The organism is Nonomuraea sp. NPDC049378 (genome assembly GCF_055586745.1).
Window position 1 is genome coordinate 1 of the sequence record NZ_JBVJHP010000019.1, and the last position, 56772, is coordinate 56772.

Consider the following 56772-nt stretch of genomic DNA (forward strand, 5'->3'; position numbering starts at 1 on the left):
CCCCCCCCCCCCCCCCCCCCCCCCCCCCCCCCCCCCCCCCCCCCCCCCCCCCCCCCCCCCCCCCCCCCCCCCCCCCCCCCCCCCCCCCCCCCCCAACCCCCCCCCCCCCCCCCCCCCCCCGGCCCGTCTTGCGATCCCGCCGTGTGAGGGCCGCCGCTATTTCGCGCGGCCGGCCATCCGCGTCGAGCCGAGGCTCGCGGCCACGATGCAGATGATCGCCGCCCACTGCTGCACGTGCAGGAACTCGCTCAGCAGCAGCACCCCGATCAGCGCCGCCGCGGCCGGCTCCATGCTCATCAGGATGCCGAACACCTGCTTGGGCATGCGCCGCAGCGCCCGCAGCTCCAGCGAGTAGGGGATCACCGACGACAGCAGCCCCACGCCGAGCCCGATCAGCAGCAGCTCGGGCTGGAGCAGGTCCGCCCCGCCGGTCGTGATCCCGACGGGCGCGATCACCACGGCCGACACGATCATCGCGAACGACAGCCCGCTCGTGCCGGGAAAACGTTGCCCGGCCGCCGCCGACAGCAGGATGTACCCGGCCCAGCAGGTCCCCGCCAGCATCGCGAAGGCGATCCCCGCCCAGCTCGCCGAGGCCGACTCTCCCCACGGCGCGAGCAGCACCACGCCCGCGCCGGCCAGGCCCACCCACAGCAGGTCGATCCTGCGCCGGGAGGCCGCCACCGCCACGCCCAGCGGCCCGAGGAACTCGATGGCCACGGCGATCCCCATCGGCAGCCGCGACAGGGCCTCGTAGAAGGTCAGGTTCATCACCGCGAGCGTCACGCCGAAGCCGATGCCCAGCGCCCAGTCACGTCCGGCCAGCCCTTTGAGCCGCGGCCTGACGAACGCGCCCAGGATGAGCGCCCCCGCCGCGATGCGCAGGAACACCACCGCGCTCGGCGGCAGCGCCGCGAACAGCTCCTTGGCGAATCCGGCGCCGAGCTGCACGCTGAAGATCCCCAGCAGGACGAGGCTGGAGGGCGGTATCGAGTCGGCGGCGGCGCGCAGCACGCTGCCCGCCCGCGACAGGCCGGGGCGGCGATCGAACGGTTCGTCGAGGGCGAAGGCGGACACGGGATTCCTCACCTGTGAAAAGGGCAACCCCAAGAGCCTACTGACGCCCTTCGACATTTGCCCACTTAGAGTGGTACTCGATCATTTAGTTAGACAAACGAACTATGGACGTATGAGACCCCCAGACCTCCCCGTGAGCATCGAGCGGCCGCCGGCGGCCCTGTCCGTGTCGTCGTTCGTCAGCAGCTTCGACCGCTTCGCCGTCACCCCCATGCTCGTGCTGATCGCCAAGGACCTGGACGTGTCCCTGTCGGCGTCCGTCACCGCCGCCAGCGGCTACTACCTGGCCTACGGGTTGTCCCAGCCGCTGTGGGGGCTGCTGTCCGACCGGTTCGGCAGGGTGCGGGTGATGCGCGGAGCGCTGCTCGGCGCGGCGCTGGCAGGGCTGGTCTCCGCGCTCATGCCCGTGCTGGGGGCGCTGGTCGCGGCCAGGATCGTCGCAGGGGCCTGCTTCGGCGCGGTGATCCCCACCAGCCTGACGTACGTGGGCGACACGGTCCGGGCGCCGGTCCGGCAGCGCGCGCTCACGGACCTGATGGCCGCCGCCTCCCTCGGCACCGCCCTGGCCACCGGCCTCGGCGGAGTGCTCGCCGGCCTGCTGAACTGGCGGGTGGCCTTCGTGGTGCCCGCCGCCTGCGCGCTGGCCTGCGCGTACGCGCTCCGCTCGCTGCCCGAGCCGCCCCGAGCCGGGCCCGCGGGCGCCGCGCGGGGCGTGGGCCGCTACCTGGGCGCGGTGCTCGGGCACGGATGGGCGCTGCTGGTGTTCGGGCTGGCGTTCGTCGAAGGGGCGATCCTGCTCGGCGTCATGCCCTTCCTGGCCACCGCGCTGGAGCACGCCGGGTTCGCCGCCGCCGTGGCCGGGCTCGCCATCACCGCGTACGGGCTGGGTCTGTGGGCGTTGTCCAAGCTCGTCAAGCGGCTGGTGGGACGCTGGCCCGCGCCGGTGCTCATGACGGTGGGCGGCGCGCAGCTGTGCGCCGGCTTCGCGATCGTGACCGTGCACGTGAGCCTGCCGACCGTGACCGTGACGGCGCTGCTGCTGGGCGGCGGCTGGTCGTTCCTGCACTCGTCGCTGCAGACGTGGGCCACCTCGGTGGTGCCGGAGGCCAGGGGGACGACGATCGCGTTCTTCGCCTCGGCGCTGTTCGTGGGCAGCGCCGCCGCCTCCTGGGCGGCCGGGCCGCTGGCCGACCAGGGGAGGTACGCGCTGCTGTTCGGCCTTGCGGCGGTCGCGGCGGTCCCGCTGACCGTGGTGGCCGCGCTGGCCAGGCGCCGCTACGGAGCCCTCGGCGCCGAAGCGCCCCGGCCGCAACCCGGATGAGGCCCGGGTGGGTGCCTCGCGGTCACCGCCGCCCGGGGCTCCCCTTCACTCCCAGCGGAAGGTGCGCGAGACCAGCCCCAGCGACAGCACCGCCCACGCCGCCAGCACGGCCAGCGGGACGATCGGCAGCGCCACGCCCTGCGCGAGCACCGAGCGCAGCCCGCCGGTCAGCGCAGAGATCGGCAGGATCTCCAGCACCGGCCTCATCCCCTCGGGGAACTTCGACAGCGGGAAGACCACCCCGCCGGCGCCCAGCAGCACCAGGTAGACGAGGTTGGCGGCGGCCAGCGTCGCCTCGGCGCGCAGCGTGCCCGCCATGAGCAGCCCCAGGCCGCTGAACGCCGCCGTGCCGACGACGATGAGCAGCGCGGCGCTCAGGAACGACCCGTGCGGCCGCCACCCCAGCGCCAGCCCCACGGCCACGATCACGACGGCCTGGATGACCTCCACGGCCACGACGGCGGCCGTCTTGGCGAGCATGAGACCGGCTCGGGACAGCGGGGTCGCGCCCAGCCGCTTCAGCACGCCGTAGCGGCGCTCGAACCCGGTCGCGATGGCCTGGCCGGTGAACGCCGTGGACATGACGGCCAGGGCCAGCACGCCGGGCGTCAGGAAGTCGACCCGGCTGCCGCCGACGTCGATCAGCGGCATCATCGAGAACCCCGCCAGCAGCAACACCGGGAGGACCAGGGTGAGCGCCAGCTGCTCGCCGTTGCGGAGGGTCGCGCGAACCTCGGCGCGCGCCTGCGCGAACACCATGCGCGGGAACGGCGCCGCGCCGGGCGCGGGGGTGAAGTCCAGCGTGGTCATCGCGCCTCCATCGGGTGCGGGCCGAGCGGTCATCGCAGTTCCCTGCCGGTGAGCTCCAGGAACACGTCTTCGAGGGTGCGGCGCTCGATGCGCAGGTCGTCGGCCGTGACGCCCTCGGAGGCGCACCAGGCCGTCACCGTGCCCAGCAGCTCGGGCCCGACCAGGCCTTCGATGATGTAGTGCCCGGCGGGCGACTCCTTGGCCGCGCTGCCCGTGGGCAGCGCGTTGAGCAGCTCTTCCAGCGCCAGCCCCGGCCGCGCCCTGAACCGCAGCTGGCGCTCGGCGCCCGTGAGCGAGGCGGGGCTGCCCTCGGCCACGACCCGCCCCCTGTCGATGATCGCCACGTGGTCGGCCAGCCGCTCGGCCTCGTCCATGTGGTGGGTGGTCAGCACCACGGACACGCCCGCGCCGCGCAGCTCGCCCACCAGATCCCAGCAGGCGTGCCTGGCCTGCGGGTCGAGCCCGGCCGTCGGCTCGTCGAGGAAGACCAGCTCCGGCCGCCCGACGACGGCCGCGGCCAGCGACAGGCGCTGCTGTTGCCCGCCCGACAGCCGCCGGTAGGGGGTGCGTACGTGCTCCGTCAGCCCCAGCCGGGCGAGCAGCGCGCCGGTGTCGAGGGGACGGGCGTAGAAGCGGGAGACCAGGCGCAGCCACTCGGCGCAGCGCATCGCCGGCGGCACGCCGCCCGCCTGCAGCATGACTCCCACGCGCGGCCGCAGCTCGGGCAGCGCGGGCGCCAGGCCGAGCACTCTGACGGTGCCCGCGTCGGCCTCGCGGAAGCCCTCGCAGATCTCCACCGTGGACGTCTTGCCCGCACCGTTGGGGCCGAGGACCGCGGTGACCGCCCCGCGTTCGGCGCGGAGCGTGAGGCCGTCGACGGCGGTGGTGCCGCCGTAACGCTTGACCAGGTCGATGATCTCGACGGCTGGGGAGTCCATGCCACGAGTTTAGGGACTGCGGCGGGCGGTCCCGGCCGCAGGTGAGCCCGGCCGGATCGCGTGTTCCTCGTCCGGGTCATGGAATCACCAAGAAATATCTGATGACCGGGAATTAGGAGAAGCCGGCACTGGTTTGATCCTTCGGCCCTCGTGGGCCACCGGTCCGCGAGGGAGAGGGGCATCCATGTCCGTGGCAGAGGCCACGTCCGCCGCCGTCGTTCATGAGCGAAGGGGCCGCCGCGGGCTGCTGCTGCTGATTCTCGGGGCGCTGTCGGCGATCGGGCCGCTCTCCATCGACATGTACCTCCCCGCGCTGCCCGCCATCACCTCCGAGATGCTCAGCGCCCCCGCGCAGGTGCAGCTCACCCTCACCGCCTGCCTCATCGGCGTCTCCGTCGGCCAGGTGATCGCCGGGCCGGTCAGCGACGTGCGCGGCAGGAGGGTGCCGCTGATGGTGGGCGTGGCCGGATTCATGGCGGCCTCGCTGTTGTGCGCGTTCGCGCCGTCGGTGCCCATGCTCATCGCGTTCCGGCTGCTGCAGGGCATGCTGGGCGGCGCGGCGCTGGTCATCGTGCGGGCTGTCGTGCGCGACCTGTACGACGGCGCCGCCATCGCCCGCATCTTCGCCACGCTCATGCTGGTGAGCGGTCTGGCTCCCATCCTGGCGCCGATCGCGGGCGCCCAGTTGCTGGCGTTCACGTCGTGGCGGGGCGTGTTCGTGGTGCTCAGCCTCATCGGCCTGGTGCTGCTGCTGGCCATGCTGGCGGGCGTGCGCGAGACGCTGCCCGCGGCCGAGCGCGAGGGCGGCGGCCTCAAGCACACCGTGCGCACGTTCTGGCGGCTGCTGCGTGACCGCCCGTTCATGGGCTCCGCCCTGACGGCCGGGCTCGCGTTCGGAGCGATGTTCAGCTACATCTCCGGCTCGCCGTTCGTCCTCCAGGAGGTGTACGGCGCCACGCCCCAGCAGTACTCCCTCATCTTCGGGCTCAACGCGCTGGCCCTCACCCTCACGGCCCAGCTGGGCGGCCGGCTGTCGGGGCGGGTGCCGCCGGCCCGGCTGGTGCTCATCGGGCTGGCCACCGGCCTGACCGGAGCCGCGCTGCTGCTGTCGGCCGCGCTGGCCGGGCTCGGCCTGTGGTACATCGTCGGCGGGTTGTTCGTCATCATGCTCGGCCAGGGCCTGGTGCTGCCGGGCACCGGCGCGCTCGCGCTGGCCTCGCAGCCCGCCCAGGTGGCGGGCAGCGCCTCCGCGCTGCTCGGCGTGCTGCAGTTCGCGCTCGGCGCGGTCGCGGCGCCGCTGGTCGGGCTGGTCGGATCCGCCAGTGCCGTGCCCATGGCCTGTGTCATGCTGGCGCTCATCCTCGGCTCCGCCCTGACCTTCGCCGTCCTGGGCCGCCCGCAAGTTAGGTAAGCCTACCCTGCGTGAGAAATTGCATTCGCCCCGTTTCCGGATCCGTTTGTGAAGCGGGAAGGAATTACGGCACACTGATGTTGTGAAAAACATGCACCTGAGCGAGCCCGGTAACGAGCGCGGCACCGGCGCCCGTGTCGCCAGGCTGATTCTGGAGCATGGTCCCGTCACGGCCGGAGCGCTCGGCGAGCGGCTCGGGCTCACGCCCGCCGCCGTCCGCAGGCACCTGGACGCGCTGCTGGCCGACGGGATGATCGAGCCTCGCATGGCGCGCCCGCGCGGCCAGCGCGGTCGCGGGCGGCCGGCCAAGCTGTTCGCCATCACCGACGCGGGGCGCAGTGCTTTCGAGCACGCCTATGACGACCTGGCCGGGAGCGCGCTGCGCTTCCTGGCCGAGCGCATGGGAGAGGAAGCGGTGGCCGACTTCGCCCGCTCGCAGGTCTCGAGCCTGCTGAGGCGGCTGGAGCCGGCCATGCGGACGGTGCCGGCGGACCAGCGCGTGCAGGTGCTGGCGCAGGCGCTGTCGGCGGAGGGGTACGCCGCCTCGGCCAGCAAGGCCAAGTCGGGGGGTGACCAGCTCTGCCAGCATCACTGCCCGGTGGCACACGCGGCGGCGGAGTTCCCGCAGCTGTGTGAGGCCGAGACGGAGGCGTTCGCGCAGCTGCTCGGCGTCCCGGTGCAGCGCCTGGCCACGATCGCTCACGGCGACGGGGTATGCACGACACACGTGAGCCCGCAGACGCTGGGCGAATCCGCACATAGAGACAAGAGCAAGGAGACCGGAAGGTGACTGTCACCGACCGCCCGGAGCTGGAAGGCCTCGGGAATTACAAGTTCGGCTGGGCCGACCCGGATGCCGCGGGCGCGGCGGCCAAGCGCGGCCTGTCCGAGGAGGTCGTCCGCAACATCTCCGCGCTCAAGAACGAGCCGGAGTGGATGCTCGACCTTCGCCTGAAGGGCCTCCGCCTGTTCGACAAGAAGCCGCTGCCGACCTGGGGCTCCGACCTCACGGACATCGACTTCGACAACATCAAATACTTCGTACGCTCGACCGAGAAGCAGGCCACGTCCTGGGACGAGCTGCCCGCCGACATCAAGAACACCTACGACAAGCTCGGCATCCCCGAGGCGGAGAAGCAGCGCCTCATCGCCGGCGTCGCCGCCCAGTACGAGTCCGAGGTCGTCTACCACAAGATCCGTGAGGACCTCGAGGAGAAGGGCGTCGTCTTCGTCGACACCGACACGGGCCTGAAGGAGCACGAAGAGCTCTTCAAGGAATACTTCGGCTCGGTCATCCCGGTGGGCGACAACAAGTTCGCCGCGCTCAACACCGCCGTGTGGTCGGGTGGCTCGTTCATCTACGTGCCGCCGAACGTCGAGGTCGAGATTCCGCTGCAGGCCTATTTCCGGATCAACACCGAGAACATGGGCCAGTTCGAGCGGACCCTGATCATCGTCGACGAGAACAGCTACGTCCACTACGTGGAGGGCTGCACCGCGCCGATCTACTCCTCCGACTCGCTGCACAGCGCGGTCGTCGAGATCATCGTGAAGAAGAACGCCCGCTGCCGTTACACGACCATCCAGAACTGGTCCAACAACGTCTACAACCTGGTCACCAAGCGCGCCGTGGCGTACGAGGGCGCGACCATGGAGTGGATCGACGGCAACATCGGCTCCAAGGTCACGATGAAATACCCGGCCGTCTACCTCATGGGCGAGCACGCCAAGGGCGAGACGCTGAGCGTCGCGTTCGCCGGCGAGGGCCAGCACCAGGACGCCGGCTCCAAGATGGTGCACCTGGCGCCGCACACGAGCTCCAGCGTCATCTCCAAGTCGGTGGCGCGCGGCGGCGGCCGCACCTCCTACCGCGGTCTCGTGCAGATCGAGGAGGGCGCCCACGGCAGCGCCAGCACCGTCAAGTGCGACGCGCTGCTCGTCGACCAGATCAGCCGCTCCGACACCTACCCCTACGTCGACGTCCGCGAGGACGACGTGTCGATGGGGCACGAGGCCACGGTCTCCAAGGTCAGCGAGGACCAGCTCTTCTACCTCATGAGCCGCGGGCTCGACGAGGACGAGGCGATGGCCATGATCGTGCGCGGCTTCGTGGAGCCGATCGCGCGCGAGCTGCCCATGGAATACGCCCTCGAGCTCAACCGGCTGATCGAGCTGCAGATGGAAGGAGCCGTCGGCTGATGGGCCTGAACGAGAAGCCCCTGTCGACCCTGCACGAGAAGGCGTCCTACGACCTGGCCGACTTCGCCGTCCCGACCGGGCGCGAGGAGGCGTGGCGGTTCACGCCGCTCTCGCGCCTGAAGGGGCTGCACAACGGCAAGGCAGAGATCACGGGTCAGGCGCTCACCCAGGTCTCCACCCCGGCCGGCGTCACCGCCGAGTGGGTGGGACGCGGCGACCCCCGCATCGGCCAGGCCTACGTGCCGGCCGACCGGGTCAGCGCGCAGGCCTACTCCGCCTTCGAGAAGGCGCTGGTCGTGACCGTGCCCAAGGAGGCCACGCCGGACGAGCCGATCCGCGTCGAGGTGCGCGGCGGCGGCCTCGACGGCGCCACGTTCGGCCACATCGTGGTCAAGGTCGAGCCGCTCGCCGAGGCCGTGGTGGTCATCGAGCACCTGGGGCACGCGATCTACGCCGACAACGTCGAGTTCGTCGTCGGCGACGGCGCCACGCTCAAGGTCGTCAGCCTGCAGGACTGGGAGGACGACGCGGTCCACGTCTCCCACCACCACGCCCAGCTCGCCAAGGACGCGACCTTCCGCAGCTTCGTGGCGACGCTCGGCGGCGACCTCGTACGCCTGTCGCCCAGCGTGTCCTACACCGCTCCCGGCGGCGACGCCGACCTGTCGGGCGTCTACTTCGTCGACGCCGGCCAGCACCTGGAGCACCGCCTGCTCGTCGACCACTCGCAGCCCAACTGCAAGAGCAACGTCGACTACCGCGGCGCCCTGCAGGGCGAGGAGGCGCACGCCGTCTGGATCGGCGACGTGATCATCAGGGTGGAGGCCGAGGGCACCGACACCTACGAGCTCAACCGCAACCTCATCCTCACCGACGGCGCCCGCGCCGACTCGGTGCCCAACCTGGAGATCCTCACCGGCGAGGTCGCGGGTGCGGGGCACGCCTCCGCGTCCGGCCGCCTCGACGACGAGCACATCTTCTACCTCCAGGCCCGCGGCATCCCCTACGACGAGGCCCGCCGCCTGGTCATCAGGGGGTTCCTCGGCCAGCTCATCGAGAAGATCCAGGTCGAGGAGATCCGCGAGCGCGTGCTCGGCGCGGTGGAGGCGGAGCTGGCCCGATGACCGCATTCGAGAAGGTGTGCGCGCTCGACGACATCCCCGACGGCGGGGTGCTCGGCGTCGAGGTGGGGGAGACCGCCGTCGCGCTCGTGCGCAGGGGCGGCGAGGTCTTCGCCCTGCACGACGTCTGCTCCCACGCCGAGGTGAAGCTCAGCGAGGGCGAGGTCTATGACGGCACGCTGGAGTGCTGGCTGCACGGCTCGTGCTTCGACGTCCGTACGGGCAAGCCCACGGGCCCGCCCGCGACCCGGCCGGTGAACGTATACACAGTCAAGATCGACGGCGATGACGTCCTCGTCTCGCTCTCGAAGGAGTCATAGAAGACATGTCCACCCTAGAGATCCGTGACCTGAAGGTCGCCGTCGAGGACAAGGAAATCCTGCGCGGCGTCAACCTGACCGTGAAGTCCGGCGAGACCCACGCCATCATGGGCCCCAACGGCTCGGGCAAGTCGACGCTCGCCTACGCGATCGCCGGTCACCCGAAATACACCATCACCGGCGGCGAGGTGCTGCTCGACGGCGTCGACCTGCTGGAGCTGTCGGTCGACGAGCGGGCCCGCGCCGGCCTGTTCCTGGCCATGCAGTACCCCGTCGAGGTCCCCGGCGTGTCGGTCTCCAACTTCCTGCGCTCGGCGGTCACCGCCGTCCAGGGCGAGGCCCCCAAGCTGCGCCAGTTCGCCAAGGACCTGAAGAACGGCATGGACGCGCTGGCCATCGACGCCGCCTTCGCCCAGCGCAACCTCAACGAGGGCTTCTCCGGCGGCGAGAAGAAGCGCCACGAGATCCTCCAGCTCGAGCTGCTCAAGCCGAAGATCGCGGTGCTCGACGAGACCGACTCCGGTCTCGACGTCGACGCGCTGCGCGTGGTGTCGGAGGGCATCAACCGCTTCCGCGCCACCGGCGAGACCGGCGTGCTGCTGATCACCCACTACACGCGCATCCTGCGGTACGTGAAGCCCGACTTCGTGCACGTCTTCGCGGGCGGCAGGATCGTCGAGGAGGGTGGCCCCGAGCTGGCCGACAAGCTCGAGTCGGAGGGCTACGAGCAGTACACGAAGGCGTCTGCATGACATACGACGGCTTGGACGTGGAGAAGATCAGGAAGGACTTCCCGGTCTTCTCCCGCGAGCTGCCCGACGGGCGACCGCTCGTCTACCTCGACTCGGGCAACTCCTCGCAGAAGCCCAACCAGGTCATCGAGACCATGCGCGACCATCTTGCGCTCCACTACAGCAACGTCGGCCGGGCGATGCACGTGCTGGGCGCGGAGTCGACCGACGCCTACGAGAGCGCCCGTGACAAGGTCGCGGGCTTCATCGGGGCGCCCTCGCGCGACGAGGTCGTCTTCACCAAGAACGCCTCCGAGGCGCTCAACCTCGTCGCCTACTCCTTCGGCAACCCAGCCGCCACCGATCCGCGGTTCACGCTCGGCCCCGGCGACGAGATCGTCATCTCCGAGATGGAACACCACTCCAACATCGTGCCGTGGCAGCTGCTCGTGCAGCGCACCGGCGCGACGCTGAAGTGGTTCGGGGTCACCGGCGACGGGCGGCTCGACTACGACCCCGGCCTCATCACCGAGCGGACGAAGATCGTCTCGATCGCCCACCAGTCCAACGTGCTCGGCACCGTCAACCCGGTCGCCGCCGTGGCCGCGCGGGCCCACGAGGTGGGCGCGCTCGTCCTGCTCGACGCCTCCCAGTCCGTGCCGCACCACCCGGTGGACGTGACCGGGCTCGGCGCCGACCTCGTGGCCTTCACCGGTCACAAGATGGTCGGCCCCTCGGGCATCGGCGTGTTGTGGGGCAGGACCGAGGTGCTCGAGGCGATGCCGCCGTTCCTGGGCGGCGGCGAGATGATCGAGGCGGTCTGGATGGACCGCTCGACGTACGCGCCCATCCCGCACAAGTTCGAGGCGGGCACGCCGCCGATCGTCGAGGCCATCGGGCTCGGCGCGGCCGTCGACTACCTCACCGGCGTCGGCATGGAGGCCGTGGAGGCCCACGAGCGCGCGCTGACGGCCCACGCGCTCGACGCCCTGCGCGAGGTGCCCGGCCTGCGTCTCATCGGTCCTGACACGCTCGAGGAGCGCGGCGGCACGCTGGCGTTCACGCTGGAGGGCATCCACCCGCACGACGTGGGTCAGATTCTCGACGACCAGTTCGGCGTCGCCGTCCGCGTGGGGCACCACTGCGCGCGCCCCCTGCATCTACGCTTCGGAATACCGGCGACCACGCGGGCGTCGTTCTATCTGTACAACACCACGGGCGAGATCGACGCCCTGGTGCGTGGCCTCCATCACGTTCAGAAGGTGTTCGCATAGCCATGATCGGCGAGTCGATGTACCAGGAGCTGATCCTGGAACACTACAAGCATCCGCAGGGGCGGGGGCTGCGCGAGCCGTACGACGCCGAGGTTCACCACGTGAACCCGACGTGCGGCGACGAGATCACGCTCAGGGTCAAGGTGGACGACGCCGGCAAGATTCTCGATGTCTCCTACGACGGTCAGGGCTGTTCGATCAGCCAGGCGGCCGCGTCGGTGCTGCACGAGCTGGCCACCGGCTCGACGGTCGAGGAGACGCTCTCCGTGGTCGACGAGTTCACCCGGCTCATGCAGGGCAGGGGCAAGGTGGAGGCCGACGAGGAGGTGCTCGGCGACGCGGTCGCGTTCGCGGGCGTCGCCAAGTTCCCGGCACGGGTGAAATGTGCGTTGCTTTCCTGGATGGCCTACAAGGACGCTGTAGTGAGGAGCGCTGCCACGTGAGTGAACGCGACGAAGGCATGATGCGACCCGGCGGTTCACTCACGACGGCGAAGGAGATGTCATGAGCAAGCCAGTGGAGACCCCGACCGGCTTCGACGGTGACACGAGCGTCGACGAGGTCATGGAGGCGCTGAAGGACGTCGTCGACCCCGAGCTCGGCATCAACGTGGTCGATCTGGGCCTCATCTACGGGCTCAACCTCGACCCGTCCGACGGCGGGCAGCCTGTGGCGACCATCGACATGACGCTGACCAGCGCGGCCTGCCCCCTGACCGACGTCATCGAGGACCAGGCCCACTCCGCGCTGGACGGCATGGTCTCCGATGTCAAGATCAACTGGGTCTGGTTGCCGCCATGGGGGCCTGACAAGATCACCGACGAGGGTCGCGAGCAACTGCGTATGCTAGGCTTTAACGTCTGATCTTTGCTGCTGTCACGGCTGGCGTAAAGCGTCGGCCGTTTCAGTGTGTGCCAGAGCGGGTTCTGGAAGGTCCGGACCCATCCGGGGAATATCCGATAACATCCCGGCGTTGGCACCAGACGCACCCGACGTCTCATTGCGCGTCTAGCGCCGCCTGCGGCCGGTGCCCCGGTGTGTCCCCCTCATTCTCGACCCGCCCCGACGGCGGGTGCCCTTGAACATGTACGGCCAGCGCCGTACGTCCCGGCTCGTCCTTTCGCAGAAGTGACGCGCCACTTCGACGGAAAGGCACGACTTTCGTGACCATGCTTGACGCTGTCATGCCCGAGCTCGGCGAGTCCACTCCCGAGCCTGGCCCCTCCGAGTTCGAGCTGCTCGGCCTGCCGAAGCCGCTCGTCACCGGGCTGGCCAAGCTGGGCTTCGACAGCCCCTTCCCCATCCAGAGCGCGACCATCCCCGACGTGCTCGCCGGCCACGACGTGCTCGGCCGGGGCCAGACCGGCTCCGGCAAGACGCTCGCCTTCGGCCTGCCCACCATGGCCCGCATCGCGGGCGTGCGGCCCGCCCCCGGCCGCCCCAAGGCCATGATCCTCGTGCCGACCCGAGAGCTCGCGCTCCAGGTGCACGACGCTCTCGAGCCTCTCGGCCGCGGCCTCGGGCTGCGCATGAAGGTCGTCGTCGGCGGCATGTCCATGGGCAAGCAGATCGAGGCGCTGCGGCGCGGCGTCGACGTCGTCATCGCCACCCCCGGCCGCCTCGGCGACCTGATCAGGCAGGGCGAGTGCTCCCTGTCCGACGTCGAGGTCAGCGTCCTCGACGAGGCCGACCACATGTGCGACCTCGGCTTCTTCCCCGTCGTCACCGAGCTGCTCGCGCAGACGCCGGCCGACGGGCAGCGGCTGCTGTTCTCCGCCACGCTCGACGGCGACGTCGACAAGCTCGTACGGCGCTTCCTGAAGGACCCGATCACCCACTCCGTGGCCCCCGCGACCTCTCCGGTCGACACCATGGAGCACCACGTGATGCAGGTCACGCGCGACGACAAGTTCGACGTCACGGCCGCGATCGCCAACCGCGAGGGCCGTACGATCATCTTCGTCCGCACCCAGCACGGCGTCGACCGGCTCTGCAAGCAGCTGGCCAGGGTCGGCGTCAAGGCGGGCGGCCTGCACGGCGGCAAGCGCCAGAACCAGCGCACCCGCATCCTCGCCGAGTTCCGCGAGGGCTCCATCGGCGTGCTCGTCTGCACCGACGTCGCGGCGCGCGGCATCCACGTCGACAACATCAGCCTCGTGCTGCACGTCGACCCGCCGCAGGACCACAAGAGCTACCTGCACCGGGGCGGCCGCACGGCCCGCGCCGGCGAGAAGGGCACCGTGGTCACGCTGGTGCTGCCCAACGAGCGGCGCTCGACCGACGCCCTCACCCGGCGCGCCGGCATCCACCCGTTCCGCCTGAAGGTCACGCCGGGCCACCCCAGGCTCGCCGAGGTCACCGGGGCCCGCACGCCGAGCGGTGAGGCCGTCCCCGTCTGGGAGCCCGACGTGCGCAAGCCGCTGCGGCCCCGCCGCGACGGCGGCCACAACGGCTCCGAGCGCCGCGGTCGCCGCCCGCGCCGCGACTTCGACGGCGACCGGCGTCCGCGCCGCCACGACGAGGGCGGCGAGCGGCCGTTCGCGTCGGGTGAGGACCGCCGTCCGCGCAGGGAGTTCGACGGTGACCGGCGTCCGCGCAGGCACGCCGAGGGCGAGCGTCCCTTCAGCCGGGGCCAGGAGCCTCGTGACGGCAGGCCGCGCGGCGGCTACCGTTCCGACGACCGCCCCTACCGCCAGGACGACCGCGGCCAGCGGGGCGGGTTCCGCTCCGACGACCGTGCCGGCACGGGGCCGCGCTACTCCTCCGACCGCGGCCGCCCGTTCTCGGCCGACCGCGAGCGCGGCTACCGCACCGACGAGCGCGGGCCGCGCGACGGCTACCGCTCCGGCGGCGGGCGCCCGGACGACCGGGGGCCGCGTGACGGCTACCGCCCGGGGGAGCGCGGCAAGGGCGGCTACCGCCGCAACTCCGGTCGCTACGAGCGCTGACGCCTGTGACCACGCGCTGCCCGCCGCACCTCACCAGGTGCGGCGGGCAGCGCCGTTCCAGCCCTTGGGAGCGCTGAGGGCGATGCCGCGGGTGAAGCACCGCTGGAGTCGACGTGGACGGCCTCGAACGCCTGGAAGGCGCCCGTGGGGGAGCGCGCCGAGCCCCCGGCGACGCACAGCACCGTGCCGTGCCCGCACCGGCATCGGCACCCGGATGTTCACTGCTTGCCTGTCCGCGGCCGGGCCGGGGCCTTCGCGGGCCGATCATCGAGGTTGAGGTACAGTGCGATGAATCGTCCGATGTGTCCTTCTCGTCGGCGCAGGCGTCCCGCGTGGCGGACACCGGGCGGCGCCAGTGCCTGGCGCAGACTAGGCTTGACAGGCACGTCAGCCAATCGACGAGAGAGACCATGAAGACCTTCGAAGAGCTGTTCGCCGAGCTGTCAGAGAAAGCCGCCACCCGGCCCGCGGGCTCGGGCACCGTGGCCGCGCTCGACGCCGGCGTCCATGCCATCGGCAAGAAGGTCGTCGAGGAGGCCGCCGAGAGCTGGATGGCCGCCGAGCACGAGTCGGACGACAGAGCCGCCGAGGAGATCTCACAACTGCTCTACCACGTGCAGGTGCTCATGATCGCCAAGGGCATCGGGCTCGACCAGGTCTACAAGCATCTCTAGGGCGCGACGCGCCCGTCACCGGCAAGCCCTGGAGAAGCGACAGAGACGACTAAGGACCTGACATGCTGCGTCTGGCAGTACCCAACAAGGGCGCCCTCAGCGAGGCCGCCCAAGCCATGCTCAAAGAGGCCGGCTACCGGCCGCGCAGGGACAACAAGGAGCTCGTCGTGGTCGACGAGGCCAGCGGCTGCGAGCTGTTCTTCCTGCGCCCCCGTGACATCGCCGTCTACGTCGGCGAGGGCACCCTCGACGCCGGCATCACCGGCCGCGACATGCTGATCGACTCGGGCGCGCCGGTCGAGGAGATCATGCCGCTCGGTTTCGGCGGCTCCACCTTCCGGCTGGCCGCCATGGCGGGCACGATGGCGTCGGTCAAAGACCTCGACGGCCGGCGCATCGCCACCTCCTATGCGGGGCTGCTCGACAAATACCTCTCCGACCAGGGCGTCGACGCACGCGTGATCAAGCTCGACGGCGCCGTCGAGACCGCGATCCGCCTGGGCGTGGCCGACGCCGTCGCCGACGTCGTGGAGACCGGCACCACGCTGCGCAACGTCGGCCTCGAGGTGTTCGGGGAGCCGATCATGCGCTCTGAGGGCGTGCTGATCAAGCGGCAGAGCGCGCCGGAGGCGCAGGGCCTCGACCAGCTCGTACGCCGCCTCCAGGGCGTCGTGCACGCCCGCGACTTCGTCATGATGGACTACGACATCCGCGCCGAGCGCATCGAGGAGGCCATCGCCCTCACCCCCGGCATGGAGGGGCCGACGGTCTCCCCGCTGCACCGCGAGGGGTGGGTGGCCGTGCGGGCGATGGTCCGGCGCAAGGGCCACCAGCAGGTGATGGACCAGCTCTGGGACATCGGCGCGCGGGCCATCCTGGTCACCGACATCTACGCCTGCCGCCTCTGACGCTCGCCTGGGCACGCGCCGGGGAGACCCTGACGCCGCGGGGCCGCGTCGTCAGCTTCTGGTCGACGTGACCTGCCGGATCAGGTCGGGGACGCGGACGATGCCCGGGCGGCGACTGAGTTCCTCCCGCCCGTGGGCGCGCCGCCCGGCCATGATGGTGTCGGCTAACCTTCGGATCATGAGCGCGCGTCCGGCCAGCGGCGGCGGCCGGTGGGTGACCGTGCCGCCGGAGCGCCTGCATCCGTGGATCGACGGGTTCGCCGGCCGTCACGGACCCTTCTCCCCTTCGGGGGACGACCGGGTGGTCCGGCTGCTCGCCGACGACGGCGCGCTGGCCGAGCTGCACGTGCCCTTCCCGCCCATGTCGCCCCCTGGGCCGCCGCACGTCACCCGGCTGGTCGCTCACGCGTCGGCGGAGCGGCGGGTGGGGGTGTTCCTGGTGCGGCTCGGCGGGTACGCCGCCGGCGTCTTCCACGGCTCCGCGCTGGTCGCGTCGAAGGTGGGGTCACGGCTGGTGCAGGGACGCACGGCGGCCGGGGGATGGTCCCAGCAGCGCTACGCCCGGAGGCGGCGCAAGCAGGCGGCCGAGGCGTTCGACGACGCGGTGGCGACGGCGGTGCGGGTTCTCTCGCCGCACCTGGCGGAGCTGGACGCGGTGGTGCTCGGCGGGGACCGGCGGGCGGTCGGCGGCCTGCGGCACGACCGGCGGCTCGCGCCCCTGCTGGCCCTGGAGACCGAGCCGTTCCTGGTGGTGCCCGACCCGAAACTGGCGGTGCTGAAGGACACTCCGGCCACGTTCCGCGCGGTCCGCGTCCGTGTGGTGGATCCTTCAGGCGTCAGCGCCGAATAGGCCGGGTCCCTCCCAGGGCGGGATCAGGTGGCGCTCCTCAGCCGCCTGATCGATGGCGAGCATCCGGGTCCGGCGGGAGGCGGCGGCAAAGGCTCGTCGTGACAGCGAGCAGCCCTACCGGGTGGCTGTGTGGCACTTCGACCATGCGATACCTTTCGTAACTGTACGAACACGTAGGGAGCCCAACATGGTAACGGCATCACGCAGGCGCCCCTGCAGGCTCACGCCCGAGACCGACACCGCACGTCTCCCCGCCACAGCACGGGAGCTTTTCGACGCGCTGCCGTCCCTTCCCGGCCTCCGCGCCGAGGTCATCGATGGGAGATTGATCGTGAGCCCCGTCGGCACCCCCGAGCATGCAAGAATCGCGATGCTGATCTACCGTGCGTTGCTTCCTCTGCTAGTCCAACGCGGCTGGGACGGCTTCGCGGGCAATGTGAATGTCTGCGTCGATGGACCTCGGACCCCGGTCGAGCCCGATTTCGTGCTCGCCCCGCCCGACTGCCGTCGCCGGGGCGAGCGGGAGCTGATGTCTTCGGGTCTGCTGATGGTGGCCGAGGTGATCTCGCCGAGCAGCGTAGAAGACGATCGGGTGAAAAAGCCTCGCATGTACGCCGCGGGCGGCGTTCCCGTCATGATGCTGGTCGACCCGATCGCCGTACCACCCACCGTCACCGTGCTCAGTGACGCCAAAGAAGGCGAGTACCAAACCGTCACCCGGGTCGCCATGGGATCCACCGTGCGCATCCCCGACCCGGTCGGCTTCGACCTCGACACCGCTGTCTTCACCGAGCCTTAGAGCTCGTCGAAGCCACGACCTCGCACCCAGGAGACGGGGAACGTACCCATCCGGACCACGCCTCGCGCAGGCGGGCGGGGCCCCCGCACGTTCGGCCCGGTTGAGACGATTCAATTCAATCTTGATTGCCGCTATGATGGCCGGGTTCACGGTGGGCGGTGTCCGGCCGCCCCCGCCGGCAGGCAGCGGTTTCTGCAGGTGGCCGCGTCCGCGGACCACGTCCGGGTTGCGGCTCATGCACTTACAGCGGCACGGCCTCGTGAGGATCGATGGCGACCAGGAACATCAAGGAGGTCGCGCAGCTGGCGCGCGTCTCGGTGGGCACGGTGAGCAATGTGCTCAACCGTCCGGAGATCGTGTCGCCCGCCACCCGCGAACGCGTCTTCGAAGCGATCAAGAAGCTGGGGTTCGTCCGCAACGAGGTGGCCCGCCACCTGCGGGTGGGCCGCAGCCGCACGGTCGGGCTCGTCGTGCTCGACGTGGCCAACCCGTTCTTCGTGGACGTGGCCCAGGGCGCCGAGTCGGTGGCCGACGACCACGACACGATGGTGGTGTTGTGCAACAGCGCCGGTGACGCCGGTCGCGAGCGCCGCCACCTCGACCAGCTCGAACAGCAGCGGGTGATGGGCATCCTGATCACCCCCGTCGAGGCGGAGACGCCCTGGCTGGAGGAGCTGGCCGACCGGGGCACTCCCGTGGTGCTGGTCGACAGCCCGGCCACCGGGCTGCAGTGCTCGGTGGCGGTCGACGACCGGCTGGGCGGGCAGATCGCCGGCGCGCACCTCGTCGAGCGCGGGCACCGGCGCATCATGTTCGTCGGCGGGCCGATGTCGGTCAAACAGGTGGCCGACCGGCACGCGGGCGTGGCCGGGGCGGTGGCCGCGGCCGGAGGCGACGTCGAGCTGCTCACCGCCACCGCCCCCACGCTGACCGTCTCAGAGGGCCGGGCGATCGGCGAGCGACTGGCGGAGCTGCCGGCCGCCGAGCGGCCCACGGCGGCCTTCTGCGCCAACGACATGATGGCGCTCGGCCTGCTCCAGGCGATGGCCACGCACGGACTGCGCGTGCCCGACGACCTGGCCATCATCGGCTATGACGACATCGACTTCGCCGCGGCGGCCGCGGTGCCGCTGTCGTCGGTGCGGCAGCCGCGCGAGCTGCTGGGGCGCACGGCCATCGACTTGCTGCTCGAAGAGGTGGCCGAGCCCGGGCAGCACCGGCACCGGCAGGTCATCTTCCAGCCCGACCTGGTGATCCGCGAGTCCAGCGCGCCCTATCGCCTCCATTCCTGAACCGTTTCATCCGGCGGGGCCCAACGACCGAGGGCTCCGCACGCGCCCGGGGGCGCCGCGACTCTGAGAGGAGCCCTCTTGACCGAGCTCTACCGCAACGCCCTGGCCTGCCCGGAAGACCTGGCGGGCTTCCGCATGGAGGGTGACGGGGTCACGTCCTTCCCCCAGGGCCGCATGCGCCTGGAGAGCCGCAGGCCGCGGTCCGACGGCCAGGCGGCCAACGTCGTGCTGTGGTGTCCCGCGGACCTTCCCGCCGACGTGCGGATCGAGTGGGACTTCCTGCCGATCAGGGAGCCGGGCCTGGCCATCATGTTCTTCCACGCCAGGGGCAGGAACGGCGCCGACCTCTTCGACCCCGGCCTGGCCGCCCGCACCGGCCCTTACGAGCAGTACCACCACGGCGACATCGACGCCTATCACGTCTCCTACTTCCGCCGCATGTGGGCGTCGGAGCGCGCCCTGCACACCTGCAACCTGCGCAAGAGCCACGGGTTCCACCTGGTCGCGCAGGGGGCCGACCCGCTGCCCTCGGTGCTCGACGCCGACGGCCCGTACACGATGCGCATCGACGTACGCGGTGGTGAGGTCACGTTCTCGGTCAACGATTTGGTCTCGTTCCGGTGGACGGACGACGGTTCTGTGGGCGGGCCTGCCCTGGCTGGAGGCAAGATCGGGTTCCGGCAGATGGCCCCGCTCATCGGCGAGTACGGAAATCTCCGGATTTCGCGTCATTGACTTTGAGTCGATTCAACACTAATTTCGCAACACCACCGGGGTTCACCCTCCTGTAACGGCGGGGGAACCACGGAGCAACACTCCGCCCCCGTGTCCGCGCACACGCCGTCAGAAGGTGCTGCGGGATGAGCCATCCAGCCATGTCAATGAAGGTGCAAGCGGTCTGCTCAGAGCTCTTCTGGGCGGCCAGGCTGAACCTGATGTGGATCGCCCTCACGCTGCTCGGCGGCGTGGTCCTCGGAATCGGGCCCGCCACCATGGCCGCGTACACCGTCGCACGTCGCCACGCGCGCGGTGAATCGATTCATTGGGCGGACTTCTGGAGTGTCTACCGGCGTGAGTTCGTCCGCGCCTCGTTGCTGATCCTTCCCGTCGCGGTGCTCGCCACCGTGCTGATCGGCAACTACCTGTACCTGTCCGCCGCCGGGCCGAGCATGGGGGCGTTGCGGATCGCGACCTTCGTGGCGCTCATCGCGCTGGCCGGTGTGGGGGCTTACGTCGGGCCGCTCTACGTGCACTACGACCTTCCGCTGTGGGCCTACTGGCCCAAAGCGACACAGCTAGCGCTCATGCGTCCGGCTTCGTCCGTGCTGTTGCTGCTAGTGCTCTCGTCCATCGCCTACGCGACCGCGGTGCTGCCCGTCCTGGCGCCGGTGGTCGGCTTCGGCGCGTGGATCTACCTCAACACGTGGCTCTGCCAGCGCTTCTTCGAGGAGAACGAGGCGCGACTGCATTCGAAAGGGAACTCATGAGCGCATCCCGTCGCCGGCGCCTCCTTGCCGGTGTGTTAACGCTAACGGTCGCCCTCACCGCCTCCGCCTGCTCCGGCGGGGAGGCGCCCCAGGCGGACCCCGGCACGATCACCTTCATGTCGAAGCTGTTCGGCACCGCGCCGGACCCCAAGGGCGAGATGCATCAGGCGGTCGAGAAGTTCCTCGGCAAGAAGCTCAAGATCACCTGGGTGCCCAACGCCGAGTACACCGAGAAGCTGAACGTCACGCTCGCCTCGGACGACATCCCGCAGGTCATGGTCGTGGACCCGCACCTGCCGGCGTTCGTCAAGGCCGCTCAAGCCGGAGCGTTCTGGGATCTGACCGACAAGCTGGACAAGTACCCGAACCTCAAGCCCGCCGACGCGCAGACGGCGCTCAACGCCTCCATCAACGGCAAGACCTACGGCCTCTACCGGATGCGGCCGCTGCTGCGCTCGGCGGTCGTCATCCGCAAGGACTGGCTGGAGAAGGTCGGCCTCGACGAGCCCGAGACGGTCGACGACCTCTACGAGATCGCCAAGGCGTTCACGGAGAAGGACCCGGACGGCAACGGCAAGAAGGACACCTACGGCCTCGTCATCCCGAAATGGCCGGGCAACTACGCCAGCTCCAGCCCGTACGACGTGATCGAGACCTGGTTCGGCGCCCCGAACGGCTGGGGCGAGCGCGACGGCAAGATCGTTCCGGGCTTCGACACCCCGGAGTTCCTCGAGGCCAACCGGTGGCTGAAGAAGATGGTCGACGGAGGCATGGTCAACCCCGACTTCGCCACCCTCGACGCCGCCAAGTGGAACGACCCCGTCCAGCAGAACAGGGGCGGCATCATCATCGACGTCAACATCCGCTCCAGGCAGTGGCTCGACCTGTTCTACGAGCAGGACAAGGAGACCTACGGCGACAAGGTCACCATGGTCGGCAACCTCAAGCGCTCCGACGGGAAGAAGTTCTCCTACCCGTTCACCGGCTACCTCGACTCCCTGGCCATCTCCAAGCAGAGCGTGCGGACCGAGGCGGAGCTCGACAACGTGCTGAAGACCCTCGACAAGCTGGCGACCAAGGAGGGCCAGGTCCTGCTCACCAACGGCATCGAGGGCCGCAACTTCAAGGTCGAGAACGGCGACACCGCCGCGCTGATCAACGAGGACGACCCCGCGGTCAAGACCGTCCAGAACGACGTGGACGACGCCTTCATCCAGCTCAGCACCAAGGGTGACGTGTCCATCGGCGGGATCGCCTACCAGCGTGTGCCGTCGGGGGAGCCGTACCAGGAGATGCTCAGGCTCCAGAAGGAGCTGGTGGAGGAGGACCTCAAGACGGCCGTGCACAACGTGGCGCTGCCCGTGGTCTCTCCCACCGCCGTCGCGAAGGGCGCGCAGATCGACACGATCGTCTCGGACGCCCGGATCAAGTATCTGTCGGGCACCTTCACCGAGGAGCAGCTCAAGGCCGAGATCAAGCGCTGGTACGACAGCGGCGGCACGCAGGTGGCCGCCGAGATCAACGACCTGGTGTCCAAGCTCGGGCAGTAGCCGTCGCGTCGAGAGGCCCGGGGCCCGCGCGTCCCGGGCCTCTCACATGAAAGGAGGCCGCTGTGGCCACCGACCTGGCGCCGCCTCCACCGAAGGCGGCCACCAAGGCGAAGAGGCGGAGGGCCGGCAAGGTGCCGCTCCGCGCGGCGCTGGCGCGCTATCGCTGGCTCTACCTGATGCTCATCCCGGGCGTCGCCTACTTCGTGCTCTTCAAGTATCTGCCGATGTACGGCGTGACGATCGCCTTCCAGGACTTCCTGCCCTTCCTCGGCTACTCGGGCAGCCCCTGGGTCGGCTTCAAGCACTTCGAGGATCTCTTCTCCGGCCCCGACTTCGGCCGGCTGATGTTCAACACGCTGTTCCTCGCGTTGCTGCACATCGTCATCGTCTTCCCCGCGCCGATCATCGTCGCGCTGATGCTCAACGAGCTGCGTGTCAGCCTCCTCAAGCGGTCGGTCCAGTCGCTGATCTACATCCCGCACTTCCTGTCCTGGACGATCGTCGCGTCGCTGACGTACCTGCTGTTCGCGGCGGACTTCGGCGTGATCTCCGGGTGGATCCGCGACGTGCTGGGCGACACCGCGAAGGTCGACTACATGGCGCAGGAGGAGTGGTTCCGGCCGCTGATCATCCTGCAGCAGCTGTGGAAGCAGACCGGCTGGGGCACGATCATCTACCTCGCCGCGCTGGCGGGCGTGGACCCCAACCTGTACGAAGCCGCCCGCATGGACGGCGCGGGACGTTTCCGGCAGCTCTGGCACGTCACCCTGCCCGCGATCCGCCCCACGGTCGTCGTGATGGCGATCCTCGCGTCCGGCAACCTGCTCGACTCCGGATTCGAGCAGATCTGGCTCATGACCACCTCGCTGAACCGCTCGGTGGCCGACGTGTTCGACACCTACGTCTACTACGCCGGCATCCAGCAGGGCGCCATCAGCTACTCCACCGCCGTCGGCCTGTTCAAGGGCGTGGCGGGCGTCATCCTGATCTTCGGCTCGAACTGGCTGGCCAAGCGCCTCGGCCAGCGTGGACTGTTCTGAGGAGCCCCGGCATGCCGACCATGACCGAGACCAAGGCCACGCAGCCGGTCGACAACCACGGCTCGCTCGCCAGCCGCACGTTCGACACCCTCAACGTCGTCGTGCTCGTCGGGCTGGCGCTCATCACGGTGCTGCCGCTGCTCTACGTGCTGGCCGGATCGTTCGCGGGCGAGGCGGAGATCTCCTCGCGCCCGTTCTTCCTGTGGCCGGAGAAGTTCGTCACCGAGTCCTACGCCTACATCTTCGCCACCGACACGTTCGTCCGCGCCCTGCTCACGACCGTCGTCGTGACGGCGGTCGGCACGGTGGTCCAGCTGCTGCTGACCTTCACCATGGCCTACCCGCTGGCCAAGCGGTACCTCCCGGGCAGGACGCTGGTCCTGAACCTGGTCATCTTCACGATGGTCTTCTCCGGCGGGATGATCCCCACCTACCTGGTGGTGCGCGACCTGGGTTTGCTCGACAGCTACTGGGCGCTGATCCTGCCGCTGGCGATCAACCCGTTCTACCTGATCATCGTCAAGAGCTTCTTCCAGGAGCTGCCCCAGGCGCTGGAGGAGGCCGCGCGCATCGACGGCTGCAACGAGATGGGCGTGTTCTTCAAGATCGTCCTGCCGCTGTCCAAGCCGGTCATCGCGACCTTCTCGCTGTTCTACGCGGTGGCCATCTGGAACGACTACATGTCGCCGCTGCTGTACATCAGCGACCCTGACAAGTGGACGCTGCAGGTCCTGGTGCGGCAGCTGACCAGCACCGACGCCGCCACCGCCCTGTCGCAGATGGACCGGACCTGGGTGCCGCCGGAGCAGGGCCTGAAGTTCGCCGTCGTCGTCATCGCGACCCTGCCCATCCTGTTCTTCTACCCGTTCCTGCAGAAGCACTTCGCCAAGGGCGTGCTGATCGGGTCGGTCAAGGAATGAGGCAGGGCCCGCAGCCCCCGACTGAAGGAGATCACATGACCGAGCTTCGCTGGCTGGACCGACCGGGTGAGGAGGGGACGACCTGGGGGGTCCCGTGGCCGCGCGGCACGGTGGCACGGGACGCGCCGTTCGCCCTGGCCGACGACGCGGGCCGTGAGGTGCCCGTGCAGAGCTGGGTGACCGCCACCTGGCCGGACGGCTCGGTCAAGTGGTCGGCCCACGCCATCGGGGCGCAGCGGGACGTCGCGCGGGCGTACCGGCTCGAACCGGGTCGCGAGCCCGCCGCGTCCGGGACGGCCGTCACGGTCGCCCGCGAGCGCGGCGGGCTGGTCGTCAGCACGGGCGTGGTCACCTGGGAGCTCGGCGGCGGGACGGTCGCCCGCTCGATCTCGCGCGGGAGCCGCGAGATCGCCAGGAACGTCCGCCTGGTCAGCCTCCGGCAGGGTGAGCCCACCCCCGACGAGGGCGGCGCCGTGGTCCGCGAGCAGGGCGAGGGCGTCGTGGAGAGCGTCACCGTCGAGCAGGACGGCCCCCTGCGCGCCGTCGTGCGGCTGGAGGGCCGGCACGGAGACTGGCTGCCGTTCACCGTGCGCCTCTACTTCCACGCCGGCGCCGAGCAGGTGCGGATCATGCACACGTTCGTCTACGACGGCGACCCTGAGCGGGACTTCCTGGCCGGGCTCGGCCTGCGCGCCGACGTGGTCATGCACGATCCGCTCCACGACAGGCACGTACGGCTGGCCGGCGCGGAAGGCTTCCTCACCGAGGCGGTACGCGGCCTGACCGGCCTGCGCCGCGACCCCGGCGAGCACGTACGCAGGGCGCAGGTCGAGGGCAGGCCCGCCGGGGAGATCGCCCCCGACGTCGCGAGCCGGCTGCACCTCATCCCCGCCTGGAACGACTACACCCTCGACCAGAGCTCGGCCGACGGCTACACGCTGCGCAAGCGCACCGCGCAGGGCCACGCGTGGGTGACGATCCCCTCGGGGACGCGCTCGGGCGGCTACGGCTACGTCGGCGGCGTCAGCGGCGGCCTCGGGTTCGGGCTGCGCGACTTCTGGCGCCTGCACCCCACCCGCCTCGACGTCAGGAACGCCGCCACCGGCCTGGCCACCGCCACCGTCTGGTTGTGGTCGCCGTCCGCGCCGGCCATGGACCTGCGCTTCTACCACGACGGGATGGGCCAGGACACGTTCGCCGAGCAGCTCGAGGGCCTGGAGATCACGTACGAGGACTACGAGCCGGGCTTCGGCGACGCCCACGGCGTGGCGCGTACGCACGAGCTGACCCTGCGCGCCTGCGACGCCACGCCCTCGGCCGCGGACCTCGCCGCGCACGCCGCCGCCATGAACGAGCCCGGCCTGCTGCGCGTCTCCCCGGAGCGGATCAGGCAGGCCGGCGTGTTCGGCGTGTGGGGACTGCCCGACCGCTCCACGCCGGCGCGCGCCCTGATCGAGGACCGCCTGGACTTCCTGTTCGACCTGTACGTGCGCGAGCGCGAGCAGCGCAGGTGGTACGGCTTCTGGGACTACGGCGACGTCATGCACACCTACGACCCCGACCGGCACACCTGGCGTTACGACGTGGGCGGCTACGCGTGGGACAACTCGGAGCTGTCGCCCGACCTGTGGCTCTGGTTGCAGTACCTGCGCACGGGACGCGCGGACGTCTTCCGGTTCGCCGAGGCCATGACCCGCCACACGGGCGAGGTCGACGTCTACCATCTCGGCAGGTGGAAGGGCCTGGGCAGCCGGCACAACGTGCAGCACTGGGGTTGCAGCTGCAAGCAGTTGCGCATCTCCAACGCCGCCTACCGCCGCTTCCACCACTACCTGACCGCCGACGAGCGCACCGGCGACCTCATGGACGAGCTGAGCACGCCGGAGGAGACGTTCCTGGCGATCGACCCCACGCGCAAGGTGCGCGAGGACGTCTACACCCCCGACCCGGCCGGGCTGTCGGTCGGCCTGGGCACGGACTGGGGATCGCTGGCGGCGGCGTGGCTGACCCGGTGGGAGCGGCACGGCGACGAGCGGGCCAGGGACCGGCTGCTGGGCACGATGGCCGACATCGGGGCGATGCCGCGCCGGTTCCTGACGGGTGAGGGCCGGCTGAACCTGGAGACGGGCCGTTTCGACACCTCGCGGGACCAGATCTCCGTCTCGCACCTGTCGTCGTTGTTCGGGTTGCCGGAGATGTGCGCGGAGCTCATCGCGCTCGATCTGGGCGTGCCGGGCTTCGAGGAGGCGTGGCTGGAGTACTGCCGCCTCTATCTCGCCACCCCCGAGCAGCAGGAGGCCGAGGTGGGCCGGCGGCTGAGCGGGATCTCGCTGATCCAGGCGCACAGCAGGCTCACCGCGTACGCGGCGGCGCGCACCGGCGACGCCGGGATGGCCGCGTGGGCGTGGCGCAAGTTCCGCCTCGGCGAGGGCGACCAGCTCAACCGCAACCCGCTGCAGCACCAGGAGAAGTGGGAGCTGACGCTGGTCGACGGCCCCGAGGTGCCGTCGCCGGTGCGCGAGGCGCCGTTCGTGTCGACCAACAGCGCGGCGCAGTACGGCCTGGCAGCGATCTGCAACCTGGCACTGATCGCGGAGCACCTGGCGGAGGATTAACCAGGGGTGGGGCCACTCCGGGGGCCCTACACTGATCGGTATGCATACTCCCGATTGATCGGCGTCGCACGCCCCAACCCTCGTTTCCTAGCTCGGGAGTGTTCCGCCATCATGATCATCGCCAGTGATATCGAGCTGCGCGCGGGCGCGCGCCTGCTCATCGAGAAAGCCACGTTCCGGGTCAATCCCGGCGACAAGATCGGGCTCGTCGGCCGCAACGGCGCGGGCAAGACGACCCTGACCAAGGTGCTTGCGGGCGAGGGGTTGCCCGCGTCCGGCGCCGTCACCAGGTCCGGCAGCGTCGGCTACCTCCCTCAGGACCCGCGCACCGGTGACCTGCAGGTGCTGGCCCGCGACCGCATCCTGTCGGCGCGCGGGCTCGACGAGGTGCTCCGCAAGCTGCGCGAGGCCGAGCTCGGCATGTCCTCCGCCGACGACCGCACGCGCGAGCGGGCGGTGAAGCAGTACGGCCGCCTCGAGGACCAGATGCACGTGCTCGGCGGCTACGCGGCCGAGTCGGAGGCCGCCTCCATCGCCTCCAGTCTCGGCCTGCCCGACAGGGTGCTCACGCAGCCGCTGCAAACGCTTTCCGGCGGCCAGCGCCGGCGCGTGGAATTGGCGAGAATTCTTTTCAGCGGAGCGGAAACTCTCCTTCTCGACGAGCCGACAAACCACCTAGATGCCGACTCAATCGGGTGGCTTCGTGATTTTTTGCGATCCCATCAAGGCGGCTTGGTGATCATCAGCCACGACGTCGCCCTTCTTGAAGCCACGGTCAACAAGGTCCTGCACCTCGACGCCAACCGCTCGGTGATCGACCACTACAACGTGGGCTGGAAGGCCTACCTCGCGCAGCGCGAGACCGACGAGAAGCGCAGGAAGCGGGAGCGGGCCAACGCGGAGAAGCAGGCGGGCGCGCTGCTGGCGCAGGCCGACAAGATGCGCGCCAAGGCCACCAAGGCCAAGGCCGCCCAGGACATGATGCGGCGCGCGCACCGGCTGCTGGCGGGCACGGAGGAGGAGCGCCAGAGCGACAAGGTGGCCAAACTGCGCTTTCCCGAGCCCCAGCCGTGCGGGCGCACCCCGCTCACGGCGGAAGGGCTGTCGAAGTCGTACGGCTCGCTCGAGGTGTTCACCGACGTCGACGTGGCCATCGACCGCGGCCACAGGGTCGTCATCCTGGGCCTCAACGGCGCCGGCAAGACCACGCTGCTCCGCCTGCTCGGCGGCATGGAGAAGCCCGACACCGGCGAGGTCAGGCCCGGTCACGGCCTCAAGATCGGCTATTACGCCCAGGAGCACGAGACCCTCGACAACGATCGCACGCTCCTGGAGAACATGCGCTCGGCCGGTGGCCAGTTCACCGACACCGAGTTGCGCAAGGTGCTCGGCTCGTTCCTGTTCACGGGAGAGGACGCCGACAAGCCGGCCGGAGTGCTCTCCGGCGGCGAGAAGACCCGGCTCGCCCTGGCCATCCTGGTGCTTTCGAGCGCCAATGTGCTCCTTCTCGACGAGCCGACGAACAACCTCGACCCTGTCAGCCGCGAGCAGGTTCTCAATGCTCTACGGTCCTATTCAGGGGCAATCGTCCTAGTGACACATGACGAGGGTGCCGTTGACGCCCTGTCACCGGATAGGGTGATCTTGCTACCTGACGGAACTGAAGACGCATGGAGCGACGAATTTTCCGATCTTGTGGCACTTGCCTGATCTTAATTTGAGTGGGTACGGATCTTTTCCCGTGGAGTAGGTAGCCGATCCCGCTGAAATGACTGATCATGGCGGAGTAACGCTGCGGAAGTCCGGCACTACAGGAGGTACTCGTGGCCGAGACACTGAAGAAGGGCACCCGGGTCACCGGGGCCGACCGGGAAAAACTGGCCGGCGATCTCAAGAAGCGCTACGCGCAGGGCGAGAGCATCCGCGCCCTGGCCGCTTCTACCGGCCGGTCCTACGGGTTCATCCACCGCATCCTTAGCGAGTCCGGCGTGACTCTGCGCGGGCGCGGCGGGGCGACCCGGGGCAAGTCCAAGCGCTGACGGCCGCCTCGGAACGTGCGACCGCAGCCGCTCGTCCCTTGACAGCCGACGTCGCGCCCGGGCCAGAACGACATTCTGTAGGCTCGGGCGCGACGGTCAGCACTCCGCGGCGCACCCTGTGCGCGGCCGGGACACGAGGAGCGGGCGATGGCGGAAGCGCGGGCGCAACAGCGCGGGGGGTATGCGGAGGACGCCTCGGCCGGGAATCCGGCGGACGGCGGGCTCCGATTCGAGGTGGACGGTGAGATAGCGACGATCACGCTGGCCCGGCCGGAAAAGCGCAACGCCATGACGTTCGCGACATGGTCGGCACTGGCTCGCATCGGCGAGAACCTGCCCGAGCAGGTGCGCGTCGTCGTCGTGAAAGGTGAGGGACCGTCCTTCTCGGCAGGAATCGACCTGCGAATGTTCACACCAGAGGGGGTGCCCGGACAGGGCTCGTTCAGCTCGGCGGCCGCTGCTGACGCCGCCACCTTCGAGCAGCGCTTGCAGCAGGCTCAGGCGGGATACCTGTGGCTGCGCCGCCCGGAGATCGTTTCCATCGCCGCCGTGCGGGGGCACGCGATCGGCGCTGGATTCCAACTGGCGCTCGCCTGCGACCTGCGGATCGTCGCCGACGACGTCGCGTTCTGCATGAAGGAGGCCGCGCTGGGCCTCGTGCCCGACCTGACCGGCACCAAGCCCCTGGTCGAGCTGGTGGGCCTGGCCAAGGCGAAGGACCTGTGCCTGACGGCCAGGGTGGTGCACGCGGACGAGGCCGTGCGGATCGGCCTCGCGGAGAACGTGGTCGCAGGGAGCGACCTCGACCAGGCCGTACATGACAAGATCGCGGAGCTGCTCGCCGTCAACCGGGACGCGGCCGCCGCGACCAAGCGACTTCTCCAGGGGGCGCAGGGCCGTTCCCTGGAGGAGCAGTGCGCAGCCGAGGGGGCCGAGCAGGCCGCCCGGCTCAAAGCCCTCTTCGGCTGAGGCGGGTGCACAGGGGCAGGGGGCGGGGCGGATACTGGAAGGCCCCGGGATTTCGCGGTGAGCTGACTCGGGAATCCTCGTACGCCATGGCGGCGCTGTGCCGGGAGGAGGATCCCGAATGGCGATGATGGGCGGGGGCTTCGGCCCCGGTGTGATGGCGTCCCTGCGGCGCGACGACTCGGTGACCAGGCAGCGGCTGCGTCCCGGCATCGTGCGGCGCATCGCGCGCTACGCCAGGCCCTACACCAGGCAGATCGTGGCGTTCCTCGTGCTAGTCGTGCTGGGCGCGGTGATCGTGGTCGCCAACCCGCTGCTGATGAAGGCGATCATCGACGACGGCATCCTGCCCAAGCGGACCGGCGTCGTGGTCGGGCTGGCCGTGGCGATCGCCGTGCTGGCGGTGGTCGACGCCGGTCTGACGCTGGTGCAGCGGTGGTTCTCGGCGCGCATCGGCGAGGGCCTGATCTTCGACCTGCGCACCGAGGTGTTCGACCACGTGCAGCGCATGCCGGTGGCGTTCTTCATGCGGGCCCAGACCGGCGCGCTGGTCAGCAGGCTCAACACCGACGTGATCGGCGCCCAGCGGGCGCTGACGAGCACGCTGTCGTCCGTGGTCTCCAACGTGGTCAGCCTGGTCCTGGTGCTGGGCGCGATGCTGGCCCTGTCGTGGCAGGTCACCCTGGTCGCGCTGGTGCTGCTGCCGATCTTCATCGTCCCCGCCAAGTTCGTGGGCCGCCGCATGTCCGCGCTGACCCGGGAGCAGATGCAGCTCGACGCCGAGATGAGCTCGGTCACCACCGAGCGGTTCAACGTGGCGGGCGCGACGGTCGCCAAGCTCTACGGCCGGCCGGAGGACGACGCCGAGATGTTCGGCAGCCGGGCCGCCAGGGTCCGCGACGTGGGCGTGACCGTCGGCATGTACGGCACCGTGTTCAGGGTCGCCCTCGGGCTCGTGGCCGCGCTGGCCACCGCCCTCGTGTACGGCATCGGCGGCGTGCTGTCCGTCTCCGACGTCTTCGAGCTGGGCACGCTGGTGGCCCTGGCCGCCCTGCTGATGCGCCTGTACGGCCCGCTCACGTCGCTGTCCAACGTGCACGTGGACGTGATGACGGCCCTCGTGAGCTTCGACCGGGTCTTCGAGATCCTCGACCTCGAGCCCATGGTGGCGCAGCGCCCCGGCGCCGTTCCGGTGCCCGAGGGGCCGGTGACGATCGAGTTCGACGACGTTCGCTTCCGCTATCCCGCCGCCGAGGAGGTCTCGCTGGCCTCGCTGGAGTCGGTGGCCCGGCAGGACACCGGCCCGTCCCATCCGGTGCTGAAGGGCGTCTCGTTCCGGGCCGAGCCGGGGCAGCTGATCGCCCTCGTCGGCCACTCGGGCGCCGGCAAGACGACGATGACGTCGCTGGTCTCCCGCCTCTACGACGTCAACGAGGGCGCGGTCAGGATCAACGGGCTCGACGTGCGCGACGCCACGCTCGACTCCCTGCGCGACACCGTGGGGGTGGTCATGCAGGACGCTCATCTCTTCCATGACACGATCGCGGCCAACCTCCGCTATGCCAGGCCAGGCGCGGGCGACGAGGAGATCTGGGACGCTCTCAGGGCCGCGCAGATAGGTGACCTCGTGGAGGGCCTGCCCGACGGGCTGGAGACGGTCGTGGGCGATCGCGGCTACCGGCTGTCCGGCGGCGAGAAGCAGCGCCTCGCGCTGGCCAGGCTGCTGCTCAAGGCGCCGCGGGTGGTGGTGCTCGACGAGGCCACCGCCCACCTCGACTCCGAGTCGGAGGCGGCGGTGCAGGTGGCGCTGAAGACCGCGCTGGCAGGCCGCACGTCGCTGGTCATCGCGCACCGGCTGTCGACGATCAGGGAGGCCGACGAGATCCTCGTCGTCCACGACGGCCGCATCGCCGAACGCGGCCGGCACGACGAGCTGCTGGCGCGCGACGGGCTCTACGCCGAGCTCTACCGCACCCAGTTCACCTCTTCTTCAGGTAGCCCAGCCGCTTGAGCTCCTCGCGGGCGACCTTCTCCACCAGCTTGACGTCGTCGCGCCCGAGCCGGGAGGTGTGGGCGCCCGGCTTGGGGACGCCGGGGTCGTACAGGACGACCTTGGACACCCGCGTCTCCAGGAACTCCGCGAGCGTGGCCACCGTCTGCTGCGGCCTGAGCACGAGGTCCTCGTAGCGCAGCGTCAGCAGCTGCTCCTCGGGCAGTGTCCTGCGCAGCTCGGCGCTGACCCGTACGGCGCTGCGCCAGCGCAGCGCGCTCTTGCCCGCGTCCGGCATGTCGCGCCACCGGTCGAGGTGCTCGTCCTTGCTGACGCCGAAGAACGCGTTGGGGAACTCGGTCTGGCCTGTCAGCATCGCCGGCTTGAACCAGGCCAGGCACGCCGGATCGGCCAGCATGCCGGCCACGGCGTCCCTGCCGTCGCGGATGAGCTGCACGAACCGGGCGTCGGGGAAGGCCTGGAGCAGCACGGGAACGCTGTAGAGCAGGTCGGGGCTGCCGTCTCCGAACCGGGTGACGTCGCCGGTGCTCACGCAGGGGCCGGTGCCGGTGACACCGCCGGCCTCCCTGCACGGTTCGGCGCACTGGCCGCACGACCGGGGCAGCACCTGCCACGACTCGGCGAGGGCGTCACGCATGACGCGCACGGCGCCGGACGTGGCGGCGAGCGACGGTTTGCGGGCGAAGGCGTACACCACGTGCGCCACGCTCGCGCGGCCCATCGTCACGTGGAAGCCAGGGGATCGTTTCAGGGCGCGGGCGAGCAGATCCGTACCGGAATGCGGGGCTCCGAGCAGGAAGACCGGCCGGCGGACCTTGACGCCGTTGACCACGAGGATGTGGGGCGGAAGTCGCATACGACAGGTAAGTGTGGCACCGTTTGGCACGTGGAAAAGCCAGTGCCGCATCGGTGCTCACCGGAGCAGGCATGGAAGGAGTTGGTCGATGCAGCCGGGTGACACCGTCGCGATCGTCTCGCCGTCAGGCCCGCCCAACGCCGTGATGCTCAGGCGCGGCGTCGAGCGTCTGGAGAGCCTGGGGCTGAAGGTGGTGCTCGGCGCGCACGCGCTCGACCGCCAGGAGCTCGACTACCTCGCGGGCAGCGACGCGGCCAGGGCCGCCGACCTGCAGGCGGCCTGGTGCGACCCGGCCGTCTCCGCGGTGTTCTGCTGCAGGGGCGGCTACGGCGCCGCGCGGCTGCTCGACCGGCTCGACTGGAACGCCATGCGGGCGGCGGGCCGCAAGGTCCTCGTCGGGTCCAGCGACATCACGGCGCTGCACAACGCGTTCGCCGTCGAGCTGGGCGTGCCGACCTTGCACGGGCCGATGCCCGCCTCCCGGATCATGGCCGACGAGAAGCAGCCGGAGCCGCAGAGCTGGGAGAGCCTGCGGGCGGCGCTGTTCGGCGCGGACGGCCCCGCCCACGACTACCGGGTGCACGGTGACCGGGTGCTGGCGCCGGGGCGGGCCGAGGGCGTGCTGTCCGGCGGTAACCTGTCGCTGCTGGCCTCCATGTGCGGCACCCGGTGGCAGCCGTCGTTCCAGGGCAAGATCGCTTTTCTGGAGGACGTGACCGAGGAGCCCTACCGGATCGACCGCATGCTGACGCAGCTGTTGCAGGCGGGGGTGTTCGAGGGCGTGCGGGGCGTCGCGCTCGGCTCGTGGGTCGACTGCGGCGATCCCTATCCGGTGCTGCGCGACCGCCTGGCGCCGCTGGGGGTGCCGGTGGTGGCGGGGTTGCCGGTGGGTCACGGGTCGCCTCAGATGAGCGTGTGGCTGGGAGCGCTTGGTGTTATCGATACCGAATCGTGCTCCCTGGCTGGTCGGATCGGCGATGAGGAGCAGGCAAGGTAGGAGGGACGAAACCGACAGAAGGGACACGGCGCGTGAATTTGTTCGGGCGCGACCGCGAACCCTCACGCCGGCCGGTCGAGGACGTCGACCTCGATTCCCTGCTCGCGCTCGTCGCGGAGTCCCTCGGATACACCTTCGCGTTCGCCCGCGACGGAGGCTCCGTGAGGTTGACGAGCGCCACGGAAGCGGGCGAGCCGCTGGTCGTCCGGCTCACCGGGCTGCGGCGCGAGGCCGCGCGCAGAGCCAGGGAAGACTGGCCGATGCTGGTCTCCGAGCACCTCGCGCACGCCGTCGCCACCGCGGGTGACCGGCTCGACGTCTGCGACCTGGAGCAGGCCAAGCCGCTGATGCGCACCCGGGTGGAGTCCGTCGACGAGGTGAGCGACCTGACCCGCGTGGTGGGCCGCCACCTCAACGCCGACCTCGTGGAGCTGCTCACCATCGGCACGCGGGCCGTGCGCCCCGAGGAGGCGGGCTGCTGGCCCGTCCCGCCGGCGCGGGCCCTCGACCTGGCCGTGGCCAACGTGCGGCGCGAGGAGCGGCTGCTGGCCGAGAGGATCGAACTGTCGGGCACGCCGGTGACCCGCCTGACCGCGGCCACCCCCGCCGCGGCCACGCATCTGCGGTGGCTGGGCTCCTACCTGCCCGTGCCCGCCGACGGGGCGCTCGTGGTGCTGCCCGACCCGTACACCCTGCTCGTCCATCCGGTCGACGGGATCGGGGTGGTGCGGGCCATCGAGCGGCTGCGGGTGCACGCGGCCCGCACCGACGGGCTCAGCGCGCAGGTCTACTGGTGGCACCGGGGAGTGCTGACGCTCATCAAGGCCGACATCGTGCTGCAGAGCGGCCACGCCCGCCTCGTCGTGGCGCCGCCGCCGGAGTTCGCCGAGGTCCTGGCCCGCCTGGCCGTCTGACACCCCCTCCTGGCCCTCCGTCGCGATCGGAGCCGCCCGCCGTTCAGAGCCCGAACGCCGCCGACACCCGGTCGGTCAGGTCGTCCTCGGTCATCGTGCCGTCGACCTCGATGACGGGCAGCCCGAGCCCGAGCGCCTCCCCGGCGAGGCGCTCGGTGAACATCCGGTCGCGTTCGAGCAGGTTGCGCAGCGCCCTGTCCGGATCGCCCGTCCTCCCGGCGATCTGCCAGAGCGAGCCCCGGCTGCGGAAGGCCTCCCGGCGGAACCCGGGCGACGGAATCAGCCAGACGGCCCGGTCCGGCCTGGCCAGCAGGGGCTTCACCAGGTGCGGCAGCAGCCGGAAGCCCTCGGCGACCACGGGAGGTCCGGCGAGAAGCCGCAGGAGGTCCTCGACGATCAGGCCGAAGCCCTCGCCCCGGAACCAGTGGAACGTCTCCAGCATGGTCTCGGGAGACCGGTTCACCCACCGCTCGTCCATGTCCATGGCCATGAACGCGTGCAGGTGCGGGCACGCGCCGGGCGTGCTCCTGGCGGCGTGATCCGGCATCACGTCGTCGGTGGCATACAGGCGCAGGCCGTGCCGGTCCGCGAGGCGGCGGGCGACGGTCGACTTGCCCGCGCCGCTTCCGCCGCCGATCCAGTAGACGTGCCGGAGCCGGGCACGCAGGTCCGCCGCGCGGGCTTCGCCCGGCCGGTCAGGCCGCATGCTTCCCCCTACGGGCGCTATGGACGGCTCACGTAGTCGCGCAGATGCAGCGCGGTGAGCGAGGATCCGGTGGCGACCAGCTCGTCAGGGGTGCCGGAGAACACGACCTGGCCGCCGTCGTGACCGGCTCCCGGGCCCAGGTCGACGATCCAGTCGGCGTGGGCCATGACGGCCTGGTGGTGCTCGATCACGATGACCGTGTTGCCGTCGTCCACCAGACGGTCGAGCAGGGCGAGAAGCTGGTCGACGTCCGCCAGGTGCAGCCCCGTGGTGGGCTCGTCCAGCACGTACGTGGTGCCGTTCTTCGCCATGTTGATGGCCAGCTTGAGCCGCTGCCGCTCGCCGCCCGACAGCGTGGTCAGCGGCTGCCCGAGCCCGATGTAGCCGAGGCCGACCGAGGCCAGCCGGTCGAGGATCGTGCGGGCCTGGCCGGTGGTGAAGAAGTCGCGGGCCTCGGCCACCGGCATGGCGAGCACCTCGCTGATGTTCTTGCCCCGCAGCGTGTACGTCAGCACCTCCGGCGTGAACCGCTTGCCCTCGCACTCCTCGCACACCGACGCCACCTCGGCCATCATCGCGAGGTCGGTGTAGATGAGCCCGATGCCCTTGCACTTCGGGCAGGCCCCCGCCGAATTGGCGCTGAACAGGCCCGGCTTGACGCCGTTGGCCTTGGCGAAGGCCGCGCGGATCGGGTCGAGCACCCCGGTGTAGGTGGCCGGGTTGCTCCTGCGCGAGCCGCGGATCGGCGACTGGTCGGCCACCACGACGCCGTCGCGGCCCGCGACGTAGCCGTGGATCAGCGAGCTCTTGCCCGACCCCGCCACGCCGGTGACCACGGTCAGCACGCCCAGCGGGATGTCGACGCTCACGCCGCGCAGGTTGTGCAGGGTGGCGTTCCTGACCGGCAGCTGCCCCGACGGGCTGCGGACCTCCTCGCGCAGGCGTACCCGGTGGTCGAGGTAGCGGCCGGTCAGCGTGCCGGAGGCGCGCAGCCCGTCGAGGTCGCCGTCGTAACAGAGCTGACCGCCGGCCGCGCCGGCGCCGGGGCCGAGGTCGACGACGTGGTCGGCGATGGCGATGGTCTCCGGCTTGTGCTCGACGACGAGCACCGTGTTGCCCTTGTCGCGCAGCTGGAGCAGCAGGGTGTTCATCCGCTGGATGTCGTGCGGGTGCAGGCCGGCCGTCGGCTCGTCGAAGACGTAGGTGACGTCGGTCAGGCTGGAGTTGAGGTGGCGCACCATCTTGACCCGCTGCGCCTCGCCGCCGGACAGCGTGGACGACTCGCGGTCGAGGCTGAGATAGCCGAGACCGATCTCGACCAGCGAGTCGAGGGTGGAGAGCAGGCCGTCCAGCACCGGGCCGACGGCCTGGCTGCCGATGCCGCGGACGAAGGCGGCCAGGTCGTTGACCTGCATGGCCGAGCAGTCGGCGATGTTCCTGCCGTCGATCCGGCAGGCGAGCGCGGCCTCGTTGAGCCGGGAGCCCGCGCAGGACGGGCAGCGGGTCAGCTTGACCGCCCGGTCGGCGAACGCCCGCGCCGACGGCTGCATCGACTCGCGGTCCTTGGCGAGGTAGGCGCGCCTGACCCGGGTGACGAGCCCTTCGTAGGTGAAGTTGTTGGAGCCGTACTTGAGCTTGGTGGGCGGCTTGTGGAGGAGGTCGTCCCACTGCTCGGGGGTGAAGTCCTTGAGCTTGACGGCGGGGTCGAACAGGCCTGACCCGGCCACGACCTGCCACGGCCAGCTGTCGACCGGGTAGCCGGGGATCTTGATGGCGCCGTCGTTCAGCGACAGCTCCCTGTCGACCAGCTCGTCCACGTCGATGTCGGACGCCTTGCCCAGCCCTTCGCACTCGGGGCACATGCCCTCGGCCATGTTGAAGCTGAACGCGCCGGCCGAGCCGGCGTGCGGCTCACCGAGCCGGCTGAAGAGGATGCGCAGCATGGTGTGCGCATCGGTCGCCGTGCCCACGGTCGAGCGGGCGTTGGCGCCCATGCGCTCCTGGTCGACGATGATCGCCGCGCTCAGGTTGTGCAGCGCGTCGACGTCGGGGCGGGCCAGGCTCGGCATGAAGGCCTGGATGAACGCGGTGTACGTCTCGTCGATCATCCGGCGGGACTCGGCGGCGATCGTGTCGAAGACGAGCGAGGACTTGCCGGAGCCGGACACTCCGGTGAAGACGGTGAGACGTCGCTTGGGGATGTCGAGGGAGACGCCCTTGAGGTTGTTCTCCCTGGCGCCACGGACCTGGATGCGGTCGTGGCTGTCAGCGGCGGTGTGATCGTGAGGCTGGACGGCGCTTGCCTGCTGGCTGGAGAGCACGGAACCCTTCCGTCGTCGGCCGACTGTTTATGCCGTAAGGCGATAGCTGGGACAGCTTACAACGGCGGCCGGCCGCTCGCGCCCGCCGTAGGAGGCGGGCGCTCGCGGGTCAGGCGGACAGCGGGTTGACGTGCCGGTGGTGGAGCCCGATGACCGGGATCTCGTGCAGGCTTCCCGAGTACAGGAACTGCGTCATGCCGATCAGCAGCCGCCGCACGTCCTCCTGCGGCCGCACGACCAGGCGCAGGAACTGGCTGGTGGTGCCGAGCTTGTTGCCGCACTCCCTGACGTACACGCCGTGCTCGGTGAGCAGGTGGTCGCGCAGCGGCACCCCGTCGTGGCCCGGCGGCAGCTTCACCAGCAGGAAGTTGCCCTGCGACGCGAACACCGACAGCCCCGGCATCGTGCTGAGCTGCTGGAACATCGCCCGCCTGTCGTTGCCGAGCCGCCTGAGGCTGTCCTGGTACTCCGGCCAGAACTGCCGCATCATGAACACCACGACCTCGGCGAACGAGTTGAGGTTCCACTTGGGCAGCGCGTCGCGCACCCGCCCGGCCAGCGCCGGATTGGCGACCATGTAGCCGAAGCGGATGCCGTGCAGGCCGAAGTTCTTGCCCAGGCTGCGCAGCACGATCACGTTCGGCCGGACCGCGGCCTCGGCGGCCACCCCCGGGTACGGCTCGGCGTCCACGAACTCGCCGAACGACTCGTCCACGATCACCAGGTCCAGGTCGATCAGCTCGTCGAGGAGCCGCAGCACCTCGTGTTTGGGCAGGTAGCCGCCGTCGGGATTGTTGGGGTTGCAGATCACCGCCACCCGGGAGCCGCGCGTACGGATGAACGAGACGTAGTCGCTCACGTCGAGCGCGAAGTTGCGGCTCTCCAGCAGCGGATACATGTCCACCCGCTTGCCCGTCTCCAGCGGCTGGTCCGTCCAGCGGCCGAACGTGGGGATCGGCACGGCCAGGCTCTCGCGCACCAGGAGATGGTCGATCCAGGTGATCAGCTCCGTCGACCCGTTGCCCATGGCGACCGTCTTGGGGTGGAGGCCGAGGGTGGAGCAGAGCTCCTCGGCGATGGTGTTCGCGTCACTCGGATAGAACGTGAGAATCGTCTCCAGGTTCCTCCCGAGATGCTCGAAGATCTCGGGCGTCGGGAAATACGGGTTGCACGGGATGCAGAAGTCCACCGGCGCGCGCTCCCCGGCCGAGCCGCGCATGAGGGAGAAGTACGACGGGCTGTGCGCCTGTGCCCGCAAGAGGCTGAGCTCCACGACACCTCCATGGAACACGTGTCCGATGTGTGGAGGTACGCGCCGATCGCCGGGCCGGTTCACCCGCCGGCGGGCGCCGTTCCCCGCGCCCCTGTCCGGGCCGTCCTGCGCAGGGTGAGGATGGCGACGTCGTCGCGCGGCGTCCCGCCGGTGAACTCCCGCAGGTCCGCGCCCACCGCCTGCGCGAGCCTGGCGGGCGGGTCGGCGGCCCACGCGCGCAGGCGCCGCCCGAGCGGGTAGAACGTGCCGCCGGAGTCGCGCGCCTCGGTGACGCCGTCCGTGCACAGCAGCAGCGTCGCACCCGGCGGGAACGCGAAGCGCGCCACCGCCCGCGGCTCGGCCGCCAGCGCGGCCAGGCCCAGGGGCACGGCGGGGTCGCCGAGAGGCACCTGGCCGGCGTCGCCGTCGCGGATGACGTACGGGGCCAGGTGCCCGCAGTTGATGGCCTCGACCTCCGTGTCGCGGCCGATGTCGAGCACCAGCGCGGTGACGAACCGCTCGCGTTCCCCGGTCTGGGTGGCGAACGTGTTCTGCCTGACCACGGACTTCTCCAGCGCGTCCACGACGCCGGCGAGCGTGGCCTCGCGGTAGGCGGCCTCCCTGAACGAGCCGAGCACGACCAGCGCCGTCCCGATCGCCGGCAGGCCCTTGCCCTGCACGTCGGCGATCAGCACCCGCATGCCGTCACGGGTCGCGGCCACTTCGTACATGTCGCCGCCGACCAGCGTGTCCTCCGTCGCCGGCTGGTAGAGGCCGTCGACCTCCACGTCGGCGGTGCGCAGCGGCAGCGGGCGCACGATCAGGCGTTGCAGGGCGGAGGCGGACGAACGCAGCCGGTCGACCTCCTCCTCGCGCCGCACCCGATAACGGCACCCGACCACGCTCAGCACCCCGAACAGCGCCGTGAACCCGGCCGCGATCAGGTTGTCGTCCAGCTCCGCGCCCAGGAAGTAGGTGGTGCCCGCCACCACCAGCAGCACCCACGCCGAGGCGGCGGCCGTCTGGCGCACCGTGCCGAGACCCGAGACGATCGCCGGCAGGAAGATCAGCAACGGGAACAGCCGGACCGCCGTGCCGGTGACGAGGTCCAGCCCGATGACCACGGCCGTGACGAGCAGCACGCCCGCCGCGAACGCCGGCGTCGGGATCCTGGGCCGGCCCGGCCGCCGCCGTTCACGCGCCACGACCGTCCCTCATGGGCCTGCGACGTCGTGCGTCCCGGGGCGGGAACGCGGAACGGCGTCGTGCATCGCGGGGAGGGAACAAGGAACGGCCAGGCACTGTCGTCTCCCGAGGTCGTCGATGGCGATCGGTAGCATACCGTGCATCTAACGTTACCGTCTGATATCGCCGCCGGTCGGGGTGCGAGCGTGAGCGGACCGGACCCGGCAGGTGGAACAGCGGTCCCGCCGGAAGCCAGGGCGGGCGGGCCGGCCTCACCCGCCGGTGCGGCCGGCCGCACCGGCGAGCGAGGCACGGTGCGGGGTCGGGCACCATGGATGGTGTGACGACGACGACCGCGGAGCTCGCGGAGCTGGCCGGGCTGGTCGCCCGGGGCGGGGTGGCGGTGCTCAGCGGCGCCGGCCTGTCCACGGAGTCGGGCATCCCCGACTACCGGGGGCCGACGGGCCGCTCGCGCCGCGCCGAGCCGATGACGTACCAGAAGTTCGTCGGCAGCGCGGAGGCGCGGCGGCGCTACTGGGCGCGCAGCCACGTCGGCTGGCGGCAGATCGGCGACGCGCGGCCCAACGCCGGGCACCGGGCCGTGGCCGAGCTGGAGCGGCGCGGACTGCTCGCCGGCATCGTCACCCAGAACGTCGACGGGCTGCACCAGGCGGCGGGCGCGCTGCGGGTGATCGAGTTGCACGGCGGGCTCGACCGGGTCGCCTGCCTGTCGTGCCGGGAGCGCACCTCCCGGGCCGAGCTGGAACGCCGGCTGCGCGAGGCCAACACCGGGTGGGCCGCCTCGGGCGCGATCAACCCCGACGGCGACGCCGTGCTCACCGACGCGCAGGTGGCCGGGTTCCAGGTCGTCGACTGCGCGGGGTGCGGCGGGCTGCTCAAGCCCGACGTCGTGTTCTTCGGCGAGAACGTGCCCAGGCCCCGCGTCGACGAATGCTTCGCCACGGTGGCGGGGGCGCGGGCGCTGCTCGTGCTCGGCTCCTCGCTCAAGGTCAGGTCGGGGCTGCGGTTCGTCACCAGGGCCGCCGAGCTCGGCATCCCGATCGCCATCGTCAACCAGGGCCCGACCGGCGGCGACGCCGACGCGACCCTCACCGTGGACGCCCCGCTGGGCCCCACGCTGTCCGGCCTCACCGCACGACTCGGTGAGATCACTCGGGCGGGGTAGCGGCGGGGCGGCTCGGCGAGGGCACGCGGGCGGCACAATGGAGCGCATGGCACCTCGTTCCTGCCCCTGCGGCCTGCCCACCCCCTACCAGGACTGCTGCGGCAGGTTCCACCGGGGCGAGGCGGCCGCCGCCACCGCCGAGCAGCTCATGCGGTCGAGGTTCAGCGCGTTCGCGACGGGCGACGAGGCCTACCTGCTGCGCACCTGGCATCCCTCCACCCGCCCGGCCCGCCTCGGGCTCGACAGGAAGATGCGCTGGGTGCGGCTGGAGGTGCTGGAGAGCACCGGAGGCAGCGTCGTGCACACCGAGGGCACCGTACGCTTCCGCGCCCACTACGTCGAGCGCGGGCGGGCGGGGGAGCAGGAGGAGCACAGCAGATTCGTCCGCCTGGACGGACACTGGGTCTACGCGGGCGCTTCGTGAACCGTCACGAACGATTCAATGGATTCCTGAAGTGATCGAAGAAATGCGAACGTCACCGGAGAACGTCGAGTCGTGTGGTCCATGGGCGAGAGCCGGGCGGGGCGCGCCAAGCCTTGACGGAAGGCGGTCAGAGGCCGGGGTGGTTGCCGCTGGGTGTCCTTTTCTGCGGGAAAAGCGGCCTTTGAGTGTGGGGGTGGGCTGCGCTCGCGCCGGTAGAGTCGCGAGAGGCGATCTCGTCCTGGGCTCGGGTGCCCGGGCACGCCTCACGCCCGTCGACGCGAAGGATGCTCCCCGTATGACCGGACTCGCCGTCAGAGTCACCGCCGGCGTCGTGCTGCGCGATGCCGATGGTCGCATCCTGCTCATGCGGCGCGCGGAGGACGCCACGTGGGGCATCCCGGGCGGCGGTCTGGAGCCGGGTGAGTCGTGGAGCGAGGCCGCGCTCCGCGAGTGCAGGGAGGAGACCGGGTGGGAGGCGCGCATCGACGGCCTGCTCGGCATCTACAGCGACCCGGCCACGCAGGTCCACCGCTATCCCGGCGGTTCGCTGCGGCACTTCGTCGGAGCCGTCTTCCTGGGCACGGCCCTGGCCCGGACGGGAAACGGTGACGGGGAAGCCGCCGAGCTGCGCTGGTGCGCCCCCGGCGCCCTGCCCGAGCCGCTGTTCGCCCCTGACGTGCCGGTGCTCCGGGACGCGCTGGCCGCCGGCCTGCGCCTTCCCGTGATCGGGTGAGCCGTCAGGGTTTGCGGGCCACCGCTCCGACGAAGGTGTGGTACGTGATGCCGGGCTCCGCCTGGTCGCCGGGTTCCGGCCGCCATTCCGGCACGGGCACGAGGCCGGGTTCCAGGAGGTCCAGCCCGTCGAAGAAGGCGAGGATCTCCTCCCGGGTGCGCCACCGCCCGGAGCCCAGGCGCTCGTGGAAGAGCCGCTCCGCGGTGTACGCCTGCCTGGACACCTCAGGGCGCGCCTGGCCGGGGTTGCAGAAGTGGGAGACGGCCAGGTGGCTGCCGGGCGCCAGGCGGGAGACGATCCTCGAGACGATCCCCGCCGGGCTCGCCGCGTCCGGCAGGTGGTGGAGGATCGCGAACATCAGCAGCCCCACGGGCTCGCCGAAGTCGATGAGCTTGCCGACCTCGGGGTGGCCGAGGATCTCCTCGGGCTCGCGGAGGTCGGCCTCGACGACCGTGGTGGTGTCGTCCACGGCGAGCAGCGCGCGGCCGTGCACCAGGACGATCGGGTCGTGGTCGACGTACACCACGCGCGTGCCGGGGGCGCAGGCCTGGGCGATCTCGTGCACGTTGCCCTGGGCCGGCAGGCCGGAGCCGAGGTCCAGGAACTGGCGGATGCCGGCTTCGGCGGCCAGACAGCGGACCACGCGCTTGAGGAACTCCCTGTTGGCCCGCGCCGCCTCGGGCGCGTCGGGGGCGACCTCGAGGGCCAGCCGGGCGAGCTCGCGGTCGGACGCGTAGTTGTCCTTGCCGCCGAGCATGACGTCGTAGACGCGGGAGACGCTGGGTCTCGTGGTGTCCACCTTTCGCGGCGGGCGCTCCGGCTCGCTTTCGGCCAATCGTCGGCTCCTTCGGGAACGTCGCGAAGACGACTGGCGCGATCATACTGCTGAATTGGCGGTATTTACGGATTTTCGAGGATTCGGGTAAAGGTTTGTCAGCAATGGTGTCAGGAGGGGTCAGGCCGACTCGCGGATGACGAGTTCGGTGGGCAGGATCACCGGCTCGAGCTGCCCGGCCCCGTCGATGAGCGCCAGCAGCAGGCGGATGGTCTCCTGCGCCATTTCGGTCAGCGGCTGGCGGATCGTGGTCAGCGGCGGATGCGTGGAGACGGCCACCGAGGAGTCGTCGAACCCGCCCACCGCCACGTCGTCCGGCACGCCGCGCCCGGCCGCCCGCAGCGCCGCCAGCGCGCCCGCCGCCATCAGGTCGGAGGCGACGAACACGGCGTCGATGTCGGGGGCGCGCTCCAGCAGCCCGGCCATCGCCCGCTCGCCGCTGGCCTGGGTCCAGTCGCCGTGGGCGATCAGCTTCGAGGTGGCCTTGCGGCCCAGCACCTCGGCGAACCCCTCGAGCCGCTGGATGCCGCCCGGCGTGTCCATCGGCCCGGTGATCATGGCGATGCGCCTGCGGCCCTGGGCGACGAAGTATTCGGTCATCTGCCGGGCGCCGAGCCGCTCGTCCGCGGCGGCGTACGGGATGACGTTCTCGTGGCCGATGACCGCGCCGCAGGAGACGGCGGGCGGCCCGGAGCCGAGCGCCTCCACGAGGGGGTCGCCCGCGTGCGTCGAGACCAGCAACACGCCGTCCGCGTGGCCGCCGCGCACGAAGCGCACCACCCGCTCGCGCTCGGCCGCGTCGCCGGCCAGCATCATGACCAGCGACAGGTCCCGCTCGGCCAGCATCTTGATGGCGACCCGGATGAGCGTGCTGTAGTTGGGGTCCTCGAACAACTTCTCGTACGGCTCCGAGAGCACCATCACGACGGATCCGGTGCGCTGGGTGACCAGGCTGCGGGCGGCCCGGTTGACGACGTAGCCCGTCTCGGAGATGGCCCTCTCGATGGCCACGCGTGCCGCCGGGCTCACGTACTTGTCGCCGTTGAGCAGGCGGGACACCGTGCCGCGGGACACGCCCGCGGCGGCGGCGACATCGTGGATCGTGGGGCGTTTCACTTGACGGCTCCGGAGGACAGGTCGGTCTTCCAGTATCGCTGCATCGTGAGGAACAGCGCGATCAAGGGCACGATCGACAGCAGCGCGCCGGTGAGGATCAGGTTGTAGAGGGCCGGCTGGTTGGCCCCGGCCGCCAGCAGCGTGTAGAGGCCGACGGTGAGCGGGAACTTGCCGTCGTCACCGAGCATGATGAACGGCAGCAGGAAGTTGTTCCAGATGGCCACGAACTGGAACAGGAAGATCGTCACCATGCCCGGCACCATCAGCGGCAGCGCCACCCGCGTCATCAGGTGTCCCTCGCCGGCCCCGTCGATCCGCCCGGCCTCCAGCAGCGAGTCGGGGATCGCCGCGGCCGCGTAGACGCGGGCCAGGTAGATGCCGTACGGGTGCAGGATCTGCGGCAGCAGCACGGCCCAGTGGCTGTCGGCCAGGCCGATCTCGGAGAACAGCAGGTACTGCGGGATGGCCAGCACCACCGCGGGCACGAGGATGCCGCCGATGAGCAGGTTGAAGATCGCGTTCCTGCCGGGGAAGCGGTATTTCGCCAGCGCGTACCCCGAGACGGCCGAGACGGCGGTCGACAGCAGCGCGCCGCCGCCCGCGTAGATCAGCGTGTTGGCCGCCCAGAGCCAGAACACCCCCTCGCGGTAGGCGAACAGCTCCGCGACGTTGTCGAAGAAGCCGGTGCCGAAGGAGAGCGTCGAGGTGCTGAACAGCTCGCCGGGCGACTTGGTGGCCGCGATCAGCACCCAGAACACCGGGAACAGGCAGTAGATCGCGCCGAGGAGGAGCAGCGCGGTGGGCGCCACCCCCCACGGCCCGCGCGCGGACGCGCCGCGCGCGCGGCGGCGGTGTGCGGTGGCGGCGGTGACCCCGGCCATCAACCCTCCCTGAAGGCGCGGTCGCGGACCACGCGCAGGAACCCGAACGACAGGACGAGAGAGATCGCCGCGATGACGATCGAGGTGGCGGCGGCCGAGTACAGGTCGCCGGTGACGAACGCGTCGCGGTAGACCTTCATGAGCGGGCTCCACGTGGAGCTGATCGTGTTCGTCAGCGGCCGGAGCGCGGTGGGCTCGGTGAACACCTGGATGGTCGCGATGATCGAGAACACCGTGGTGAGGACGATCGCGGGCGCCAGCATCGGGATCTTGACCCGGAGGGCGATCTGCACCTCGGAGGCGCCGTCGAGGCGCGCGGCCTCGTACAGGTCGCGGGGGATCGCCCGGAGCGCGGTGTAGAGCACGAGCATGTTGAAGCCGGTCCCGCCCCACACCGCCACGTTCGCCATGGAGTACGTGACCGTGGTCGCGCCCAGGTAGTCGACGTCGAGGACGGTCCTGAGCGGGCTGAGCGAGGGCAGGTAGAGGAAGCCCCACAGCAGGGTGGCCGCCACCCCCGGCACCGCGTACGGCAGGAAGATCGCGATCCGGGAGAAGCGGGCCAGCCGCACCCGCGCCGAGTCCAGCAGCAGGGCGAACAGCAGCGCCAGGCCGAGCATCACGACCAGCACCAGCGCGCCGTAGCCGAGCACCCGCAGCCAGCCCTGCCACAACTCGGCGTCGGCCAGGGCGGCGGCGAAGTTGTCGAACCCGACGAAGACCTCGCGCCGCGCGCCCTTGCCGAGCCCCAGCCCTGACACCTTGGTCCGGCGCATCGCGAGGTGGACGGTGTAGGCGATGGGCACCGCGAGGAAGAGCGTGAACAGCACGATCGCGGGGGTCAGGAACAGGTACGGCCACGCTCCCCTGCCCGGCCGCCTCATGACGCGATCTGGAAGCCGGACTTGCGCATGTCGGCGACCGTGGCGTCCTGCATGGCCTGCACGGCCGCGGAGAACGGCGTGCCGTCCTGCAACGCCTTGTCGAAGCCGTCCTTGAAGGCGTTGTACGTCACGCCGACGTTCGGCCCGAAGGTGAAGCCGCGCGCCCCCGCGGACACGGCGGCGGCCTGCTGCCAGAAGTCGGGCTGGTTGGAGAAGTAGCCGGGCGCCTCACCGAGGGCCGACTGCGCCTTGGTCGCCGCCGGGTAGATCGCGGCCTCCTTGACGAGCAGGTCGATGGCCTTCTGGTCGGTGTTGAGCCACGTGGCGAACTTCGCGGCGGCGGCCTGGTGCGGCGTCCTGGCCGACACGGCGGTGGACGAGCCACCCCAGAAGCCGCTGAAGCTCTCGCCGGCGTTCCACTGGGGGAGCGGCGCGACGGCCCACTTGCCCTTGGCCTTGGGCGCGTTGCTCGACAACACGCCCGGCGCCCACACGGCCGACGGCCAGGTCAGCAGCTTGCCGTCGTTGAGCGCCTTGTTCCATTCGGGGGTGAAGTACGGCATGTCGTCGATGGCGCCCTCCTCGACCAGACCGCCCCAGTAGTCGGCGACCTTCCTGGTGGGCTCGTCGGCGACGTCGACCTTCCACGACTCGCCGCTGATCGACCACCACTGGGCGCCGGCCTGCTGGGCGAGCCCTGTGAACGCTCCCGGGTCCTTGCTGGAGAACGTGGCGAGGTACGCGTCGGGGTCCTTCTTGCGCACCGTGCGGGCCGCCTCGGCGTACTCCTGCCAGGTCTTCGGGACCTCGATGCCGTACTCGTCGAAGAGGTCCTCGCGGTAGAAGAGCATCATCGGGCCGCTGTCCTGCGGGATGCCGTAGACCGCGTCGGTGCCGAGGGTGACGAGGTTCCACAGGCCCGCGGAGAACTCGCCCTTGATGGGGGCGGCCGCGGCCTTGAGATCGGCCACGGCGTCGGCGGCGATGAACGACGGCAGGTGCTGGTATTCGGCCTGCACCAGGTCGGGCGGGTTGCCGGCCTTGGCGGCCGTGAGGTATTTGGCTGCCGCGTCGTCGCCGCCGGCCTGCTTGCTGACCGTCACCTGGATGTCGGGGTTGGCGTCGTTCCAGACCTTGACGATCTTGTCCATGTTCGGGGCCCAGGTCCAGTACGTGAGCTTGACGGGCCCCTGGGGAGCGGCCGTGGCAGGCGCCGCCTCGGGGCTCTCGGCGGGCTCGCCGGACCCGCAGCTCGCGAGGGCAGCCGTGAGGGCGACGGCCAGGGCTGCTCCAAGGCGGTTGGCGCGCATGCGTACCTCCAGAATGTCTGTGAACGTGCACAGAGTGGAGGAGCGCGGAAATCGCCGTCAAGAGGTTGTTACGCTCTCGTTAGTCTTCCGCGTTTGCAGGAATTTGCAGGGGGGCCGTTTCCCTCTTTCGGGATCTGCCTTACTGTGCACGTTCACAGAGACTTTTCGAGGGGGATGGATGTATCCGGAGCGTCCTGCCGGTATCGCCTTTGGCGGGGACTACAACCCAGAGCAGTGGCCGCGCGAGACTCTCGACGAGGACGTGGCCCTGATGCGCGAGGCCGGGGTCAACCTGGTCAGCCTGGGCATGTTCTCGTGGGCGTTGACGGAGCCCGAGGAGGGGCGCTACACGTTCGGCTGGCTGGACGAGGTCATCGACCGGCTGCACGAGGCCGGCGTCGCGGTCGACCTGGCCACGCCGACCGCCGCGCCGCCCGCCTGGTTCGTCGCCCGCCATCCCGACGTGCTGCCGGTGACCAGGGAGGGGACGCGGATCGGGTTCGGCGGCAGGCAGAGCGCCTGCTCCAGCGCTCCGGCCTTCCGCGCGGCGACCGCGCGCCTGGTGCGCGCGCTGGGGGAGCACTACCGCGGCCATCCCGCCGTGGTGATGTGGCACGTGCACAACGAGTACGGCGCTCCGCTGGGCGAGTGTTACTGCGAGCACAGCGTGGCGGCCTGGCGCGGCTGGCTCCGCCAGACGTACCGCGACATATCCGCACTGAACGATGCCTGGGGCGCCACGTTCTGGGGGCAGACCTACACCGACTGGTCCGAGATCGACGCCCCGCGCGCCAACCACACGGTGCTCAACCCGGCCCAGCGGCTCGACTACGCCCGCTTCAGCGACGGCCAGCACCGCGAGCACTACGTGCTCCAGCGCGACATCCTGCGCGAGCTCACCCCGGGCATCCCGGTGACGACGAACTTCGCCGGCACCGTCAACTGCAAGTCCACCGACCTGTGGCGGTGGGCCCGCGAGGTCGACGTGATCGCCAACGACCACTACCTGAAGGCCGAGCTGCCCGACAACCACATCGACCTGGCGATGTCCGCCGACCTGGCCCGCTCGGTGGCCGGCGGCGAGCCGTGGATGCTCATGGAGCACTCGGCGGGCGCGGTCAACTGGCAGCCGCGCAACCTCGCCAAGCGGCCGGGGGAGCTGCGCCGCAACAGCCTCGCGCACGTCGCCCGGGGCTCGGACAGCGTGCTGTTCTTCCAGTGGAGGGCCTCGCGGTTCGGGGCGGAGAAGTTCCACTCCGGCCTGGTCCCGCACGCCGGGACCGATTCCGCGCAGTGGCGCGACGTGGTGCGGCTGGGCGCCGACCTGCGCGCGCTCGCCGGGGTCAGGGGCGGCCGGGTGCGGGCCGAGGTGGCGATCGTCTGGGACTGGGAGTCGTACTGGGCGCTGGAGCTGGACTGGCGGCCGTCGGTGGACCTGGCGTTCCGGGAGCGCATGGACGCCTTCTACGAGGCGTTGTGGCGGGAGCATGTCACGGTGGACTTCGTCCACCCTTCTGCCGATATTTCGGGATATCGGGTGGTGGTCGCGCCCAGCTCGTACCTCCTCACCGAGGCCTCCGCCAAGAACCTGCACCGGTACGTCGAAGCGGGCGGCAACCTGCTCGTGTCGTACTTCTCCGGCATCGTCGACGAGCACGACACCCTCCACCCGGGCGCCTACCCCGGCGCGCTGCGCGAGCTGCTCGGCCTGTCGATCGAGGAGTTCCACCCGCTGCGCGAGGACGAGACCGTCGAGCTGGCCGGCCGGGAAGGCATCGCCGCCCGCGTCTGGTCGGAGCGGGTCCGCCCGGCCGGCGCGGTCACCGTACGCGCCTTCGCCGGCGGGCCCGACGCGGGACACCCCGCCCTCACCCGCCACGACCTCGGCGGCGGAACGGCCTGGTACCTCGCCACCGCTCCCGTCGCCGGCCTGCGCCGGCTGCTCGCGCACGTGCTCGACCACGCGGACGTGTCCCGGCCGCGCGGCCTCCCCGACACCCTGGAGCTGGTGCGCAGGGGCGGCCACGTCTTCCTGATCAACCACGGCGACGAGCCCGTGACGGTCGAGGGGGTGAGCGGCGTCAGCGTGTTCGACGGCGTGCGGCACGACGGCGCGGTCACCGTCGCGCCCGGCGCGGTCACCGTCGTCGTGGAAACCCCCCACCCCTGAGGAGACCCGATGAAACGGATACTCGCCGCACTGCTGTTACTCGCCGCCCCCATCGTCCAGCTCGCCGTCGTCCAGCCCGCGCATGCCGGCACCTTCAGGGCGGCGCTGCAGATCAGGGGCGCCGACGTCTCCAGCCTGGCCAAGTCGGAGGCGCTCGGCGGCGTCTACCGCGACGCCCGCGGCCGCAGGGGCGACGCGCTGGGCATCCTGTCGCGGGCCGGGCTCAACCACGTCAGGCTCAAGGTCTGGGTGAACCCGGCCGACGGCTACAACACCAAGACCCAGGTGCTCGACCTCGCCAGGCGGGTCAAGGCCCAGGGCATGAAACTCCTGGTCGACTTCCACTACTCCGACACGTGGGCCGACCCGGGCAAGCAGTTCAAGCCCGCCGCCTGGGAGTCGCTGCCGTTCGACCGGCTCAGGCAGGCCGTCCACGACCACACGTACGACGTGCTCGACGCGCTGCGCCGCCAGGGCACCACGGCGGACATGGTGCAGATCGGCAACGAGATCAACGGGGGCCTGCTCTGGCCCGACGGCTCCACCTCCACCTGGCCGAACACTGCGGCGCTGCTGAACGCCGGGTACGACGCGGTCAAGCGGGTGTCGGGCTCGACCAAGGTCGTGCTGCACCTGGCCGACGGCGGCGACAACGGCCTCTACCGGTGGTGGTTCGACAACGCGAACGCGAACGGCGTGCGCTACGACGTGATCGGCATGTCGTACTACGCCTACTGGCACGGCACGCTGGAGACGTTCAGGGCCAACATCAACGACGTGGCCGTCAGGTACGGCAAGCCGGTCGTCGTGGTCGAGACCGCGTACCCGTTCACGACGGCCGACGACGACGGCTGGGCCAACATCATCACCGCCGGCGAGCCCTACCCGGGTTACCGGGCGACCCCGGAGGGGCAGGCGGCGATGCTGGCCGCCGTGGCCGACATCGTCCGCCGGGTGCCGGGCGGCCTGGGTCTCGGGCTGTTCACCTGGGAGGCCACGTGGACCGGCGTGCGCGGCAACGGCTGGGACCCGGCCGACCCGTCGTCGGGCAACGCCTGGGAGAACCAGGCCCTGTTCGGCTATGACGACCGGGCGCTGCCCGCGATGGAGACGCTCGGCCGCCTGTGAAGGGCAGATCCGGGTCGAAGGGGTCCTCCGGATCACGCGGCCAGGTTGACATGATGGCCGTATGACGATCACACCGCTGAGCCCGGACGCGCTGCTCACCACCACCCGCAGCGTGCGCAAGCGCCTCGACCTGACCCGTCCCGTGCCGCCGGACCTGGTGCGCGAGTGCCTGGAGATCGCGCTCCAGGCGCCCAGCGGCAGCAACCGGCAGGGCTGGCACTGGCTGGTGGTGACGGATCCGGAGCTCCGCGCGGCGATCGGCGGCTACTACCGGCGCTCGTTCGGCGCGTACCGGACCTCGGGCGGCTCGGCCGGGTCGTTGTTCAAGGACGACCCGGCGCGGGCCGCCACCCAGCGGCGGGTCTCCGAGAGCGCCGACTACCTGAGCGAGCGCATGGGCGACGTGCCGGTGCTGGTGCTCGGGTGCATCCACACGCCCGGCGGGCTGCCCGAGGGCAACCAAGCGGGGTTGTGGGGTTCGCTGCTGCCCGCCGCGTGGAGCTACATGCTGGCCGCCCGCGCCCGCGGCCTCGGCACCGCCTGGACCTCGCTGCACCTGGCGTACGAGAGCGAGATCGCCGAGTTGCTCGGCATCCCCGCCGACGTACGCCAGGGCGTGCTCATCCCCACCGCCTACTACACGGGCGAGACGTTCAGGCCCGCGCAGCGGCAGCCGCTGGACGAGGTGCTTCACCTCGATGGCTGGTAGGAGCACAGCCGGGAGGAGCACAGTGGAAGGCATCACCTACGTGAAGGAGAGCCCGTGACCCCCCTGCCCACGCTGCCGACGTCGCTGGTCGGAAGCTACGCCCAGCCCGAATGGCTGATCGACCGCGCCAGGCTGGCCGAGCGGTTCCCGCCGCGGGTGCGGGCCAAGGAGTTGTGGCGCGTCCCGCCCGACCTGCTCGCCCAGGCCCAGGACGACGCGACCGAGCTGGCGATCAGGGCTCAGGAGCGCGCCGGGCTGGACATCCTCACCGACGGCGAGATCCGGCGCGAGAGCTACTCCAACCACTTCGCCACCGCTCTCGACGGCATCGACCTCGACAACCCCGGCACGGCGCTCGACCGCAGCGGCCACCCCAACCCGGTGCCGCGCATCGTCGGCCCGATCCGCCGCGCCCGCCCGATCGAGGTGGACGACCTGCGTTTCCTGCGCGCCCACACCGGCCGCACGATCAAGATGACGGTGCCGGGGCCGTTCACGATGAGCCAGCAGGCCCAGAACGACCACTATCCCGACGCCGAGGCGGCCGCGATGGACTACGCGGCGGCGGTCAACGCCGAGATCCGCGACCTGTTCGCGGCGGGCGCGGACATCGTCCAGATCGACGAGCCGTACATGCAGGCCCGGCCCGAGCAGGCGCGCTCCTACGGGCTGGCCGCGCTGAACGCCGCCCTCGACGGCGTCACCGGCACGACGGCGGTGCACATCTGCTTCGGCTACGCGGCGATCATCCACGAGCGGCCCGAGGCGTACTCGTTCCTGCCCGAGCTGGCCGGCTGCCCCGTCGAGCAGGTGTCGATCGAGACCGCCCAGTCGGGTCTCGACCTGGGGGTGCTGTCGGACCTGAAGGACAAGACGGTCATCCTCGGGGTGATCGACCTGTCCACGCCGGACGTCGAGCCGGTCGAGGTGGTGGCGGATCGGGTGCGCAGGGCGTTCGACCGGGTGCCGCCCGAGCGCGTCGTCATCGCCACGGACTGCGGGATGAAATATCTGCCCAGGGAATCGGCGGCGGGCAAGATGCGCGCCATGGCCGGCGCGGCGCGCCTGCTGCGCGGCGAGCTCGGGCTCTCATGACCGCCGGCGGCGCGGCTCCTGCATCATGATCGTATGAACCGCACCGCTCACCCGGGCAACCAGGGCGTCCAGGTGGACCACGCCTACCCCTTCGACCCGACCCACGGCTACGACCTGGACGCCCTGCTCGCCGTCCCCGTCCCCGAGGAGCCGGACGATTTCGCCGCGTTCTGGCAGGGACTGCGCGCCCGTGCGGCGGCGGTGGACGTGGACGCCTGGGCGGGCCCTCCGGAGGCGGAGGCGGACGGCGTGGTCGTGCGTCCCGTGCGCTACGCCTCGCTCGGCGGGGTCCGCCTGGGCGGCTGGCTCACCGTTCCCGCGGACGGCCGGGTCACGCGCGGCTGCGTGGTCGGCCACGGCTACGGCGGGCGCGACCGTGTCGGCCCGCTGCCGCTCACCCGGGGCACGGCGGCGATCTGGCCGTGCGCGCGCGGCCTCGGCGCCCGCGGCACGCAGCCCGGCATCCCCTCCGACGCCGCGCGGCACGTCCTGCACGGCATCGAGGCCAGGGAGTCCTACGTGCACGGCGGCTGCGCGGCCGACCTGTGGTGCGCGGCGACCGCCCTGCTGGATCTCGTGCCCGAGGCCGCGGGCAGGCTCGACTACCTCGGCGCCAGTTTCGGGGGCGGCATCGGCGCGCTGGCGCTGCCCTGGGACGACCGTTTCACCGCCGCCGCTCTCGTCGTCCCCAGCTTCGGCGCCCATCCCGTGCGCCTCACCCTGCCCTGCACCGGCAGCGGGGAGGCCGTCCGCGCCAGGCACGCGAGCCACCCGGAGACGGCCGAGGTGCTGAGGTACTTCGACGCGGCCACGGCCGCCGCCCGGATCACGATCCCGGTGCACGTGGCCGCCGCGCTCTTCGACCCGGCGGTGCCGCCGCCCGGCCAGTTCGCCGTCCACAACGCGCTGGCCGGCCCCAGGGAGCTGCACGTGCTGGAGACCGGCCACCACGACCACCCCGGTGTGCCGGCGGCGGAGAGGAGCCTGGCGGCGTCCCAGCGGGCTTTCCTTTGCTCATGAAATGTCTGCATATAGCGGGGTGCCGACTTAGGATCATGGGCCTGACCCCCCTATGACCATCCGAGGAGCCGGCAGTGTCCGAGAGCGAGCAGGAAAGCGCCCCGCCCGGTATCGACACCAGCAAGCCCAGCGTCTCCCGCGTCTACGACCACATGCTCGGCGGCAAGGACAACTACGAGGTAGACCGCCAGATGACCGCCCTGGTGCTCAAGGTCGCGCCCGACGCGCCCGAGGCGGCCAGGGCCAACAGGGAGTTCCTCCGCCGCACCGTACGCCACCTGACCGCGCAGGCCGGCATCCGCCAGTTCATCGACCTCGGCTCGGGCCTGCCGACGCAGGGCAACGTGCACGAGATCGCCCAGGCCGTCGCCCCGCGAACCCGCGTCGTCTACGTCGACCACGACCCGATCGTGCTCGTGCACGGCCGCGCGCTGCTGGCCGTCGACCAGACCACCACGATCATCGAGGCCGACGCCCGCGACCCGGAGGCCATCCTCGCCGACCGGAAGGCGCGCGGCCTCATCGACTTCTCCGAGCCGGTCGGGCTGCTCATGTTCGGGATCCTGCACCACCTCGGTGACGACGAGGATCCGGCCGGCATCGTAGCCCGGCTGGTCCGGCCGCTCGCCCCGGGCAGCCACCTGGTGATCTCGCACTTCTGCAACCCGGGGGAGGCCATGCCCGAGGTGTCGCGGCAGGCGTACGCGGCGGAGAAGATCTTCAACGAGCACCTGGGCACCGGGCGCTGGCGCGCCCGCGAGGAGATCCTCGCCTTCTTCGACGGGCTGGAGCTGCTGGAGCCCGGCCTGGTGCCGCTGCCCGAGTGGCGGCCCGGCGCCGACGACCACGCGACGCCGGGCATCACGTACCACACCTTCGTCGGAGGCGTGGCCCGCAAACCCTAGGAGGGCAGCTTGCCGGTGGCGACCACCTCGCGGTACCAGTGGGCGCTGTCCTTCCAGGTGCGCTCCATGGTGTCACGGTCCACCCGCACGATGCCGAACCGCTTGGCGTACCCGTGCGCCCACTCGAAGTTGTCCATCAGCGACCACACGAAGTAGCCGCGCACGTCCGCGCCGGCCGCGATCGCCTCAGTCACGGCCGTCAGGTGGCGGTGCAGGTAGTCGACGCGGCGCTCGTCACGGACGCGCCCGTCGGCGTCCACGACGTCGGCGAACGCGGCCCCGTTCTCGGTGATCATCAGCGGCAGGCCGGGGTGGTCGCGGTGCAGCCGCAGCAGCAGCTCGGTCAGGCCGGTCTCGTCGATGTTCCAGCCCATCTCGGTGTACGGCCCCGGCTGGCGGACGAACTCGACGTCCTCGCACGCGATCCACGGCGAGGCCGCTCCGTCCTGGTGCCCGTCGGCGGTCTCCCGCTGCGCGGAGCCGTCCCACTGGCGTACCAGGGTGGGGTTGTAGTAGTTGACCCCGAGCACGTCCAGCGGCTGGCACGCGGCCGCCTCGTCGCCGTCGCGCACGAACGACCAGTCGGTCACCGAGGCGGTGTCGGCGATGAGGTCGCGCGGGTAGGCGCCCTCCAGCATGGGGCCGAGGAACGCCCGGTTGGCCAGCGCGTCCGCGCGCCGTACGGCGTCGGCGTCGCGCTCGGACACGCCGCGCACGTGGTGCAGGTTGAGCGTGACCGACATCTGCGCCGACGCGGCGGCGGTCGTGCGCAGCGCCTGGACGGCCAGGCCGTGGCCGAGGTTCAGGTGGTGCAGGGCGGCCAGCGCGGCGGCGGGCTCGGTCCTGGCCGGGGCGTGCACGCCGGAGGCGTAGCCGAGGTAGGCCGAGCACCACGGCTCGTTCAGCGTGATCCAGGTGCGCACGCGGTCGCCGAGCGCGTCGCCCATGAGCCGGGCGTACTCGGCGAAGCGCATGGCCGTGTCGCGGTGCGGCCAGCCGCCGGCGTCCTCCAGTTCCTGCGGCAGGTCCCAGTGGTAGAGCGTGGCCACGGGGGCGATGTTCCTGGCGAGCAGGCCGTCGACCAGCCGGGAGTAGAAGTCCATGCCGGGCGCGTTGACCGGGCCGCTGCCGCCGGGCTGTACGCGCGGCCAGGAGATGGAGAACCGGTACGCGCCGACGCCGAGCGCGCCCAGGAGGTCGAGGTCCTCCTCGAGCCGGTGGTAGTGGTCGCAGGCCACGTCGCCGGTGTCGCCGCCCGCGACGAGCCCGGGCGTGTGGGAGAAGGTGTCCCAGATCGACGGGCCTCTGCCGTCCTCGTTCCAGGCGCCCTCCACCTGGTAGGCGGCGGTGGCGGTGCCCCACAGGAAGTTCTCGGGAAAGGTGGTCATTCTGCTCCTCGGAGGATGATCTCGATGTCGTCGGTGTCTGGCCCGGCGGCCACCCGCACGCCGCCGGGCGTGGTCTCGAGGTCGGGGTGCCGGGCCTCGCGCACCCCGGCGAGCAGCAGGTTCCAGGGCATGGGCGCGCCCTGGACGCGGCGGGCGCGGATCCGCTCGCCCGCGCGCGCGACCTCGAACACCGCCGCGTCGCCGCCGTCCGCCGCGGGCACGGTGACCGTACGGCTCCGGCCGTCGGCGAGCTGGTGGACCCGCAGGGTGACTCCGTCGGCGTAGTCGTAGTCGGGCCGGTCGTCGCGGGCTCCGATCGGCAGCACCGCGCCGGGCCGCACGAGCAGCGGCAGGCTGTCGAACCCGTGCCGCTCGGTACGCCAGCCGGGCCCGATGACGGACTCGGTGACGGTCTCGCCGTCGAGCAGGCGGGTCCACACCCCGTCAGGGACGTAATACGAAATGTCGCCGTCAACGGACATCACCGGCGCCACCAGCAGATCCGGCCCCAGCATGTACTGGGCGTCCAGGTGGTCGCAGGCCCGGTCACCGGGGAACTCCAGCTGCATCGCCCGCATCACCGGCACGCCCTCGCGAGCGGCCTGGACGGCGGCGCCGTACAGGTAGGGCATCAGCCGGGCCTTGAGCCGGGTGAACGCGCGCAGCACGTCGACCGACTCCTCGTCGAACAACCACGGCACCCGGTAGGACCCGCTGCCGTGCAGCCGGCTGTGCGACGACAGCAGCCCGAAGGCCACCCACCGCTTGAACACCGCCGGATCGGGCCGCCCCTCGAACCCGCCGATGTCGTGGCTCCAGAACCCGAACCCGGCCAGGCCGAGCGACAGGCCGCCCCGCAGCGACTCGGCCATCGCCTCGAACGTCGACTCGCAGTCGCCGCCCCAGTGCACCGGCATCCGCTGCCCGCCCACGGTGGCCGACCTGGCGAACACCACGGGCGCGCCCCGCTCGGCCAGCACCCGGTGCACGGTCTCGTTGTAGACGAGGCTGTAGTAGTTGTGCATCCGCTCGGGGTCGGAGCCGTCGGCGTAGACGACGTCGGTCGGGACACGCTCGCCGAAGTCGGTCTTGAACGCGTCCACCCCCATGTCGAGCAGCCCGCGCAGCCTGCCCGCATACCATTCCCTGGCGGCGGGCGAGGTGAAGTCCACCAGCGCCCGGCCGGCCTGCCAGTGGTCATCCTGCCAGACGGTCCCGTCAGGGCGGCGCAGCAGGTGCCCGGCGGCCGCGCCCTCGTCGAACAGCGCCGACGCCTGCCCGATGTACGGGTTGATCCACACGCACACGCGCAGCCCGCGCTCCTTGAGCCGGCGCAGCATGCCCTCCGGGTCGGGGAACACCTCCGGGTCCCACTCGAAGTCGCACCACCGGTAGCGCCGCATCCAGAAACAGTCGAAGTGGAAGACGCTCAGCGGCAGGTCACGCTCCGCCATCC

Annotated in this window: 52 protein-coding genes (1 of these 52 only partly in view); 37 read left to right on the forward strand and 15 right to left on the reverse strand. The window is 70.9% G+C overall.

All coding sequences use genetic code 11. From position 1 onward, the window contains the following. Positions 1–156: 156 nt before the first annotated feature. A complete protein-coding gene (locus tag ACZ6SA_RS35140) occupies positions 157–1077 on the reverse strand; it encodes an EamA family transporter (RefSeq protein ID WP_465833067.1) in 921 nt (306 codons plus the stop codon). A 112-nt stretch (positions 1078–1189) separates the two neighbouring features. Between ACZ6SA_RS35140 and ACZ6SA_RS35145 the strand changes: the two genes are divergently transcribed. Then, a complete protein-coding gene (locus ACZ6SA_RS35145) occupies positions 1190–2398 on the forward strand; it encodes an MFS transporter (RefSeq protein ID WP_465833069.1) in 1209 nt (402 codons plus the stop codon). A 45-nt stretch (positions 2399–2443) separates the two neighbouring features. Here ACZ6SA_RS35145 and ACZ6SA_RS35150 read toward each other — a convergent pair whose 3' ends face one another. Further along, on the reverse strand, positions 2444–3208 hold the full coding sequence (locus ACZ6SA_RS35150) for an ABC transporter permease (RefSeq protein ID WP_347644720.1): 765 nt from the start codon (positions 3206–3208) through the stop codon (positions 2444–2446). A 29-nt stretch (positions 3209–3237) separates the two neighbouring features. Further along, on the reverse strand, positions 3238–4146 hold the full coding sequence (locus tag ACZ6SA_RS35155) for an ABC transporter ATP-binding protein (protein WP_347644719.1): 909 nt from the start codon (positions 4144–4146) through the stop codon (positions 3238–3240). A gap of 184 nt (positions 4147–4330) precedes the next feature. Here ACZ6SA_RS35155 and ACZ6SA_RS35160 point away from each other — a divergent pair, with 184 nt between their 5' ends. The 25 genes from ACZ6SA_RS35160 to ACZ6SA_RS35280 all read left to right on the forward strand — a co-directional run bounded on the left by ACZ6SA_RS35160 (position 4331) and on the right by ACZ6SA_RS35280 (position 31301). Then, entirely contained in the window at positions 4331–5557 is a 1227-nt protein-coding gene (locus ACZ6SA_RS35160; RefSeq protein ID WP_465833072.1) for a multidrug effflux MFS transporter, read from the forward strand. Positions 5558–5648: 91 nt separating this feature from the next. Continuing rightward, the gene (locus tag ACZ6SA_RS35165) at positions 5649–6347 is read left to right on the forward strand and encodes a helix-turn-helix transcriptional regulator (RefSeq protein ID WP_465833292.1); all 699 of its coding nucleotides are present in this window, start codon (positions 5649–5651) and stop codon (positions 6345–6347) included. Further along, positions 6344–7756, forward strand: coding sequence for a Fe-S cluster assembly protein SufB (gene sufB, locus ACZ6SA_RS35170; RefSeq protein WP_465833074.1), 1413 nt, complete (start codon positions 6344–6346; stop codon positions 7754–7756). Before ACZ6SA_RS35165 ends, sufB begins: the two co-directional genes overlap by 4 nt. Beyond that, on the forward strand, positions 7756–8880 hold the full coding sequence (sufD, locus tag ACZ6SA_RS35175) for a Fe-S cluster assembly protein SufD (RefSeq protein WP_465833076.1): 1125 nt from the start codon (positions 7756–7758) through the stop codon (positions 8878–8880). The genes sufB and sufD overlap by 1 nt, the downstream gene beginning before the upstream one ends. Next, entirely contained in the window at positions 8877–9197 is a 321-nt protein-coding gene (locus ACZ6SA_RS35180; RefSeq protein ID WP_465833078.1) for a non-heme iron oxygenase ferredoxin subunit, read from the forward strand. Before sufD ends, ACZ6SA_RS35180 begins: the two co-directional genes overlap by 4 nt. A gap of 5 nt (positions 9198–9202) precedes the next feature. Next, the gene (sufC, locus tag ACZ6SA_RS35185; RefSeq protein ID WP_347771376.1) at positions 9203–9949 is read left to right on the forward strand and encodes a Fe-S cluster assembly ATPase SufC; all 747 of its coding nucleotides are present in this window, start codon (positions 9203–9205) and stop codon (positions 9947–9949) included. After that, the gene (locus tag ACZ6SA_RS35190) at positions 9946–11202 is read left to right on the forward strand and encodes a cysteine desulfurase (RefSeq protein WP_465833080.1); all 1257 of its coding nucleotides are present in this window, start codon (positions 9946–9948) and stop codon (positions 11200–11202) included. Before sufC ends, ACZ6SA_RS35190 begins: the two co-directional genes overlap by 4 nt. 2 nt (positions 11203–11204) lie before the next feature. After that, a complete protein-coding gene (gene sufU / locus ACZ6SA_RS35195; protein WP_465833082.1) occupies positions 11205–11645 on the forward strand; it encodes a Fe-S cluster assembly sulfur transfer protein SufU in 441 nt (146 codons plus the stop codon). Positions 11646–11706: 61 nt separating this feature from the next. Then, the gene (locus ACZ6SA_RS35200; protein WP_347622244.1) at positions 11707–12066 is read left to right on the forward strand and encodes a metal-sulfur cluster assembly factor; all 360 of its coding nucleotides are present in this window, start codon (positions 11707–11709) and stop codon (positions 12064–12066) included. Between the two features lie 305 nt (positions 12067–12371). Then, positions 12372–14150, forward strand: a complete 1779-nt coding sequence (locus ACZ6SA_RS35205) for a DEAD/DEAH box helicase (protein ID WP_465833084.1) — start codon at positions 12372–12374, stop codon at positions 14148–14150. Positions 14151–14560: 410 nt separating this feature from the next. Beyond that, a complete protein-coding gene (locus ACZ6SA_RS35210) occupies positions 14561–14824 on the forward strand; it encodes a phosphoribosyl-ATP diphosphatase (protein WP_132593280.1) in 264 nt (87 codons plus the stop codon). A 62-nt stretch (positions 14825–14886) separates the two neighbouring features. Continuing rightward, positions 14887–15732, forward strand: a complete 846-nt coding sequence (gene hisG / locus ACZ6SA_RS35215) for an ATP phosphoribosyltransferase (protein WP_465833087.1) — start codon at positions 14887–14889, stop codon at positions 15730–15732. Positions 15733–15910: 178 nt separating this feature from the next. After that, positions 15911–16582, forward strand: coding sequence for an acVLRF1 family peptidyl-tRNA hydrolase (locus ACZ6SA_RS35220; protein ID WP_347644709.1), 672 nt, complete (start codon positions 15911–15913; stop codon positions 16580–16582). A 187-nt stretch (positions 16583–16769) separates the two neighbouring features. After that, positions 16770–17381 (forward strand): Uma2 family endonuclease, encoded by a 612-nt coding sequence (locus ACZ6SA_RS35225; RefSeq protein WP_465833089.1) that lies wholly within the window; start codon positions 16770–16772, stop codon positions 17379–17381. Between the two features lie 269 nt (positions 17382–17650). Next, the gene (locus ACZ6SA_RS35230; RefSeq protein WP_465833091.1) at positions 17651–18673 is read left to right on the forward strand and encodes a LacI family DNA-binding transcriptional regulator; all 1023 of its coding nucleotides are present in this window, start codon (positions 17651–17653) and stop codon (positions 18671–18673) included. Positions 18674–18751: 78 nt separating this feature from the next. Next, a complete protein-coding gene (locus ACZ6SA_RS35235; RefSeq protein WP_465833093.1) occupies positions 18752–19408 on the forward strand; it encodes a DUF1961 family protein in 657 nt (218 codons plus the stop codon). 125 nt (positions 19409–19533) lie between these two features. After that, entirely contained in the window at positions 19534–20160 is a 627-nt protein-coding gene (locus ACZ6SA_RS35240) for a YesL family protein (RefSeq protein ID WP_347644705.1), read from the forward strand. A gap of 32 nt (positions 20161–20192) precedes the next feature. Beyond that, positions 20193–21710: an extracellular solute-binding protein gene (locus ACZ6SA_RS35245; RefSeq protein WP_465833095.1), complete on the forward strand. Its 1518-nt coding sequence runs from the start codon at positions 20193–20195 to the stop codon at positions 21708–21710. Between the two features lie 62 nt (positions 21711–21772). Beyond that, positions 21773–22750, forward strand: coding sequence for an ABC transporter permease (locus ACZ6SA_RS35250; protein ID WP_347644703.1), 978 nt, complete (start codon positions 21773–21775; stop codon positions 22748–22750). An 11-nt stretch (positions 22751–22761) separates the two neighbouring features. After that, positions 22762–23670, forward strand: a complete 909-nt coding sequence (locus ACZ6SA_RS35255) for a carbohydrate ABC transporter permease (protein WP_347644702.1) — start codon at positions 22762–22764, stop codon at positions 23668–23670. Between the two features lie 35 nt (positions 23671–23705). Then, on the forward strand, positions 23706–26285 hold the full coding sequence (locus ACZ6SA_RS35260) for an exo-rhamnogalacturonan lyase family protein (protein ID WP_465833098.1): 2580 nt from the start codon (positions 23706–23708) through the stop codon (positions 26283–26285). Positions 26286–26396: 111 nt separating this feature from the next. Next, a complete protein-coding gene (locus ACZ6SA_RS35265; protein WP_465833294.1) occupies positions 26397–27995 on the forward strand; it encodes an ABC-F family ATP-binding cassette domain-containing protein in 1599 nt (532 codons plus the stop codon). 113 nt (positions 27996–28108) lie between these two features. Further along, complete coding sequence (locus ACZ6SA_RS35270; RefSeq protein ID WP_125642298.1) at positions 28109–28324, forward strand: helix-turn-helix domain-containing protein; 216 nt, start codon at positions 28109–28111, stop codon at positions 28322–28324. A 147-nt stretch (positions 28325–28471) separates the two neighbouring features. After that, positions 28472–29293 carry an enoyl-CoA hydratase/isomerase family protein gene (locus ACZ6SA_RS35275; protein ID WP_347644699.1) on the forward strand — a complete coding sequence of 274 codons (822 nt, stop codon included), beginning with the start codon at positions 28472–28474 and terminating at the stop codon, positions 29291–29293. Between the two features lie 118 nt (positions 29294–29411). Then, a complete protein-coding gene (locus ACZ6SA_RS35280; RefSeq protein ID WP_347644698.1) occupies positions 29412–31301 on the forward strand; it encodes an ABC transporter ATP-binding protein in 1890 nt (629 codons plus the stop codon). Here ACZ6SA_RS35280 and ACZ6SA_RS35285 read toward each other — a convergent pair. Then, positions 31270–32157 (reverse strand): sulfotransferase family protein, encoded by an 888-nt coding sequence (locus ACZ6SA_RS35285; protein WP_347644697.1) that lies wholly within the window; start codon positions 32155–32157, stop codon positions 31270–31272. The genes ACZ6SA_RS35280 and ACZ6SA_RS35285 overlap by 32 nt on opposite strands. Positions 32158–32245: 88 nt before the next feature. On the opposite strand from ACZ6SA_RS35285, the gene ACZ6SA_RS35290 reads away from it, so the two are divergent. Together ACZ6SA_RS35290 and ACZ6SA_RS35295 are read left to right on the forward strand one after the other, a co-directional pair. Further along, positions 32246–33154, forward strand: a complete 909-nt coding sequence (locus tag ACZ6SA_RS35290; RefSeq protein ID WP_443153202.1) for a S66 peptidase family protein — start codon at positions 32246–32248, stop codon at positions 33152–33154. Positions 33155–33186: 32 nt separating this feature from the next. Continuing rightward, positions 33187–34068, forward strand: a complete 882-nt coding sequence (locus ACZ6SA_RS35295; protein ID WP_347644695.1) for a hypothetical protein — start codon at positions 33187–33189, stop codon at positions 34066–34068. Between the two features lie 43 nt (positions 34069–34111). Here ACZ6SA_RS35295 and ACZ6SA_RS35300 read toward each other — a convergent pair whose 3' ends face one another. From ACZ6SA_RS35300 to ACZ6SA_RS35315, 4 genes are all read right to left on the reverse strand, one after another. After that, entirely contained in the window at positions 34112–34774 is a 663-nt protein-coding gene (locus ACZ6SA_RS35300; RefSeq protein WP_347644694.1) for a hypothetical protein, read from the reverse strand. Between the two features lie 17 nt (positions 34775–34791). Then, on the reverse strand, positions 34792–37095 hold the full coding sequence (locus ACZ6SA_RS35305) for an ATP-binding cassette domain-containing protein (protein ID WP_443153204.1): 2304 nt from the start codon (positions 37093–37095) through the stop codon (positions 34792–34794). Between the two features lie 109 nt (positions 37096–37204). Next, positions 37205–38368, reverse strand: coding sequence for a pyridoxal phosphate-dependent aminotransferase (locus tag ACZ6SA_RS35310; RefSeq protein ID WP_465833103.1), 1164 nt, complete (start codon positions 38366–38368; stop codon positions 37205–37207). Positions 38369–38427: 59 nt separating this feature from the next. Then, positions 38428–39552, reverse strand: coding sequence for a PP2C family protein-serine/threonine phosphatase (locus ACZ6SA_RS35315; protein WP_465833105.1), 1125 nt, complete (start codon positions 39550–39552; stop codon positions 38428–38430). A gap of 311 nt (positions 39553–39863) precedes the next feature. Here ACZ6SA_RS35315 and ACZ6SA_RS35320 point away from each other — a divergent pair, with 311 nt between their 5' ends. The 3 genes from ACZ6SA_RS35320 (at position 39864) to ACZ6SA_RS35330 (ending at position 41875) form a co-directional block, all read left to right on the forward strand. After that, positions 39864–40718, forward strand: coding sequence for an NAD-dependent protein deacetylase (locus tag ACZ6SA_RS35320; RefSeq protein ID WP_465833107.1), 855 nt, complete (start codon positions 39864–39866; stop codon positions 40716–40718). A gap of 46 nt (positions 40719–40764) precedes the next feature. Next, positions 40765–41142: a YchJ family protein gene (locus ACZ6SA_RS35325; RefSeq protein WP_347644690.1), complete on the forward strand. Its 378-nt coding sequence runs from the start codon at positions 40765–40767 to the stop codon at positions 41140–41142. A gap of 295 nt (positions 41143–41437) precedes the next feature. Beyond that, the gene (locus ACZ6SA_RS35330; RefSeq protein WP_347644689.1) at positions 41438–41875 is read left to right on the forward strand and encodes an NUDIX hydrolase; all 438 of its coding nucleotides are present in this window, start codon (positions 41438–41440) and stop codon (positions 41873–41875) included. Between the two features lie 4 nt (positions 41876–41879). Here ACZ6SA_RS35330 and ACZ6SA_RS35335 read toward each other — a convergent pair whose 3' ends face one another. The 5 genes from ACZ6SA_RS35335 to ACZ6SA_RS35355 all read right to left on the reverse strand — a co-directional run bounded on the left by ACZ6SA_RS35335 (position 41880) and on the right by ACZ6SA_RS35355 (position 46901). Further along, a complete protein-coding gene (locus ACZ6SA_RS35335; RefSeq protein ID WP_465833110.1) occupies positions 41880–42710 on the reverse strand; it encodes an SAM-dependent methyltransferase in 831 nt (276 codons plus the stop codon). A gap of 120 nt (positions 42711–42830) precedes the next feature. Then, complete coding sequence (locus tag ACZ6SA_RS35340) at positions 42831–43826, reverse strand: LacI family DNA-binding transcriptional regulator (protein ID WP_347644687.1); 996 nt, start codon at positions 43824–43826, stop codon at positions 42831–42833. Next, positions 43823–44707 carry a carbohydrate ABC transporter permease gene (locus ACZ6SA_RS35345; protein WP_347644686.1) on the reverse strand — a complete coding sequence of 295 codons (885 nt, stop codon included), beginning with the start codon at positions 44705–44707 and terminating at the stop codon, positions 43823–43825. The genes ACZ6SA_RS35340 and ACZ6SA_RS35345 overlap by 4 nt, the downstream gene beginning before the upstream one ends. Beyond that, a complete protein-coding gene (locus tag ACZ6SA_RS35350) occupies positions 44707–45591 on the reverse strand; it encodes a carbohydrate ABC transporter permease (protein WP_347622212.1) in 885 nt (294 codons plus the stop codon). Before ACZ6SA_RS35350 ends, ACZ6SA_RS35345 begins: the two co-directional genes overlap by 1 nt. Continuing rightward, the gene (locus tag ACZ6SA_RS35355) at positions 45588–46901 is read right to left on the reverse strand and encodes an ABC transporter substrate-binding protein (protein ID WP_465833113.1); all 1314 of its coding nucleotides are present in this window, start codon (positions 46899–46901) and stop codon (positions 45588–45590) included. The genes ACZ6SA_RS35350 and ACZ6SA_RS35355 overlap by 4 nt, the downstream gene beginning before the upstream one ends. Positions 46902–47079: 178 nt before the next feature. On the opposite strand from ACZ6SA_RS35355, the gene ACZ6SA_RS35360 reads away from it, so the two are divergent. From ACZ6SA_RS35360 to ACZ6SA_RS35385, 6 genes are all read left to right on the forward strand, one after another. Beyond that, positions 47080–49071: a beta-galactosidase gene (locus tag ACZ6SA_RS35360; RefSeq protein ID WP_465833115.1), complete on the forward strand. Its 1992-nt coding sequence runs from the start codon at positions 47080–47082 to the stop codon at positions 49069–49071. A gap of 9 nt (positions 49072–49080) precedes the next feature. Further along, positions 49081–50199: a glycoside hydrolase family 53 protein gene (locus ACZ6SA_RS35365; RefSeq protein ID WP_465833117.1), complete on the forward strand. Its 1119-nt coding sequence runs from the start codon at positions 49081–49083 to the stop codon at positions 50197–50199. Between the two features lie 61 nt (positions 50200–50260). Then, positions 50261–50908, forward strand: a complete 648-nt coding sequence (locus ACZ6SA_RS35370; RefSeq protein ID WP_465833119.1) for a nitroreductase family protein — start codon at positions 50261–50263, stop codon at positions 50906–50908. Positions 50909–50962: 54 nt separating this feature from the next. Then, positions 50963–52003: a uroporphyrinogen decarboxylase family protein gene (locus ACZ6SA_RS35375; RefSeq protein ID WP_347644681.1), complete on the forward strand. Its 1041-nt coding sequence runs from the start codon at positions 50963–50965 to the stop codon at positions 52001–52003. A gap of 33 nt (positions 52004–52036) precedes the next feature. Continuing rightward, complete coding sequence (locus tag ACZ6SA_RS35380; RefSeq protein WP_347644680.1) at positions 52037–53023, forward strand: acetylxylan esterase; 987 nt, start codon at positions 52037–52039, stop codon at positions 53021–53023. A 74-nt stretch (positions 53024–53097) separates the two neighbouring features. Continuing rightward, positions 53098–53928, forward strand: a complete 831-nt coding sequence (locus ACZ6SA_RS35385) for an SAM-dependent methyltransferase (RefSeq protein ID WP_465833122.1) — start codon at positions 53098–53100, stop codon at positions 53926–53928. Here the strand turns inward: ACZ6SA_RS35385 and ACZ6SA_RS35390 are convergent. Beyond that, positions 53925–55316: a GH1 family beta-glucosidase gene (locus tag ACZ6SA_RS35390; protein ID WP_465833124.1), complete on the reverse strand. Its 1392-nt coding sequence runs from the start codon at positions 55314–55316 to the stop codon at positions 53925–53927. The two genes, ACZ6SA_RS35385 and ACZ6SA_RS35390, sit on opposite strands and share 4 nt — an antisense overlap. After that, a protein-coding gene (gene yicI, locus ACZ6SA_RS35395; protein ID WP_465833126.1) for an alpha-xylosidase crosses the window boundary here: on the reverse strand, positions 55313–56772 show its 3' portion. 868 nt of this gene lie beyond the right edge of the window; the window shows 1460 of its 2328 coding nt (coding positions 869–2328); the start codon falls outside the window, past its right edge; its stop codon occupies positions 55313–55315. Before yicI ends, ACZ6SA_RS35390 begins: the two co-directional genes overlap by 4 nt.

Coding starts and splice junctions, on each gene's coding strand:
- ACZ6SA_RS35145 (WP_465833069.1), top strand. CDS start 1,190: ATGAGACCCCCAGACCTCCCCGTGAGCATCGAGCGGCCGCCGGCGGCC.
- ACZ6SA_RS35150 (WP_347644720.1), bottom strand. CDS start 3,208: ATGACCACGCTGGACTTCACCCCCGCGCCCGGCGCGGCGCCGTTCCCG.
- ACZ6SA_RS35155 (WP_347644719.1), bottom strand. CDS start 4,146: ATGGACTCCCCAGCCGTCGAGATCATCGACCTGGTCAAGCGTTACGGC.
- ACZ6SA_RS35160 (WP_465833072.1), top strand. CDS start 4,331: ATGTCCGTGGCAGAGGCCACGTCCGCCGCCGTCGTTCATGAGCGAAGG.
- ACZ6SA_RS35165 (WP_465833292.1), top strand. CDS start 5,649: ATGCACCTGAGCGAGCCCGGTAACGAGCGCGGCACCGGCGCCCGTGTC.
- sufD (WP_465833076.1), top strand. CDS start 7,756: ATGGGCCTGAACGAGAAGCCCCTGTCGACCCTGCACGAGAAGGCGTCC.
- ACZ6SA_RS35180 (WP_465833078.1), top strand. CDS start 8,877: ATGACCGCATTCGAGAAGGTGTGCGCGCTCGACGACATCCCCGACGGC.
- sufC (WP_347771376.1), top strand. CDS start 9,203: ATGTCCACCCTAGAGATCCGTGACCTGAAGGTCGCCGTCGAGGACAAG.
- ACZ6SA_RS35190 (WP_465833080.1), top strand. CDS start 9,946: ATGACATACGACGGCTTGGACGTGGAGAAGATCAGGAAGGACTTCCCG.
- sufU (WP_465833082.1), top strand. CDS start 11,205: ATGATCGGCGAGTCGATGTACCAGGAGCTGATCCTGGAACACTACAAG.
- ACZ6SA_RS35200 (WP_347622244.1), top strand. CDS start 11,707: ATGAGCAAGCCAGTGGAGACCCCGACCGGCTTCGACGGTGACACGAGC.
- ACZ6SA_RS35205 (WP_465833084.1), top strand. CDS start 12,372: ATGCTTGACGCTGTCATGCCCGAGCTCGGCGAGTCCACTCCCGAGCCT.
- ACZ6SA_RS35210 (WP_132593280.1), top strand. CDS start 14,561: ATGAAGACCTTCGAAGAGCTGTTCGCCGAGCTGTCAGAGAAAGCCGCC.
- hisG (WP_465833087.1), top strand. CDS start 14,887: ATGCTGCGTCTGGCAGTACCCAACAAGGGCGCCCTCAGCGAGGCCGCC.
- ACZ6SA_RS35220 (WP_347644709.1), top strand. CDS start 15,911: ATGAGCGCGCGTCCGGCCAGCGGCGGCGGCCGGTGGGTGACCGTGCCG.
- ACZ6SA_RS35225 (WP_465833089.1), top strand. CDS start 16,770: ATGGTAACGGCATCACGCAGGCGCCCCTGCAGGCTCACGCCCGAGACC.
- ACZ6SA_RS35230 (WP_465833091.1), top strand. CDS start 17,651: ATGGCGACCAGGAACATCAAGGAGGTCGCGCAGCTGGCGCGCGTCTCG.
- ACZ6SA_RS35240 (WP_347644705.1), top strand. CDS start 19,534: ATGAGCCATCCAGCCATGTCAATGAAGGTGCAAGCGGTCTGCTCAGAG.
- ACZ6SA_RS35255 (WP_347644702.1), top strand. CDS start 22,762: ATGCCGACCATGACCGAGACCAAGGCCACGCAGCCGGTCGACAACCAC.
- ACZ6SA_RS35260 (WP_465833098.1), top strand. CDS start 23,706: ATGACCGAGCTTCGCTGGCTGGACCGACCGGGTGAGGAGGGGACGACC.
- ACZ6SA_RS35265 (WP_465833294.1), top strand. CDS start 26,397: ATGATCATCGCCAGTGATATCGAGCTGCGCGCGGGCGCGCGCCTGCTC.
- ACZ6SA_RS35275 (WP_347644699.1), top strand. CDS start 28,472: ATGGCGGAAGCGCGGGCGCAACAGCGCGGGGGGTATGCGGAGGACGCC.
- ACZ6SA_RS35280 (WP_347644698.1), top strand. CDS start 29,412: ATGGCGATGATGGGCGGGGGCTTCGGCCCCGGTGTGATGGCGTCCCTG.
- ACZ6SA_RS35285 (WP_347644697.1), bottom strand. CDS start 32,157: ATGCGACTTCCGCCCCACATCCTCGTGGTCAACGGCGTCAAGGTCCGC.
- ACZ6SA_RS35290 (WP_443153202.1), top strand. CDS start 32,246: ATGCAGCCGGGTGACACCGTCGCGATCGTCTCGCCGTCAGGCCCGCCC.
- ACZ6SA_RS35300 (WP_347644694.1), bottom strand. CDS start 34,774: ATGCGGCCTGACCGGCCGGGCGAAGCCCGCGCGGCGGACCTGCGTGCC.
- ACZ6SA_RS35320 (WP_465833107.1), top strand. CDS start 39,864: ATGGATGGTGTGACGACGACGACCGCGGAGCTCGCGGAGCTGGCCGGG.
- ACZ6SA_RS35325 (WP_347644690.1), top strand. CDS start 40,765: ATGGCACCTCGTTCCTGCCCCTGCGGCCTGCCCACCCCCTACCAGGAC.
- ACZ6SA_RS35330 (WP_347644689.1), top strand. CDS start 41,438: ATGACCGGACTCGCCGTCAGAGTCACCGCCGGCGTCGTGCTGCGCGAT.
- ACZ6SA_RS35345 (WP_347644686.1), bottom strand. CDS start 44,707: ATGGCCGGGGTCACCGCCGCCACCGCACACCGCCGCCGCGCGCGCGGC.
- ACZ6SA_RS35350 (WP_347622212.1), bottom strand. CDS start 45,591: ATGAGGCGGCCGGGCAGGGGAGCGTGGCCGTACCTGTTCCTGACCCCC.
- ACZ6SA_RS35355 (WP_465833113.1), bottom strand. CDS start 46,901: ATGCGCGCCAACCGCCTTGGAGCAGCCCTGGCCGTCGCCCTCACGGCT.
- ACZ6SA_RS35360 (WP_465833115.1), top strand. CDS start 47,080: ATGTATCCGGAGCGTCCTGCCGGTATCGCCTTTGGCGGGGACTACAAC.
- ACZ6SA_RS35365 (WP_465833117.1), top strand. CDS start 49,081: ATGAAACGGATACTCGCCGCACTGCTGTTACTCGCCGCCCCCATCGTC.
- ACZ6SA_RS35370 (WP_465833119.1), top strand. CDS start 50,261: ATGACGATCACACCGCTGAGCCCGGACGCGCTGCTCACCACCACCCGC.
- ACZ6SA_RS35380 (WP_347644680.1), top strand. CDS start 52,037: ATGAACCGCACCGCTCACCCGGGCAACCAGGGCGTCCAGGTGGACCAC.
- ACZ6SA_RS35390 (WP_465833124.1), bottom strand. CDS start 55,316: ATGACCACCTTTCCCGAGAACTTCCTGTGGGGCACCGCCACCGCCGCC.